General features: G+C 39.1%; 45 protein-coding genes and 2 riboswitches (1 of these 47 only partly in view). Of the genes, 33 read left to right on the top strand and 12 right to left on the bottom strand.

Annotated elements, in window-relative coordinates; genetic code table 11:
* On the top strand, positions 1–234 hold a 234-nt coding region (locus CD039_RS05900; protein ID WP_142384376.1), incomplete at its 5' end, for a 2-succinylbenzoate--CoA ligase.
* Positions 235–309: 75 nt separating this feature from the next.
* Positions 310–1281: an o-succinylbenzoate synthase gene (gene menC / locus CD039_RS05895; protein ID WP_240595074.1), complete on the top strand. Its 972-nt coding sequence runs from the start codon at positions 310–312 to the stop codon at positions 1279–1281.
* On the opposite strand, the gene yidD is transcribed toward menC, so the two are convergent.
* Positions 1278–1517, bottom strand: a complete 240-nt coding sequence (gene yidD, locus CD039_RS05890) for a membrane protein insertion efficiency factor YidD (RefSeq protein ID WP_002471546.1) — start codon at positions 1515–1517, stop codon at positions 1278–1280. The two genes, menC and yidD, sit on opposite strands and share 4 nt — an antisense overlap.
* 68 nt (positions 1518–1585) lie before the next feature.
* Here yidD and ytkD point away from each other — a divergent pair, with 68 nt between their 5' ends.
* Both ytkD and CD039_RS05880 read left to right on the top strand, forming a co-directional pair.
* The gene (gene ytkD, locus CD039_RS05885) at positions 1586–2053 is read left to right on the top strand and encodes an RNA deprotection pyrophosphohydrolase (RefSeq protein WP_103371527.1); all 468 of its coding nucleotides are present in this window, start codon (positions 1586–1588) and stop codon (positions 2051–2053) included.
* Complete coding sequence (locus CD039_RS05880; RefSeq protein ID WP_103371526.1) at positions 2040–2819, top strand: alpha/beta hydrolase family protein; 780 nt, start codon at positions 2040–2042, stop codon at positions 2817–2819. Before ytkD ends, CD039_RS05880 begins: the two co-directional genes overlap by 14 nt.
* A 192-nt stretch (positions 2820–3011) precedes the next feature.
* Here the strand turns inward: CD039_RS05880 and pckA are convergent, their stop codons facing one another.
* Positions 3012–4601 (bottom strand): phosphoenolpyruvate carboxykinase (ATP), encoded by a 1590-nt coding sequence (pckA, locus tag CD039_RS05875; protein ID WP_103371525.1) that lies wholly within the window; start codon positions 4599–4601, stop codon positions 3012–3014.
* A gap of 156 nt (positions 4602–4757) precedes the next feature.
* A riboswitch (SAM riboswitch) is annotated at positions 4758–4870 on the top strand.
* A gap of 108 nt (positions 4871–4978) precedes the next feature.
* Between pckA and metK the strand changes: the two genes are divergently transcribed.
* The 3 genes from metK (at position 4979) to CD039_RS05860 (ending at position 8223) form a co-directional block, all read left to right on the top strand.
* Positions 4979–6178 (top strand): methionine adenosyltransferase, encoded by a 1200-nt coding sequence (metK, locus tag CD039_RS05870; RefSeq protein WP_103371524.1) that lies wholly within the window; start codon positions 4979–4981, stop codon positions 6176–6178.
* 83 nt (positions 6179–6261) lie between these two features.
* Positions 6262–7170 carry an NERD domain-containing protein gene (locus CD039_RS05865; RefSeq protein WP_103371523.1) on the top strand — a complete coding sequence of 303 codons (909 nt, stop codon included), beginning with the start codon at positions 6262–6264 and terminating at the stop codon, positions 7168–7170.
* Positions 7171–7389: 219 nt separating this feature from the next.
* Positions 7390–8223, top strand: a complete 834-nt coding sequence (locus CD039_RS05860) for an aldo/keto reductase (protein WP_103371522.1) — start codon at positions 7390–7392, stop codon at positions 8221–8223.
* A 106-nt stretch (positions 8224–8329) separates the two neighbouring features.
* Here CD039_RS05860 and CD039_RS05855 read toward each other — a convergent pair whose 3' ends face one another.
* The 3 genes from CD039_RS05855 to CD039_RS05845 form a co-directional block, all read right to left on the bottom strand.
* Positions 8330–8677 (bottom strand): fluoride efflux transporter FluC, encoded by a 348-nt coding sequence (locus CD039_RS05855; protein WP_103371521.1) that lies wholly within the window; start codon positions 8675–8677, stop codon positions 8330–8332.
* A complete protein-coding gene (crcB, locus tag CD039_RS05850; RefSeq protein ID WP_103371520.1) occupies positions 8674–9042 on the bottom strand; it encodes a fluoride efflux transporter CrcB in 369 nt (122 codons plus the stop codon). Before crcB ends, CD039_RS05855 begins: the two co-directional genes overlap by 4 nt.
* 91 nt (positions 9043–9133) lie before the next feature.
* Positions 9134–9439, bottom strand: coding sequence for a hypothetical protein (locus tag CD039_RS05845; protein ID WP_103371519.1), 306 nt, complete (start codon positions 9437–9439; stop codon positions 9134–9136).
* Positions 9440–9707: 268 nt separating this feature from the next.
* Between CD039_RS05845 and CD039_RS05840 the strand changes: the two genes are divergently transcribed.
* Both CD039_RS05840 and CD039_RS05835 read left to right on the top strand, forming a co-directional pair.
* On the top strand, positions 9708–10421 hold the full coding sequence (locus tag CD039_RS05840) for a transaldolase (RefSeq protein ID WP_103371518.1): 714 nt from the start codon (positions 9708–9710) through the stop codon (positions 10419–10421).
* Between the two features lie 431 nt (positions 10422–10852).
* Entirely contained in the window at positions 10853–11308 is a 456-nt protein-coding gene (locus CD039_RS05835) for a hypothetical protein (protein ID WP_103371517.1), read from the top strand.
* Here the strand turns inward: CD039_RS05835 and CD039_RS05830 are convergent.
* On the bottom strand, positions 11300–11740 hold the full coding sequence (locus CD039_RS05830) for a competence protein ComK (RefSeq protein WP_103371516.1): 441 nt from the start codon (positions 11738–11740) through the stop codon (positions 11300–11302). The genes CD039_RS05835 and CD039_RS05830 overlap by 9 nt on opposite strands.
* 3 nt (positions 11741–11743) lie before the next feature.
* On the bottom strand, positions 11744–12229 hold the full coding sequence (locus tag CD039_RS05825) for a sigma-70 family RNA polymerase sigma factor (RefSeq protein WP_103371515.1): 486 nt from the start codon (positions 12227–12229) through the stop codon (positions 11744–11746).
* Positions 12230–12431: 202 nt separating this feature from the next.
* Between CD039_RS05825 and CD039_RS05820 the strand changes: the two genes are divergently transcribed.
* Both CD039_RS05820 and sagB read left to right on the top strand, forming a co-directional pair.
* Complete coding sequence (locus CD039_RS05820; RefSeq protein WP_002471559.1) at positions 12432–12656, top strand: hypothetical protein; 225 nt, start codon at positions 12432–12434, stop codon at positions 12654–12656.
* Between the two features lie 188 nt (positions 12657–12844).
* A complete protein-coding gene (gene sagB / locus CD039_RS05815; protein WP_103371514.1) occupies positions 12845–13699 on the top strand; it encodes a peptidoglycan release complex glucosaminidase SagB in 855 nt (284 codons plus the stop codon).
* Positions 13700–13940: 241 nt separating this feature from the next.
* On the opposite strand, the gene CD039_RS05810 is transcribed toward sagB, so the two are convergent.
* A complete protein-coding gene (locus tag CD039_RS05810) occupies positions 13941–14864 on the bottom strand; it encodes an osmoprotectant ABC transporter substrate-binding protein (RefSeq protein ID WP_103371513.1) in 924 nt (307 codons plus the stop codon).
* Between the two features lie 150 nt (positions 14865–15014).
* On the opposite strand from CD039_RS05810, the gene CD039_RS05805 reads away from it, so the two are divergent.
* The 5 genes from CD039_RS05805 (at position 15015) to ribH (ending at position 20637) form a co-directional block, all read left to right on the top strand.
* A complete protein-coding gene (locus CD039_RS05805) occupies positions 15015–16499 on the top strand; it encodes an FAD/NAD(P)-binding protein (RefSeq protein ID WP_103371512.1) in 1485 nt (494 codons plus the stop codon).
* Between the two features lie 385 nt (positions 16500–16884).
* Positions 16885–17019, top strand: a riboswitch (FMN riboswitch).
* A gap of 263 nt (positions 17020–17282) precedes the next feature.
* A complete protein-coding gene (ribD, locus tag CD039_RS05800; protein WP_103371511.1) occupies positions 17283–18326 on the top strand; it encodes a bifunctional diaminohydroxyphosphoribosylaminopyrimidine deaminase/5-amino-6-(5-phosphoribosylamino)uracil reductase RibD in 1044 nt (347 codons plus the stop codon).
* Between the two features lie 4 nt (positions 18327–18330).
* Positions 18331–18963, top strand: a complete 633-nt coding sequence (locus CD039_RS05795; protein WP_103371510.1) for a riboflavin synthase — start codon at positions 18331–18333, stop codon at positions 18961–18963.
* Between the two features lie 12 nt (positions 18964–18975).
* Complete coding sequence (gene ribB, locus CD039_RS05790; protein ID WP_103371509.1) at positions 18976–20157, top strand: 3,4-dihydroxy-2-butanone-4-phosphate synthase; 1182 nt, start codon at positions 18976–18978, stop codon at positions 20155–20157.
* Positions 20158–20169: 12 nt separating this feature from the next.
* Entirely contained in the window at positions 20170–20637 is a 468-nt protein-coding gene (ribH, locus tag CD039_RS05785) for a 6,7-dimethyl-8-ribityllumazine synthase (RefSeq protein WP_002471545.1), read from the top strand.
* Positions 20638–20795: 158 nt separating this feature from the next.
* On the opposite strand, the gene CD039_RS05780 is transcribed toward ribH, so the two are convergent.
* Positions 20796–21797 carry a proline dehydrogenase family protein gene (locus tag CD039_RS05780; RefSeq protein ID WP_103371508.1) on the bottom strand — a complete coding sequence of 334 codons (1002 nt, stop codon included), beginning with the start codon at positions 21795–21797 and terminating at the stop codon, positions 20796–20798.
* A 333-nt stretch (positions 21798–22130) separates the two neighbouring features.
* Between CD039_RS05780 and CD039_RS05775 the strand changes: the two genes are divergently transcribed.
* From CD039_RS05775 to CD039_RS05765, 3 genes are all read left to right on the top strand, one after another.
* Positions 22131–22964 carry an alpha/beta fold hydrolase gene (locus tag CD039_RS05775; protein WP_103371507.1) on the top strand — a complete coding sequence of 278 codons (834 nt, stop codon included), beginning with the start codon at positions 22131–22133 and terminating at the stop codon, positions 22962–22964.
* Between the two features lie 311 nt (positions 22965–23275).
* Positions 23276–24235 (top strand): L-lactate dehydrogenase, encoded by a 960-nt coding sequence (locus CD039_RS05770; protein WP_002472993.1) that lies wholly within the window; start codon positions 23276–23278, stop codon positions 24233–24235.
* 252 nt (positions 24236–24487) lie between these two features.
* The gene (locus tag CD039_RS05765) at positions 24488–24892 is read left to right on the top strand and encodes a transcriptional regulator, SarA/Rot family (protein WP_103371506.1); all 405 of its coding nucleotides are present in this window, start codon (positions 24488–24490) and stop codon (positions 24890–24892) included.
* Between the two features lie 127 nt (positions 24893–25019).
* Here the strand turns inward: CD039_RS05765 and mnmM are convergent, their stop codons facing one another.
* Positions 25020–25580, bottom strand: a complete 561-nt coding sequence (gene mnmM, locus CD039_RS05760; RefSeq protein WP_103371505.1) for a tRNA 5-(aminomethyl)-2-thiouridylate-methyltransferase MnmM — start codon at positions 25578–25580, stop codon at positions 25020–25022.
* On the bottom strand, positions 25577–26530 hold the full coding sequence (gene mnmL, locus CD039_RS05755; RefSeq protein WP_103371504.1) for a tRNA modification radical SAM protein MnmL/YtqA: 954 nt from the start codon (positions 26528–26530) through the stop codon (positions 25577–25579). Before mnmL ends, mnmM begins: the two co-directional genes overlap by 4 nt.
* A gap of 255 nt (positions 26531–26785) precedes the next feature.
* Here mnmL and CD039_RS05750 point away from each other — a divergent pair, with 255 nt between their 5' ends.
* From CD039_RS05750 to CD039_RS05740, 3 genes are all read left to right on the top strand, one after another.
* Positions 26786–27961, top strand: a complete 1176-nt coding sequence (locus CD039_RS05750) for an MDR family MFS transporter (protein ID WP_103371503.1) — start codon at positions 26786–26788, stop codon at positions 27959–27961.
* Between the two features lie 302 nt (positions 27962–28263).
* The gene (leuS, locus tag CD039_RS05745) at positions 28264–30681 is read left to right on the top strand and encodes a leucine--tRNA ligase (RefSeq protein WP_103371502.1); all 2418 of its coding nucleotides are present in this window, start codon (positions 28264–28266) and stop codon (positions 30679–30681) included.
* Positions 30682–30702: 21 nt separating this feature from the next.
* Positions 30703–31014, top strand: coding sequence for a rhodanese-like domain-containing protein (locus tag CD039_RS05740; RefSeq protein WP_002472996.1), 312 nt, complete (start codon positions 30703–30705; stop codon positions 31012–31014).
* A 198-nt stretch (positions 31015–31212) separates the two neighbouring features.
* On the opposite strand, the gene CD039_RS05735 is transcribed toward CD039_RS05740, so the two are convergent.
* Positions 31213–32487 (bottom strand): BaiN/RdsA family NAD(P)/FAD-dependent oxidoreductase, encoded by a 1275-nt coding sequence (locus CD039_RS05735; RefSeq protein WP_103371501.1) that lies wholly within the window; start codon positions 32485–32487, stop codon positions 31213–31215.
* A 237-nt stretch (positions 32488–32724) separates the two neighbouring features.
* On the opposite strand from CD039_RS05735, the gene CD039_RS05730 reads away from it, so the two are divergent.
* The 11 genes from CD039_RS05730 to CD039_RS05680 form a co-directional block, all read left to right on the top strand.
* Entirely contained in the window at positions 32725–34362 is a 1638-nt protein-coding gene (locus CD039_RS05730; RefSeq protein ID WP_103371500.1) for a putative polysaccharide biosynthesis protein, read from the top strand.
* On the top strand, positions 34359–35054 hold the full coding sequence (locus tag CD039_RS05725; protein WP_103371499.1) for a pseudouridine synthase: 696 nt from the start codon (positions 34359–34361) through the stop codon (positions 35052–35054). The genes CD039_RS05730 and CD039_RS05725 overlap by 4 nt, the downstream gene beginning before the upstream one ends.
* Positions 35055–35076: 22 nt before the next feature.
* The gene (locus CD039_RS05720; protein WP_103371498.1) at positions 35077–35565 is read left to right on the top strand and encodes a YtxH domain-containing protein; all 489 of its coding nucleotides are present in this window, start codon (positions 35077–35079) and stop codon (positions 35563–35565) included.
* Positions 35566–35861: 296 nt separating this feature from the next.
* Positions 35862–37271 (top strand): dipeptidase PepV, encoded by a 1410-nt coding sequence (gene pepV, locus CD039_RS05715; RefSeq protein WP_103371497.1) that lies wholly within the window; start codon positions 35862–35864, stop codon positions 37269–37271.
* A 2-nt stretch (positions 37272–37273) separates the two neighbouring features.
* On the top strand, positions 37274–38122 hold the full coding sequence (gene dat, locus CD039_RS05710) for a D-amino-acid transaminase (protein WP_103371496.1): 849 nt from the start codon (positions 37274–37276) through the stop codon (positions 38120–38122).
* 641 nt (positions 38123–38763) lie between these two features.
* Complete coding sequence (locus tag CD039_RS05705; RefSeq protein ID WP_049411237.1) at positions 38764–39555, top strand: phosphotransferase family protein; 792 nt, start codon at positions 38764–38766, stop codon at positions 39553–39555.
* 12 nt (positions 39556–39567) lie between these two features.
* Positions 39568–40209 carry a tRNA (guanosine(46)-N7)-methyltransferase TrmB gene (gene trmB, locus CD039_RS05700; RefSeq protein WP_103371495.1) on the top strand — a complete coding sequence of 214 codons (642 nt, stop codon included), beginning with the start codon at positions 39568–39570 and terminating at the stop codon, positions 40207–40209.
* A 142-nt stretch (positions 40210–40351) separates the two neighbouring features.
* Entirely contained in the window at positions 40352–41188 is an 837-nt protein-coding gene (locus tag CD039_RS05695; protein WP_103371494.1) for a YtnP family quorum-quenching lactonase, read from the top strand.
* Positions 41189–41279: 91 nt separating this feature from the next.
* The gene (locus tag CD039_RS05690) at positions 41280–42356 is read left to right on the top strand and encodes a M42 family metallopeptidase (protein WP_103371493.1); all 1077 of its coding nucleotides are present in this window, start codon (positions 41280–41282) and stop codon (positions 42354–42356) included.
* A gap of 19 nt (positions 42357–42375) precedes the next feature.
* On the top strand, positions 42376–42696 hold the full coding sequence (locus CD039_RS05685) for a thioredoxin family protein (RefSeq protein WP_002471204.1): 321 nt from the start codon (positions 42376–42378) through the stop codon (positions 42694–42696).
* A 119-nt stretch (positions 42697–42815) separates the two neighbouring features.
* On the top strand, positions 42816–43075 hold the 5' portion of the coding sequence (locus CD039_RS05680; protein WP_103371492.1) for a DUF1444 domain-containing protein. It continues 604 nt past the right edge of the window; only the first 260 of its 864 coding nucleotides appear in the window; the start codon lies at positions 42816–42818; the stop codon falls past the right edge of the window.

The following is a 43075-nucleotide window of genomic DNA, read 5'->3' as shown; positions in this document are numbered from 1 at the left end:
GTAGCGAAAGGGTATGCAGCTGTTGAGGATGCACTATGTATCGGTGTAGAAGACGTAACTTGGGGACAAGTGCCACAACTTTATGTCGTGACAAAGTCTAATTATAACGAAACTCAATTTAGAGATTTTTTAAATGCGAATTTAGCTAAATATAAACAACCGAAAGTCATTGAGATGGTAGCATCTCTACCTTATACTTCGACAGGTAAATTGCAACGTTCTTATTATCGTTAGGATGATTGCGGTAACTCATTTTCTAGGGAGAAAGGAGGGGAAGCAGTGTATATTGTTGATGCGACTTTCTATGATATGAATGCTACTTTTAAACAACCTATCGTTACACCTAAGGTACGTTTAGAAAGCCGTAAAGCACTTATTGTTGAACTGAAGATGAACAATAATGAAAGTTACTTTGGTGAATGTAATGCGTTCGAAACGGACTGGTACGCGCCGACGACGATAGCGGATGTTGAAGCGGATATTCGTGCGTGGTTGGAGGACGTGAGTGGTAAAAGTTTCTACACTTATGAAGAAGCGCTCACGTTAGCGAATCGTTTAGAAACCACCGATGCACGACATACGGTGGTGATGGCATTCTATACGATGTTCCATGCACTTGAAGACATCACTGTGGACTATGGCGCTACAGTGAGTGGTTTGACTGAAGAGCGACTTCTTAAGTTGCAGGAGACGCAACCACAACGTATTAAATTAAAATGGACGCCCAACGTACTTGAAGACGTTCAACGCTTACAAAATCTGGCGCATCAACCAGAGATCGCTTTAGATGCCAATGAGTCTTTGAGTGAACAGGATATTGCTACTGCACTCAAGTTGAAAAAACAACACATTCTCTATATAGAAGAACCTTTCAAGACGTTGAAGGCTGAGGAGTTAGATGAAATCAATCAGGCGATGCCGATTGCGATTGATGAAAAGGCGACGGATTTAGACCGTATTAAAGCATTAGTGCGAAATCACCCAATATATGTGGTTGTCGTGAAACCGTTTCGCTTAGGCGGTATCGATCGCGCAATGGAGATTATAAGGTGGCTTTCTGATCATCATATTCAAACAGTGATAGGTGGAATGTACGAATATGGATTAAGTCGTTATTTTACGGCGCTCTTAGCTCAGTATGCTTCACTACCGAGTGATATTACGCCGTCTGGATATTATTTCGATACTGATTGTGTACCAGATAGTGGTCGCTTGGAGGATGGACAGTTGAAATTTTCAAAACCTGTAGTTGATAAGCAGGTACTTGAGCGTGCGCGTTAGTGTTTGTGATTCTTATGATCTTTTTTAAGTGGCACAGGGTCAAAACCACTTTTATGAAAAGGATGGCATTTAGAAATACGTTTAATACCAAGCCATAATCCTTTAATCGGACCATAAACTTCGATGGCTTCGCGTGTATATTCAGAACAAGTAGGGTAGAAACGACAAGTTCTGGGTGTCATTGGAGAGATAAATCGTTGATAGAAGTGAATTAATGCTAAAAATACTTTCTTCATAATTACAACCTCACTAAGAAATGATACATTAAAAGAAGTATAACATAATTAATTGGGGGACATGGGGTATGCAGTTTACCGATCAAGAGCAAGATAAGGTGACGTTGGACTACCGTACAGAGCATGATGAACCTACAGGAGAGCACGTCTTGATGATTACACGTATGGATGAGCAATTTCTCTTAACGAAGCATGGTCAACGTGGGATTGAATTTCCAGGTGGTAAGAGAGAAGCTGGTGAATCCTCGAGAGATGCGATGGTACGTGAATTATTTGAAGAGACAGGTGGCAAGGTGAAAGCCGCCCAATATATTGCTCAATATGTAGTTCATCGTACGAATGGCCAACCCTTTAGTAAAGATGTCTACTTTGTTGAGGTAGATGAACTGTGTAATAAAGAGGACTATCTTGAAACTGAGGGTCCAGTGTTCTATAAGTATTTAGAAGATATCCCTGAAGATCAGAAGAGTAATCTACTACGTGATGCAGCTATTTTACACTGTGTAGAAAGAGTGAAAGATCTTGGATTATACTAAAGTTAAGCGTATGCCGGTGGATTTGCAAGACCATTACTGTAGTGAAGTGACTTACGAGGTTGATGGTTTGCAGTTAAAAGGATTATTGCTAGCACCTATACAGCAGGTGAACAGAATCGTCGTTTATCTTCGTGGGGGCAAAGGACAAGTAGGGCGAGTTCGAACAGCGCGTTTACTCCAGTTCAGTGGTCCAAACACACTGGTCTTTGCTCCATACTATCGTGGAAATAATGGTAGTGAAGGCAAAGATCAATTCTGTGGCGATGACTTGCATGATGTGACAGAAGCACTTGAACAATTACGAGTAAGTTATCCTGAAACGCCCGTACATATGATTGGCTTTTCACGTGGGGGAATTCAAGGTTTATTAACGTTCCAGAACCTACCAGTAACGAGTTTCATTATTTGGGGCGGTGTAACAGATTTAAAGATGATGTATGAGGAACGAGTGGATTTAAGAGGCATGATGCGTCGAATGATTGGACACCCTCGTAAACATCCTGAAGCTTATCGCATGAGAGATGCTTTAGCTCAACTGCATCAACAGAGTCCACCTATGTTAATCGTCCATGGTGGGTCAGATCAACAAGTCGATATTCAACAAGCATATCATTTAGAAGAAACATTAAAAGGTGTCGGTGCGACATATGAAACGTGGTATCAACCGACAGAAGGTCATGTGCCACGACCTCCTTATATGAAAGCAACGTTAGCTCACATTCACGATTGGATGAAACGTGTTGAATTAGACCAGATTGGTAGATAGATAACTGAAATAGAGTGAGTAATATCGCTATAAGTATGCTTTATAACATTAAAAAGTAGGGGCATCAGTAGAAGTGTGCAAGAGTGTCTGGCTGTTGAACAACTCAATATAGTTCATACAAAAAACGTCAATTTCGAATGAAATTGACGTTTTTCTATGAAAACAATATTAAGTTAATGACGTGCTATTAACTTATTCAAAGCCACCAGCTTGCGCAATGTCTTCTGCGTCTTCGCCGAATTTAGCAAAGTTGTCTTTGAAGCGGCTGATTAAATCTTGTGCTTGTTCTTTATATTCTTCTGGCTTACTCCAAGCATTGATAGGATTAAGAATTGTTTGTGGTACTCCTTCTATATCTTTAGGGATGTTTAAGCCAAACATTTCATCTTTAGTGAATTCTGCATTTTTCAATTCACCTGTAATTGCTTGGTCAACCATCTTACGAGTGTAATTTAAGTTAATACGACGGCCTACACCATATTTACCGCCAGTCCAGCCTGTGTTAACTAAGTAAACATCAACATCGTGTTTGTCGATATGTTCACCTAATAAGTTAGCATAAACTTTCGCGTTTAATGGCATGAATGGTGCACCGAAGCATGTTGAGAATGATGGTTCTGGTTCAGTAACACCGCGTTCAGTACCTGCAAGTTTAGATGTAAATCCACTTAAGAAGTGATACATCGCTTGTTGTTTCGTTAATTTAGAAATTGGTGGAAGTACACCAAATGCATCTGCTGTTAAAAAGATGATTGTGTTAGGGTGTGCTGCTTTTGAAGGTACCACGATATTGTCGATGTGGTGGATTGGATAAGCTGCACGAGTATTTTCAGTATAGTAGTTATCATCGAAGTCAACATGTCCTTCACTATCTACTACGACGTTCTCGAGTACTGTACCGTATTTAATCGCATCGTAGATTTGAGGTTCTTTCTTACGAGAAAGGTTGATTGCTTTCGCATAGCAACCGCCTTCGATGTTGAAGATACCATCTTCGTTCCAACCGTGTTCATCGTCACCGATGAGTTTACGGTCAGCTGCTGCAGATAAAGTCGTCTTACCAGTACCTGATAGACCGAAGAATAATGCAACATCGCCTTTCTTACCAACGTTAGCAGAGCAGTGCATGCTCATGATGTTGCCTTTAGGTAATAAGTAGTTCATAACAGAGAAGATACTTTTCTTCATTTCGCCGGCATATTCTGTACCACCGATAAGTACAATCTTATGCTTGAATGAAACGATGATAAATGTTTCAGAATTTGTACCATCTACTGCTGGATCCGCTTTGAATTTAGGAGCAGAAACGATTGTGAAACCACTGTCGATAGATTCTGCTTCTTTCTTACTTTCAGGACGAATAAACATATTTTGAGCAAAAAGGTTATGCCATGCTAACTCGTTGATTACAGTAAGAGGAAGAGTGGTCTTCTTGTCGCTTCCAGCATAGCCTTTGAAGACATACAATTCGTCTTTCGCTTCTAAGTAGTCGAGAACTTTGTCGTATAATTTGAGGAACGTTTCTTCATCGATAGGTTGGTTCACTTCGCCCCAGTCGATGTCGTCTTTATAGGAAGGCTCTGTCACGATAAATTTGTCTTTTGGTGAACGGCCCGTGTACTTACCAGTTCTCGCATTGATTGCGCCTAATTCAGTGAGTTCTCCTTCGTTATTCTCGATGATTTTGTAATAAAGTTCTGTCGTCGAAAGTTGGAATAGTGAGCTAGGTTTTTTTAATAAATTCTTAATCTTGTTCGTGTAAGTATACGTATCAGTTGCCATACTTAATCCCTCCAGCGGTAATTTTAATGTAAGCCTTTACAGTTAAAAAGTATAACACATTTATGTTAATATTCCATACCGATATATGAAAGAATATGTCGAAAAAGTTAAATTGACATCAATGGTCAGTTTAGGTACTATTAGAAGTAACGGATTCTCTTATCCTGAGTGGTGGAGGGACATGGACCCAAGGAAGCCCAGCAACCTCTTCTCAAGTGTGAAGAAAGGTGCCAAACCGTTTGCAGACGCATGTGTCTGAACGATAAGAGCGAATGGACGTACTGAGCCTTCTCTCTAACTATGTAGTGAAGAAGGCTCTTTTTTGTTAAGCTCTGTTGGAGGGGAATATTCGTAATCTATATATAAAGGAGTACATTATGACTTATAATAAGAGATTATTCACTTCAGAATCAGTAACTGAAGGCCACCCAGACAAGATAGCTGATCAAATATCAGATGCCATACTAGACGAAATATTGAAAGATGACCCCGATGCACGTGTCGCATGTGAGACGACAGTGACGACTGGGATGGCGCTCATCTCTGGAGAGATATCAACACGTACATATGTTGACATTCCTAAAGTTGTGCGTGAAACAGTGAAAGGCATTGGCTATACGCGTGCTAAATACGGTTATGATAGTCAAACGATGGCCGTGCTCACAGCGATTGATGAGCAATCGCCAGACATCGCACAAGGTGTCGACAAGGCACTCGAATATCGTAAAGATATTACAGAAGAAGAAATCGAAGCGACAGGCGCAGGTGACCAAGGACTCATGTTTGGTTATGCAACCAATGAAACCGATACCTATATGCCGCTACCTATCTTCTTATCTCATCAACTTGCGAAACGTCTATCCGATGTGCGTCGCGATAATATTCTCAATTACTTACGCCCAGATGGTAAAGTTCAAGTTACAGTAGAATATGATGAGAACGACAAACCACATCGTATTGATACCATTGTATTATCTACACAACATGCTGAAGATGCAGACCTAGATCAAATTGAGAAAGATATGAAAGAACACGTGATTTATCCAACAGTGCCTGACGAGTTATTAGACGAAGAGACACGTTTCTACATCAATCCTACAGGACGTTTCGTCATCGGTGGACCACAAGGGGACGCAGGTCTTACAGGTCGTAAGATTATCGTTGATACGTATGGTGGTTATGCACGTCACGGTGGCGGTTGTTTCAGTGGTAAAGATCCGACGAAAGTTGACCGTTCAGCAGCATATGCCGCACGTTACGTTGCGAAGAATATCGTCGCAGCTGAGCTCGCAGAGAAATGTGAAGTGCAACTTGCTTATGCCATTGGTGTAGCGGAGCCAGTATCCATCGCGATCGATACGTTTGGCACTGGTAAAGTAGGCGAAGAAGCACTCGTTTCCGCTGTGCGCGAGCACTTCGATTTACGCCCGGCAGGTATTATTAAAATGCTAGACTTGAAGCAACCAATTTACAAACAAACTGCAGCTTATGGTCATTTCGGTCGCACAGATGTCTTATTACCTTGGGAAAAACTAGATAAAGTGAACTTATTAAAAGATACCGTTCAAAAACAATAATTGAAATTCGGCACAATGTAGTCGAATGATTTCATTTTATCTATTATAATCAATGAAAAGAGTATAAAAGGAGCGTTATAATAATGAGTTCATTTGGACCAATAGAAATTGGTTTAATCGTAGCGATTGTCGTAGCGATCATATGCTTTATCTTATTTATTGTAGCCTTATCAAGTAAGAAGAAAGCACAGAATAAGATTAAAGATCAATACGAATCACGCGAACAAACGTTGAACGACGAACATGCAGATGCGTTAGAGAAAGAACGTGTTGAGAACAAGAAAGTGGTCACTAAGCAAAAAGAAGAACATCAAGCGACGGTCAACGCGAAAGATAGAGAAATCGATGCGTTGAAATTATTCTCTAAGAATCATAGCGAGTATGTCACTGATATGCGCTTAATTGGTATTCGCGAACGCCTGGTCAACGAGAAACGTATCCGTCCAGAAGATATGCACATTATGGCTAACATCTTCTTGCCACGTAACGAATTCGATGACGTGAAACGTATTAGTCATCTCGTACTCACACGTACAGGCCTTTACATCATCGATTCACAACTACTCAAAGGGCATGTGTTAAATGGCGTTAGTGCAGCTCAGTTTAACGAGCAACCAATGTTAGAACAAATCTTTGATACGTTAGATTTATCTAAAAAGGACCATCATACTTTAGTGTTTGATCAGAACGAGGATCAACATTCCTTATCTGTAATCGATTACTCTTCACAATTAGAAGATATCGAGAAAGTCGCAACGGACTTACAAACACGTTTGAATCTTAAATTCACACCAACAACGATTCTTTACTTTAATCCTAAAAATGAAGGCGATGTTACAATTTCTAACTACGCACAAACTTCAGGTTCTAAAGTACTCGTCGGACCTGAACAATTAGACGAATACTTCAATAAATTCGTCTTCCATGGTCGCATTCAGTATGATGTAAACGAGTTACAGCGCATTATGGAAGAAATAGAAACGTTTAATTAATAAAGACAGATTACTTGAAACGAAGTAGAGCTTATAAGTCATTGTAAAAAGATGGAAAGTCGAGACGTAAGCTACTATCGAAGGAGTGGGGCGACGAAATCAACGCGATTTCAGTCCTGCTCCTTTTAGTATATAAAGGATTGAATTTGTTATCTTATTTAGCCTAAAGGGTAAATAATGAGATGGTAGGACAAAACACACACTTTGGGAGGACGAAACATGAAGAATATTGAATTCTATAATGGTCATGAAATGCCGATGCTAGGTTTCGGTACGTTCGAACTTACAGACTACGAAACGTGCAAGAATGCGGTGAAGACGGCAATACTCAATGGGTACCGGCATATCGACACTGCAACCCGCTACGGTAATGAGCAAGCAGTAGGTGAAGGGATTCAAGAGGCGTTACAAGAAAGTGATTTAACACGTGAAGATCTGTTTGTGACATCTAAATTATGGTTAACGGATTATGGACGTGCGAATGTAGAATCAGCATATATAGAATCACTGAAGAAATTAGGCTTAGATTATTTAGATCTTTATCTCATGCATTGGCCAGGGACAGACGAAGCAGTGATGGTCGGTACTTGGCATGGTATGGAAGATTTATATAAAGATACGAATGTACGTAATATCGGCGTATGTAACTTTGAACCTGAACAGCTAGAGGCACTGTTGGCTCAAGTTTCCATCAAGCCAGTAATTAATCAAGTTGAATATCATCCGACTTTCCAACAACGTAAGCTGAGTCTTTATCTCGACGCGCAACGTATTTACTTAGAGTCTTGGTCCTCTCTTGCGCGTGGCGATGCGTTAACGAATGATACAATAGTTGCGGTTGCGAACGAGGTGGGTAAAACGCCAGCACAAGTGATTCTTCGTTGGGTTTACCAACGTGGCGTCGTTTCTATCCCACGTTCTGCGAATCCAGAGCATATTAAAGAGAATATCGATATTTTTGACTTTGAGTTATCAGAGGCGCATATGGAGCGTATGAATCAGTTAGATACAGATCAACGTTTTGGGCCCGATCCAACGACGTATGAAGGTTAAGTGATAGCGGGTATTTTTAAAATATAAGACATAAAAAGGGTACAAGCACATGGAAAGGATGTAGGGTTAAAGTGCCTACTAACCATGATGTTTGTACCCTTTTAAACTAAATATAGTAGCCAAGAAGACAAGCGAGAAACGCACCGAGATATTGAATCACACTGTATATGATAAAGTGACCGATTTGGCGGGCTTGTATGAAATTTGTTAACTCAGACGATAAGGTAGAAAAGGTAGTGAGTCCACCTAAAAAGCCAATCGTGAACAGAGGCGACAACCACTGTGCTTGCAGACTATAGCCAGAAACGAAAGCAATAAGAAAGCTGGCTACGATATTGACGATAATGGTTGCAATCGGGTAACTTTGTTTGAAACGTTGATTGCAATAATCCGTTAATAAGCCGCGAACGAGGGCGCCACAACCCCCACCTATGAGTACGAGAATGAGATTCATTGCAAACGACCTCCTATTCGAGTGCCAAGGTAGCATAATAGAATGCCGAGAATGTAACTAGAAATCGCATATAGAGCAAGTAAGCCGATCAAACCTTCTTGCAACATGTTCAGACACTCAAACTGGAATGTTGAGAATGTGGTAAGAGCGCCAAGTAGTCCAGTCGTCAAACCTTTCTTTAAGTTGGTATTATTATGGAAATAGCGTATGGCGAGAGCGCTGAGCAATCCCATGAGAAAGGCACCGACGAGATTAGCGCAGAATGTACCGAGAGGAAAGGTACCGTGATGATTCAGTTGCGCCAGACCATAGCGTAATAAAGCGCCTATGCCACCGCCGAGAAAGATATAGAAATAACGATGCATATAAAGCCTTCTTTCTTAAATAATGTCAGTGTATAAATGAATCCCAGCTTTGAGTAGTGATTTGCGTGTCACTCGAGCTGGGATTACGTCTTTAGAATAGAATTCCGAATGTGGATAATAATGATACGATATGTAAGAGGATCACGATGAGTAATACGAAAGGAAGCACCTTACTTGCGTATCTAATCCATCCAGATTTTTCATGTAAATGTTTAATTGATTTGTCATTAAATATTACAGCTGCAATCAGAATAATCGCGTTAATAATGCTACACATAAAGATAACTTTTATCATTGAGCTAAAATGGTTCGTGAGTAGAGGATTATGCGTATTAAAGTAAATACTAATTAATACGAGAATAATAGCGATATAGAAATATAATTTTGAACGTGCCATGTTGACCTCCTCCAATATTACATTTCTTAATAATAGCATATTTTTCAATTATTGTAATCGTTAAATCATTTTAATGGAAAAGTGGAAGACGAGCTCAGGGGAGTAAGGAGTCATTTTAAAAATAATACTTTAAAGTACAATCAAACTACACAAGCAAAAGAGTAGTATTTGCTAACGATGGGTGGTATAAAGAGATTAAACATTATACTCAAACTGATTTAAATAAATATATTATCTAAGTTGGGTCTCATAGAGGAGGAAGAAAGTAATGAGAAATTTAAATGTTGAAGTGTTCGCTGACGGTGCGGATATCGAAGCGATGAAACTCGCATATAAAAATAAAGAAGTAGACGGATTTACGACAAATCCAAGTTTAATGGCGAAAGCGGGGGTAGAAGATTATAAAGCGTTCGCTGAAGAAGCAGTGCGTGAAATCCCTGACGCTTCGATTTCATTTGAAGTCTTTGCGGATGATATGGAAACGATGGAACGTGAAGCGGAAATTCTACAACAATATGGAGATAATGTCTTCGTGAAGATTCCGATCGTTAACACGAAAGGCGAATCTACTATTCCTTTAATTAAGAAATTATCTGCGCAACATGTGCAACTTAACGTCACAGCAGTGTATACTATGGAACAAGTTCAAGCGATTACTGATGCAGTGACAGAAGGCGTGCCGACATACGTTTCTGTCTTCGCAGGACGCATCGCTGATACAGGCGTCGATCCGTTACCTTTAATGAAAGCAGCTGTGAAAGTAACGCATAGTAAAGCAGGTGTGAAATTATTATGGGCGAGCTGCCGTGAAGTTATTAACGTGATTCAAGCCGACGAAATTGGTGCAGACATCATCACTTGCCCAGCAGGTGTGGTAAGTAAAGTGAACAATAACTTAGGTCGCGATATTGAGAGCCTTTCTGTCGACACTGTTAAAGGCTTTGCGAAAGATATTCAAAGCTCAGGATTGTCTATTCTTTAGTAATGAATTAGGAAATCTCAAGTAGAAGAGACTTGGACAAAATTAATACTTATTAATTTTCAATGTTATAACTCTCGCTTGCTTATGGGACCACACTCAACTAATTCTTTTCGCTCAAAGAGCTCTAAGAATGGATTTTCGTTGTGGTCTAGTTCCATCAAGCGTCTCGAGTACACATTGAAAATTTGCTCAAAAATTTACTTTAAGCTTGCTTTCTATTTATCTCAGAAGTCAATTCACATTTATGTCCCAGTCTCGGTTGCTGATTATATTTCAAGAATTTAAATATAGAACATAACGATGGCTCGTTTCGAATTGTGGATTTTCCTTTTCGAATACGAGCCATTTTAATTTGAGAAAATGTATACCGTGCTATTGTACCTCTTTCACATCTCAGTTAAGATGAAAGAAGTGATTAAAGGAGTAATGTAATGAACAAAGATTTATTTCAACAAAAGGTAACGAAACACTTGTGGTTTCTGAATAAGAAAGAGAAAAAACAGCTTCAACAAACTATCCAACAAATGGATCCAGAGCAAGAACAAGATGCGCAACTTCTACAACGTCCCATCTTTTTTGCTAATCAGTTTCTCAAAGCACACATTTTTCGTCAGAAAGTCGTGAGTACGACAACCTTTATGCTACTGTTATTAGGTTTACTCGTCTCTTATGTCATAACTGTAGGACTCTTTCTTTTTGACTTTATTACTAGTTTGAGTGCAGTGAATTACTTTATTCATCCGCAAGGAAATCTCACGCTACTTTCAGCTATCCTAATATTAATAGGGGCCGTCGGACTTGTGATTATCGCACTTTGGCTCATCAAGCAGACGACCGCCTTTTTCACCAAAAAGTTATTAGAATATAAATATAATCGGTCACGATAGTTCAATATCTTGCTGATAGAATGTCGCTAAAGATAAACTTTCTAACCATTTTTTGCGTATTAAAGTATATCCTTCATCAACGAGCAGTTGCTTGCGTGAGTTAAAATAAATGAGTGTTTGTGAACCTTTAGAAGTTAAACCTCGAATTTGGTGAGCATTGATGTAAATTTGAAGCGGTGCACGCTGTTGCTTAATCGGAAACAATGTGAGATGTGGATTCACATAAATGGGAACGAGTTTATTGATATGCAGTAAGTTTTTCGACGTTGAAATTTGGTGCTTCAAATCTAAACGACTGCTACTGACAAGATAATTGAGCACTTTGCTTAAGTTTCCAGGATAGAGATACGTATGGGTGACAAATTCACATCGTGTGAGGCGCTCCATATCAGGTTGTGTCATAACATAGAGAAGTTGATTCTTATCGAGCATGATTTACACCTCTGCTTTAGCCATAAACTGTTGAAATTTCTTGAGTACGCTGCGGCGATAGAGCTTAACAGAACTCACTGAACGCTGAAGCTGATTTGCGATTTCTGCTTGTTGATAACCTTGTAGTCTGAGTAGGAACCATTGTCGCTCGTGAGACGTGAGAAGGGGGAGAAATGCCTTGAGTAGTTCAGCTGTAAGTATTTGTTCTTCCAGTGATTGAGAAACGTAAGTATGCGTTGCGGTTTCAAGAGATAAGGCTGGTTCTTCCTTTCCTCTTTGACGAAAGAGATCGATGAGGTAGAAACGTAGACGAGAGAATAGATACTTATTAAGCGCAAGTTGATGTTGCTCATCATAACGTTCGATGAGTTCCCACATGCGTATAAGCAATAATTGATAGAATTCCTCATAATCATAACTAATATTGTAGCTTTTGAGTAGATAATGAATAATATTTTTGTATTTTTCATAGTAAGTGTTAAAATTCAATTGTTTCTTCTTTCGATTTGTACGTACAAATAATTATTTCCGGATAACTATAGCGTACAGTGAAGTAGAAAAGATTTCAGTTGCTTAATGTGAGTAAAAGGTGTTAAATGGTAGTAATAGTGATTTAAATATGACTGAAATTTAACTTAAATAGTGCTTTAAATATAGATTCGACATATTTTAACTGTGAAGGAGGCTCTTAATGGATTACGCACACCTTAATCTGGAACATTTTTTCGCGCGACACGACGATTTGGATTCTATAAAAGATAAATCAGATTTCGTAATGATTAATAATATGACGAAAGAAATGCACTATCGTGACGGTAGTGTAGAGGGGAATATCGATTTGAATCCGTATTATTATAAAAATCGTTCACAAGCAGTTAGCTTTATCATGATGGAATATCATTCAAATCATAAGTAATGGACAAGGATTTCTTATAGAAATGGATATGTTGCGTAATTTGGGCAATGTCTTTATTCTGTAATGAAATTAAAGTTTCATTACTTTTTTTATGAATTTGTAACAACCACAGTATGAAATTGTGTGACATCGATTTAAATGTTAAACTTTATAAGCAAAGTTCAAATTATAACCTAAGAGGTGTGAACATGATTAAACATAAGAAAGGCTCAATCTTTTCGATTATTGGTCTCTTAATAATCTTAGGTGTTTTTGTAGCTATCGGATTCTCTTTAATTAAAGACCAAGTGATTTTTAAACATGAAAAGCAAGTTGAGCATATTGAAAAGGTAGATAATACTTTAGATAAGGCTTCGAAAAAGCAAGTAGATAACTATACGAAGCAGCAAGTGTCGAATAAGAATGATAAGTGGAGAGACGCATCTCCTGAAGAAATTAAAGATGCGATGGATTCAAGTAAGCTCATCGACAGCGATGTGCAGAAATATCAATTCTTGCAACTTGATAAATATCAAGGTGTGGATCGTAATCGTATCAAGCGTATGCTCGTGGATAATCCTACATTATTGAACCATACGGATGATTTCATTAAAGCAGCGAAAGATAAACACGTTAATGAAGTTTATCTCATTTCGCATGCGTTACTCGAAACGGGTTCAGTTAATAGTGATCTCGCGAAGGGTGTTGAAATTGACGGTAAGAAATATTACAACTTCTTTGGTGTAGGTGCTTTAGATGAGGATCCTGTGAAGACAGGTGGCGAATACGCGAAGAAACATGGTTGGGACACACCTGAGAAAGCCATTGCTGGTGGTGCTGATTTCATCCATGATCACTTCCTTTCTCATGATGATCAGAACACGCTATACAGCATGAGATGGAATCCTAAGAATACTGGTAAGCATCAATATGCGACGGATATTAACTGGGCTAAAAGTAATGCAAAACTTATGTCCAATTTTTACGAGAAGATGAATACTGAAGGTAAATATTATAAATATTACGTTTATAAAGATGATCCTAAACATCAAGATAAGAAATAGTTCAATATGAATTGGAAATTTGGGTTGCATAGTTAAAACCCGTAGAGGATGGAAAAGCCTCTACGGGTTTTCATTATGGTTGCCATGACTTTGTTAGGTTGTCATGTGCTCCGTTTGCTATATTGTAATGATGGATGCCTACGAGTTACTTCGCTTCATTTTTACGATTAAAGATAACCCAGAATAATAACATCGACAATAGTACTTTGATGATGAATTTCATTTTAGCTCCTCCTTCATATTACTTGTTGAAGTAGTGATGTTTTTCTAAAAAGTCATGTGCTACAACAGCAGGTTCTTTGCCTTTGCCATCAGCTTCGTAGTTAAGTTGTTGCATTTGTTCAGTAGAAATTTGTCCTTCAAGTTTCTTTACGGCTTGTCGCACCTCAGGCTCTTCTCGTTGAAGACGCTTTGGTACGATAGCACTGGCATCATAGGATGGGAAGAAGTGTTTATCGTCCTTTAATACTTTCAGATGATAGGCAGAAACACGGCCATCTGTGGTATAACCTAATGCGGCATCAAGTTTGTTGCTTTTCAAAGCATCATAAACGAGACCGATTTGCATTGGCTTTAACTGGTTGAATTTAAAGCCGTAATAGTGAGTGAATGGTCGATAACCGTCACCGCCACGTTTAATCCATGTCGTATCTGTTCCAACACGTATTTTATCTTTAACTTTCTCTAAATCAGAGACGGTTTCTAAGTGATATTTCTTAGCTGTCTCTTCTGTCACCATGAATGCAAAGGTATTCTCAAAACCATATGAATCAAAGAATGTTTGATCATATTTCTTATCGAATAACTTCTGCGTAACATTCATTGCTTTTTTAGGATCGCGAATCGGTTTCTGATGCAAAGCACCTACGAGCTCAGTTCCAGTGTAGCGCGTGCTCGAGATGTCAGCTTGCCCGTTAAGTAGAGCGTTGTGCTGAATCGTCGCAGAACCTAAGTTATTGATGATAGACACGTTGTATTGATTGCTATCGTGTTCTATTAAATCTTTAATCATGTAAGCCATAATTTGCGATTCACTCGTAGCGAGTGCAGAAACTTTAATATTATTCTTACCTTGCGTACTGCCTCCTAGTCCAGGCAAGTCGCAACCTGCTAAAGTAAGCATCAAGATTAGTATTACTATGATACTATAACGTAATCGAGACATATCGCGTAACCTCACTTATGCGTTAAAAGGGTGTATATAGCGTAACACAATATATGTAAAACTTTAATATCAGTTTAGCAGAACCGAAAAAAGTGAATATACAAATGAATGTGTTATAAAAAGATAAAAACTTTAAAGAGGTCGATCACAATGAAGATAGCAATCATCGGCGCTGGCACTGCAGGCGTCAGTGTACTCAGAGAGCTCGTGAAATATGAGGAATTTAAAGATTTAGAAGTCGATATTTACGATAATCCAGAAAATATGGGGCAGGGTGTGCCTTTCCAAAATGATAGCCAAGAGTTATTGATTAACTTGCCGTCAGATCAAATGTCTTTAAATTTAGACAATCCAAGAGAATTCTATGAATGGTATGAGCAACAAGATGATTTCAAATTTGAGCATCCTGAATTTTTACCACGTTTTATCTTTGGACATTACATGAAATCATATCTTAACCAATATCAACAATCCTACGATAATATCAATGTGATTTATAAAGAAGTGACAGAAGTTTACATCGATTCAAAGATTGGTAATACTGACATTAACTATCACGTCTGCACATCGAATGACATGTCAGAATGTAAGGTGTACGATATCGTCTTTCTTGCGATTGGTACTTTATCCTACCATGACCCTTACCATTTGAAGGGTACTAAAGGGTATATTCAAACGCCTTATCCTACGTATAATACGTTAGATGAGGTTGAAGATAGCGATCGTATTGCGATTGTGGGAACAGGTTTAGCAAGTTTAGACGTAATCCGTTATGTGACTGCTCATCATCCCAACTTGCCGATAACCGTGACGAGTCGCAGTGGGCATTTACCTAGTGTGCGTGGCGAAATGCCGGATATTGAATTTAAATATATTACACCTGAGCATTTTAACCAGATAAAGAAAGACTACTTTGGTAACGTGCCACTCCAACAAGCGATAGACCTATTTGTTAAAGAGTGCGACCGTTTCGATTTAGATTTAGATGAATTAGTCCACCGTAAACAAGGAGAGCCGATTCACGATTTAACTTACGATTTAGATCATCCTAAAGAGGTGGGAATCTTCCAAACTTTACTAGAGATGGTAAAAGAGAATATGAACTGGATTTGGAATAGTTTCAGTCATCAAGATCAGGAGAAATTCTTAAAAGAGTATCATGGTATTCTGAAAGCAAACTCCAACCCAATGCCGCCAACAACAGCGCATTTAATTATCGATGGTATTCATGATGGTTTAATTGAAATTAAGAAGAATGTGAAAGATATTTACTACGATGAGCCTAATAATCGATTCTGCATTTATTATGAAGAAGAAAATGAGAAGCCATCTATCTTTGATATTGTCATTAATGCGACAGGTGCGAAAACGCATCTTACTGACCTTGATCACGATGACCAATTAGTCATTAATTTGGAGAATAGACAAGTTGTTCAGTCTCATCCATTGGGTGGTATTCAAATCATACCTGAAACCAATCAAGTCATTAGTCCACGTTATGGCACCCTGCGACGTATGTATGCCTTTGGACAATTGACTAATGGTATTAATCAATCACGCAATGGTGTAAATATGATTGTGAAACAAGCCGCTAGTGTCGTAGATCAGATGTTTGAAAATATGAGAGAACACTAAGTAGAGATGTAATTGATTCTACTTCAAGAAGATAAGTTGAGTTTGAGAGCGAAAAGTATACTTTCGCCCATAACTCAAATCAGCGGTGGCAAAATGAAATACACACTAGTGAATGACTTCATCATAATCGAAGTGGTAGCGAGGAAAAGCCGAAGTACGTTCCCTTGCTACCATTTATACATTGCAAGAAGATGAACTAGTTATTCTCTAAATAGAATAGGGGTAGACTACAGTGAAGTAAGATAGGAGCTGTTGTTATTATTTATTTTTATACTGTCCACAATCTTTCCATCTAAACACAGCCGCTAGAATTGTGTTTCACAATATTTTGATGTAAGATAATGATAGACTCAATCATCGATGTCAATTGAACAATTAAATAGAGTAATTCTTTCGGGGCAGGGTGAAATTCCCAACCGGCAGTAAGTGAAGCCTGCGACCCGAGATCATAGAATATGATCTTGGCTGATCTAGTGAGAATCTAGAGCCGACAGTATAGTCTGGATGGGAGAAAGAATGAAGTAAACGACAACCACCATAAAGTGTGGTCTACTTTGTCATGTAATGTTATGCATTATCATACAGACTTAATGAGTGGATAGTGGTTACAAACATTAATAAAGTAAAGGCACCTCACCAATATGGTGAAGTGTGTTTGATTCGAATTTGTACACTATTTCAACTTAACGTCTTAGATGATGATACACATATAGAACATGTTAGTTTACTATTTTTCTCACACCTGAAGCGAAGCCTTAGGTGTTTTTTTAATGAGGTGATGAAATGAGTCATTATTTAAATTATGCAATTCAACTTGCGGAAATGGTTGAAGGACAAACAGGTATTAATCCTCCGGTAGGCGCCGTCGTCGTCAATCGAGGAAGAGTTGTTGGCTTAGGCGCGCATCTGCGACAAGGTGATAAACATGCTGAAGTCCAAGCGTTAGATATGGCAGGTGCTGAAGCGCAAGGTGGAACGATTTATATTTCACTTGAACCTTGTACGCATTACGGTTCTACACCGCCTTGTGTAAACAAGATTATTGATTTCGGGATTGCCAAAGTCGTGTATGCGATTAAAGATACCACGCTCTCTTCTAGAGGCGATCAAATCCTGAAAGACCATGGTATCGAAGTCGAATTCCGCTATCAAGAAGCAGCGATGAAACTCTATGAGGATTTCTTCTTTGCTAAACGCAATGCAATGCCTGAAGTAACGGTGAAAGTCTCATGCAGTTTAGATGGCAAGCAAGCGACAGATGTCGGTCAAAGTCAATGGATTACGAATAAAGCTGTGAAACAAGACGTCTTTCAACTGCGCCATACGCATGATGCGGTTATCACAGGCAACGGTACGGTTCAAGCGGACGACCCGAGCTATACGACGCGCATTGAAGATGGTAAGCATCCAGTCAGGGTCTTGCTTTCTAAAAGTGGCGATATTAATTTCGACTTGTCAATGTTTCAAGATGCTACAGCACCGATATGGATTTATACTGAAAATCCATCACTTTCCGCAAATCAAGAACATATAGATATTAATTATTTAGAAGAATGTACAATTGAACATATCCTTTCTGATTTATACAGCAAAGGTATTGGGCGTGTCCTTGTAGAAGCAGGCCCTCAAGTTACTTCTCAATTTCTCCATTCAACTCTAACGAAAGAACTCATCCTTTATTATGCCCCGATAATCATAGGTGGTTCTGGTCAACATCAATTCTACCAAACTGATGAAGTGCTAGAACTATCTCAAGTTCCTAACTTTGAAATTGTTCGTACAGACATGCTTGAGCAGAATATTAAAGTCCAGTTACGAAAGAAGTGAGACGATGTTCACAGGTATTATAGAAGAGGTCGGTACGATTGAACGTATGCAGACGGTCCAGTCTGTTATGACGCTCTCTATACGTTGCCAAACGATACTAGAAGACATGCAGATTGGTGATTCCATCAGTGTGAACGGTACGTGTTTAACAGTTACAGCTTTCGATTCTAATCACTTTGATGTTCAAGTCATTAAAGGAACCGAAAGTAAGACGTATTTAAATCAGTTATCTCAAGGTGACCCAGTCAATTTAGAAAGAGCGATGAGTGGCCAGGGTCGATTTGGCGGGCACTTTGTACTCGGTCACGTGGATGATATTGGTCGAATCTCACGTATTGAGAAGAATAATAATTCAACGATTATCACGATTCAAACATCGCAAGATTTATTAAAGCAAATGGTCTCTCGTGGTTCTATTGCAGTAGATGGTACAAGCTTAACTATCTTTCAATTGCGCACGAACGAGTTTGATATCCATCTGATACCTGAAACACGCAATGCGACCATTTTAGATAAAAAAAGAGAAAACGACCTTGTACATCTAGAAACAGACATGCTATTTAAGTACGTTGAACGTATCATAGGAGATCAAAAAGACGGTCTCTCAGTAGATAAGATGAAAGCGTTAGGATACTAGGAGGGGTAGAGGATGAAATTTGACCGCATAGATGACGCAATTGAAGCCCTTAAGAATGGGGAAAGTGTCATCGTAGTAGATGATGAAGATAGAGAGAATGAGGGAGATCTGATAGCAGTAACGCAATGGATGAAAGAAGATACTGTGAATTTCATGGCGACATATGGACGTGGATTAATATGTGCACCCGTTAGCCAGGATATTGCACAACGACTGGATCTTGCGCCAATGGTTTCACAGAACTCTGATGCCTTTGGAACTGCATTTACCGTGAGTATCGATCACCGTGAGACGACGACAGGGATTAGCGCTAAAGAACGTATGTTAACGGCGAAAGCGCTAGTGAATCCGGAGACGACAGCTCAAGATTTCAATCGACCAGGTCATCTCTTCCCACTGATTGCGAAAGACGGTGGTGTCTTAGAACGTCAAGGTCATACTGAAGCAGCAGTGGATCTAGCGAAACTTTCAGGTGCTACACCTGCTGCGCTTATTTGTGAAATTATGAATGACGACGGAACGATGGCGAAAGGCGACGACTTAATGCAATATAAAGCCCAACACGGCTTGAAGATGATTACGATTAAAGATTTAATGTATTATCGACGTGAACGCCAAGCTCAAGCTATTCAAGCGCGTGCGAAGGTGAAGATGCCGACAGACTATGGTCAATTTGACATGTATGGCTTTACGACACATGACGGCGAAGAAATTGTTGCTATCGTTAAAGGTGAGATTCGTGAAGTTGAGAATGTACGCTTACATTCTGCTTGCATGACAGGCGATATCTTCCACAGTCAACGCTGTGATTGCGGTAAGCAATTAGAAGCGTCAATGAAATACATTCAAGAACATGGCGGTATGATTCTCTATCTTCCTCAAGAGGGTCGCGGTATTGGATTGATTAACAAACTTCGTGCTTATGAGTTAATTGAGGATGGTTATGATACAGTCACAGCCAATACTGCGCTTGGCTTTGATGAAGACTTACGTGATTATTTCGAAGCGGCACAAATTCTCAAACACTTTGGTATAAAGAAAGTGAATTTGTTAAGCAATAATCCTGCGAAGTTTCAAAGTCTAGAACACTACGGAATTGAAATTGCGCAACGTATCGAAGTGATTGTGCCAGAGAATGAGCATAATCATGATTATTTAATTACTAAAAGAGATAAAATGGGTCATTTAATTTAGGAGGTACACATAATGAAATTTGAAGGTAAATTAACGGGTTCTAATCTGAAAGTAGCGATTGTAGTGAGTCGTTTCAATGACTTTATTACAATGCGTTTATTAGACGGCGCTAAAGATACACTCGTACGTCATGAAGTGGATGAAGACAATATTGATGTAGCACTCGTTCCAGGTGCATTTGAAATTCCACTTGTAGCGAAGAAATTAGCACAAAAAGGTAAATACGATGCAGTGATTACACTTGGTTGTGTCATCCGTGGATCTACTACACATTATGATTATGTCTGCAACGAAGTTTCTAAAGGTATTTCACGCGCGAACGACGCTACAGATGTTCCGGTCATCTTCGGTATCGTAACTACTGAAAATATTGAACAAGCTGTTGAACGCGCAGGTACGAAAGCAGGAAACAAAGGTGCAGATGCAGCGATGAGTGCGATTGAAATGGCTAATTTATTTAAAACAATTAATGAAAATTAAGCGGGCTATTATAGATAAGGGCAAGTTGAGTAGATTTCTACTTAACTTGCCCTTTGTTTAATTTGAGAATAATATTAATCTTTTTATCAAGAAAATTCTAACTACTTTCTGATAAATTTAAGCACTGTCTCTGCACAAGACAATGTAAGTATAACGGTTTATTTTCTTGCGAATTTCGTTACGAGTCCTGCAACTACTCCGAAACCAACTAAAGCGCCAGCTACAAAGCCTGTCTTCTTCAATGATTCAGGTGTCACGAATTCTTTAAATGCAAGATTTAAGTTCTGAGGACGTTCTGCTAAGCGTCTCATAAAGTAACTGAACCAGTCATCCCCGTATGGAACGTAAACACAGAAATTATAGCCTTCATTAGCGATTTCTTCAGCTAATTCTGACCTAAAGCCATACAGCATTTGGAATTCGAATTGATCTCGCTCGATATTGTGATCTTTCACATATTGCTTCACGTGATTAATAATTTTGTCATCGTGTGTTGCAATAGAAGTCACATGTTCTGCGTTATTTAATCGTTTTTCAATGAGGTGAATGTAGTTTCTATCGATATCTTCTTTCGTTTGGTAGGCGATATCCTCTTTCTCTTTATATGCGCCTTTAACCATACGTAATCTGAGTTCTGGATATTTGTCTACAAGGTCATCCGCTTTGTAAAGATAAGCCTGAATGACCGTACCGACATTTTTAAATTCACCTTTTAAGCGATCAACCGTTTGTGTAATATCAGATAAGCTATCGTATTTCTCTGTATCAATATTGATATGCATATTCCCAAATTCATTTGCTTTCAATAATATTTCTCTCAGGTTACGATAAGCTAATTCTAGATCGAATTCAGATCCGAGTTGACTGAGTTTCACTGACATGTGCGCATCGACATTATGATTATTGATCGCGTACATGACTTCGAGGATTTCATGTTTCGCTAAGATTGCTTCGCCTTCATTCTCAACGAACTCTCCCAGTTTATCTACTGTCACTGTAATCCCTTTGTCGTTGAGCTTCTGAATTGTATCGATGAGCTGGTCCATCGTATTTCCAGCTACTACTCGATTTGCTCCTAGTGTAGGGCCGATACTCTTAGCGAGTTTGTTTAAAAAAGTATTATTAGATATACCTATAAAAAAATCTTTCACTAGTGGCATTGAAATTCCTCCCATTCCTTTAGAAATATTGTGCCTTTCATATAGTGTACCATGAAATAAATAGTAGTGAAATCGTTTACAAACACATTATTTGCACAATTAGGAATTTTTTAACCTTTAAAAACGCGATATAAATTGCGACGCGGGACGTTTAGCATTTTACTAAGGTAATGAAGAAAAATAGTATTTGAGCGTTAAAGACTTAGGAATTCGCGTACTTAAGTTGAAAGGACAGTATTTTAAAAAGAGGATGGGTTGAACATGGAAATACGGAAACAGAGTTTGATACAATAAAGAATAAGAATTTGAAGAAGAAGAAGGGATTTAGAAGACATGTGGAAATGGGAAACTGAAAGCGAGGCGAAAGGTGTCATCGTCATCGCGCATAATATGTTAGAACACACAGGTCGTTATGCATATCTCATCACGATGTTGCGACGCCAAGGCTATCATGTCATCATGGGTGATCTACCTGGTCAAGGGCAGACATCTCGGGCGAACAAAGGACAAATAGAGCGCTTCGATGTGTATCATGAGGCCGTTCTTGAGTGGATTCGCATTGCTAACGAGTACAAGTTACCTACATATCTCCTCGGCGTAGGTCTAGGTGGACTCATCGCGCTTAATTTATTGGAAAAAACAGAGGTGCCCATCGAAGGTTTATTGCTCGTCTCTCCACTATTAGAATTTACGAAATCGGCTAAGACACGTAAAGATAAAATACTTTCAAATATTGGAAAGTTAGCGAAAGATACGCGCTTTAATATGGGAATTGAAGCACGTGACTTAACGCGCAACGAAGAAGTCATTGAAGAGACAGAAGAAGATCAAATGATGTTGCGTAAAGTAACGTACTACTGGTATAAAGAAGTAACCGAAATTATGAAAGAAACGGTAGAGCATTTGAAAGATATTAAACCGTTACCGTTACTCTTGATGATGGGGACAGAAGATAAGATTGCTGACATAGATGTCATGCGAGAAGTGAAGGCTAAGGTAGCTACACCAGAACTGTATTATAAAGAATGGTCTGGATTGTATCATGAAGTTCATAACGAACCGGAAAGAGATGAAGTGATGCGCTATATTTTGGCTTTCTTAAATAATAGCGTCAGCAATCTTGGGTTTATCATTGATGATGAAAACCAAGTCAATTCGACCGATTGATGATTTAGATTCATCTTTATTTTAACTTGAACAATTTTTTGAGAAGACTTGAATTTCACATGGAGCGCTAGCGTCTCTATAGGCGTGAGTGAAATTCGAGTCTTCTTTTTAGGTTATGTCATGTTACTCGAACTTAAATTGTTTCAATTAAGTTGTATATGTATAAACATACTGTAAGAGTGAGTAATTATATAGTGACGAAAATTTTACATAAAGCTATTAATCTTGCTTTTTATAGAAATATTTGGTATATTTAATTTGTGAAATAAATCACATAGTTATACAAAGTTTTGTGATAGGAGAGAGTAAGTATGGAACGTACGAAAGGTAATAAAGTAGTATTAGTTGGAGATGGTGCAGTAGGTTCAAGCTATGCATTTGCGATGGTAGCGAAAGGTGTAGCAGATGAACTTGTCATCATCGACCTTAACGAAGATAAAGTGAAAGGTGACGTAATGGATCTTAACCATGGTGCCCCTTATGGTGATTCACGCGTAACTGTCAAAGCAGGTCAATACAGTGATTGTTCAGATGCTGACATCGTAGTTATCACAGCTGGAGCGGCTCAGAAACCAGGCGAAACACGTCTAGATTTAGTTGAGAAGAATACGAAGATCTTTAAATCTATCGTGACAGAAATCATGAACAGTGGTTTCGATGGTATCTTCCTCATCGCAACAAACCCTGTTGACATCTTAACTTATGTTACTTACAAAGTATCAGGTTTACCGAAAGAACGCGTGATTGGTTCAGGTACAATCTTAGATACAGCTCGTTTCAAATTTGAACTAGCTGAAGAGTTTGGTGTATCACCAGGTAGTGTGCATGGTCAAATTATCGGTGAACATGGCGATTCTGAGTTAGCCGTATGGTCACAAGCGAACATCGCAGGTCAACCTTTATTTGATATTTTAAAAAATGATAAAAAACGCGAAAAACGTATCGAAGAAATCTTTGTACGTACACGCGATGCAGCATACGAAATTATCGAAGCGAAAGGCGCGACTTACTATGGTATTGCGATGGGATTATTACACATTACTAAAGCCATCCTCTTTAACCAAAAGAAAGTCCTCACTGTATCTAGCTATCTCGAAGGTGAATACGGACAAGAAGATGTTTACATTGGCGTTCCAACATTAGTAACGAGAGATGGTGCGCAACGCATCTTTGAATCTCCATTAAGCGAAGAAGAACAAGCTCAATTTGATAAGTCAGCACAAGTGCTTAAAGAAATGCAAGATAAAATTCAAAACCATATAATTGCATAAATCATAGATTGATCTTAAAATGATAATGAGATTAATTTAATATAAAATGTTTTGTGAATTTACTATATCTCTTTTGACAAACTATTTACATTGCATTTAACATATAGTCATTTTAAACTGTAGAATGTAAAGTGTTACTTAACGATGCGTAGGGATGTTATTGTCAAAGTAACACTTCTTCTACAGTGTTCTACATTTTATTTAAATTAATTTTTTCTTTATCGTTAAAATCTATGATTGGGGGAATGTTTGATGGGGAACACGACTGAACAAAAGGTGACGAATATTTTAGAACTGGAATCTTTATTTAAGGATGTTGAAGCGATTTTCAACAGTGTTCAAAATGAATACGAGTTATCTAAAGAGGAAGTTCTAATTCTACTGACGCTTTGGGACAAAGGTTCTATGACGTTAAAGGAAATGGACGATCACGTACCAGTTAAATCATATAAACGTACGCGTACGTATAATGATTTAGTCGAGAAGTCATGGGTCACTAAAGAAAGACCTAAAAATGATGAACGTACAGTGATTATTCACTTCAACGCTTCTATGAAGAAAGAGAAAGAACAACTATTGGACTACATCATTAAAGAAGCACAAGAAAGAAAAGAAAAAATGCAATCCAGTCTTAATTCTATATTAAATTTATCATAATAATAAATCTCGGTTGGAGAAGTACTCGTACTTCTTCGACCGAGATTTTTAATATTTCGAGTTTATAATTTTGAGTTAGCATAAGTTCGCCCGCAATGAGACTGAACTACAATCCGTCTCGTTCCTATCAGCGCTTTTCAATCGCACAAATAAACGGTGGATGATTCTGCTGATTGATAAATTGATACTGTAGCACATGCGCTTTCTGTTGGTCTATATTGCTCAAATACTCTAGTAAAGCATCTTTCTCTTCAGCACCACCTGGATGGCCGTGATAAATTACGAGTACGATTATACCTTCAGGTGCCAACATTTCCATAATCGCTTCAATTGCAGCAATCGTTGAAGGCGCTTGAGTAATAATCGTTTTGTCTCCATGAGGGAGGTAGCCTAAATTGAAGATAGCCGCATCAACGTGTCCTTGATGTTCAGGCGCTACATGTTCAGCAATCTGCGCGTGACTGTCTTGAATAAGTTGAACATTTGAATAGTCGTTAACTCTCTGCGCTGTTTCTGCTATGGCTGTCGCTTGAATATCGAAACCATAGACATGACCACGAGGTGTCTGTTGTGCGAGGTACAACGTATCATGCCCGTTACCACATGTCGCATCAATAACGATGCTATCTTCTTTAATATGTTGCTTTAATAACGTTTTACTAAAAGGGAGGATGCGTTCGACTTTCATGATTGAACCTTGCTTTCGAATTTTTTACCTTGGTAGGAATTACGGCGTGCAAGTTCATTATCAATTTCGTTAAGTACTTCCCATTTATTCACGCTCCACATCGGGCCGACCATCAAGTCTATTGGGCCATCGCCGGTAATACGATGAACAATCATCTCTGGAGGAATCACTTCGAGTTGGTCACAGACAAGATTTGTGTACTCGTCTTGTGACATGAACTCTAACATTCCTTTCTCATACTGTTTAACCATCGGCGTACCTTTAAGAAGATGGAGAAGGTGAATCTTGATACCTTGTACATCCATTTGTGCTACTTCGCGAGCCGTCTCCATCATCATGTCATAATCTTCACCAGGCAAACCATTAATAATGTGCGTACAAATATTAATATTGTGCTTACGTAACTTCGCGATACCTTCGTAATACGTTTGCATATCGTGTGCACGATTGATGAGGTCGGAAGTACGTTGATGTACTGTTTGCAAGCCTAGCTCAACCCATAAATAGGTACGCTCATTTAATTCAGCAAGATATTCCACTACGTCGTCTGGCAAGCAATCGGGACGTGTAGCGATAGATAGACCGACGACGCCATCTTCTTTCAATGCAGCCTCATATTTTTCACGAAGGACTTCGACCGGTGCATGTGTGTTAGTGAACGCTTGGAAGTAAGCGATGTACTGACCTTCATGCCATTTCTCATGCATTCGATCTTTAATCTCTTTGAATTGTACTTCGATAGGATCTGCACGGTTACCCGCAAAGTCACCACTTCCTGCCGCTGAGCAGAATGTACAACCGCCATGCGCGACTGTACCATCTCTGTTAGGACAGTCAAATCCGCCATCTAAAGCGACCTTAAATATCTTCTGACCAAATTTATTTTTCAAGTGATAGTTCCATGTGTGATATCTTTTATCTTCAAATGCGTAAGGGAAATATTTACCCATGTAACATTTTCCTTTCTAAGTCATATAATCTTTCAACATTTTAACATATTATTCTACCTTACTGGTGATCATGAAAGAGGTCAAGTGCAGGCTTTTAGTCACTAATGGTAAAAAAGCCATCTCGGAAATTTCTTTAATAAATAACGATAGTTAATTAAAGGTAACATTATAGAATGGAAAGTTAATTAAATAATAATTGCTATTAACTGTGTTATAGTGAGTATAAATGTCGTTCTTACGAAAGGGGTTGTGTGGATGAAGATGCCTAAAGCGGTTTGGTGGCTCGTCATCGGTATGGCACTGAATATCACTGGTGCCAGCTTCCTTTGGCCATTGAATACCATTTATATGAAAGAAGAACTAGGGAAGAGTTTAACGCTTGCAGGTATTGTACTCATGATTAATTCATTTGGGATGGTCATTGGAAATCTACTCGGGGGAACGTTGTTTGATAAGCTTGGAGGTTACCGAACGATTCTCAGCGGTACAGGTATTTGTTTAACCAGTACGACACTGCTCTTCTTCTTTCACGGTTGGCCTTGGTATGCAATTTGGTTAGTGTGTCTTGGTTTCGGTGGAGGAATGATTATACCTGCGATTTACGCTATGGCTGGGGCAGTGTGGCCGCTAGGTGGACGCCAAACCTTTAATGCGATTTATCTCGCCCAGAACATAGGAGTGGCACTCGGAGCAACGACAGGAGGATTTGTGGCAGAGATTGACTTTAACTATATTTTCTTAGCCAATCTCATCATGTATGTCTGTTTCGCAGCAGTAGCTATCACACAGTTTAACCTCCAAATGACTTATAAAGTTAAACCACAAGAGAATACAGGGTTATTCTCCAAAGCTCAGCGACCTCAATTTATTGCGTTACTACTCGTATGTCTCATGTTTATTATCTGTTGGATCGCCTATATCCAATGGGAGAGTACGATTGCCTCATTCACACAACAATTGAACATTTCGATGAGTCAGTACAGCGTGCTGTGGGCGATTAACGGGGTAATGATCTTAGTTGCGCAGCCTCTCATTCGTCCAGTGATATATCTCTTACGTGGAAACTTGAAGTATCAAATGTTCGTCGGAATAGGTATCTTTGCGATATCGTTCTTTATCACGAGCTTTGCAGAACATTTCATCATCTTCGTCATCGGCATGATTATTCTAACCTTTGGCGAGATGTTCGTCTGGCCAGCAGTGCCGACGATTGCGAACCATTTAGCTCCGAAAGGGAAAGAGGGCGCTTATCAAGGTTACGTCAATTCAGCTTCGACTGTGGGCAAAGCGTTAGGTCCTTTTTTTGGTGGAGCACTTGTTGATATGTTTAATATGCAGATGATGTTTTTGAGTATGATCGGTCTCTTGATTATCGCGTTGGTCGTGGTTGGCTTTTATGATAAAAGTTTACCCGAAGATCGCCGACCTTAGCTCACTAGGTTGAGTAAAAGCATTTTACAATTTAAACTTGAAATCATTACCCTGAACACTTAATATAAGTAATGTATAGGAGTAGTAATTTAGCTGTTCGTCGACAGAGAGCTAGGATGGTGGAAACTAGCGACGGAACACTAAGTGAACTTACCGGATTATAAAATGAATTGAGCTACATCTCTTACTATTATTATAATGAAGTGCACTGTGTGTGAACGAGGGTGGTACCGCGGCAGTTGTCGTCCCTGAATACATAGATAATAGTATGAGGTGTTTTTTCATGAATTGGAGGAGAGAATGTGAGCTTTAATCACAAAGAAATAGAACGTAAATGGCAACGCTATTGGGATGAACATGAAACATTTAAAGCGACTGACGACTTCGGTCAGAAGAAATTCTATGCATTAGATATGTTCCCGTACCCATCAGGTGCTGGCTTACATGTAGGTCATCCTGAAGGTTATACAGCCACAGATATCATTTCACGTTATAAACGCATGCAAGGTTATAACGTATTACATCCAATGGGTTGGGATGCTTTCGGTTTACCTGCTGAGCAATATGCGTTAGATACAGGGAACAACCCAAGAGCTTTTACACAACAAAATATTGATACGTTTAAGCGTCAAATCAAAGAACTCGGTTTCAGCTATGATTGGAGTCGTGAAGTGAATACAACAGATCCTGATTACTATAAATGGACACAATGGATCTTTATTCAACTCTATAATCAAGGGCTTGCTTACGTGGATGAAGTGGCAGTGAACTGGTGTCCTGCATTAGGCACAGTACTTTCAAACGAAGAAGTTGTTGACGGCGTATCAGAACGTGGTGGACATCCAGTTTATCGTCGTCCAATGAAACAATGGGTCTTAAAGATTACGGAATATGCGGATCGTTTACTTGAAGACTTAGACGATTTAGACTGGCCAGAATCAATTAAAGATATGCAACGCAACTGGATTGGTCGTTCAGAAGGGGCGTCTATTCGTTTCGACATTAAAGGTGATACAGAAGAACAAATTGAAGTTTATACGACACGCCCAGATACAGTATATGGTTCAAGTTTCTTAGTATTGAGTCCAGAACACAGCCTTGTGGATACAGTAACTACAGAAGCGCAACAAGCACAAGTGAAAGCTTACCAAGAAGAAGCGGCGAAGAAATCGGACCTAGAACGTACTGGACTTGCCAAAGAGAAGTCAGGTGTGTTCACAGGTGGCTACGCGATTAATCCGTTAAACGGTGAAGAAGTCCCTGTATGGATTGCAGATTATGTGCTCGCAACGTATGGTACAGGTGCAGTAATGGGTGTACCAAGTGGTGACCAACGTGACTACGAATTTGCGCAAACGTTCGATTTACCAATTATTCCAATCATTGACGGCGGAGATTTATCGAAAGAAGCTTACGGTGGTGACGGCCCGCACATTAATTCAGGTGAATTAAACGGTTTACACAACGATGAAGCAATCGTTAAAGCTATTGATTTACTTGAAGCATCAGGTGCAGGCGAACGTAAAGTCAACTACAAACTACGTGACTGGCTCTTCAGTCGTCAACGTTATTGGGGCGAACCTATTCCAGTGATTCATTGGGAAGATGGTACGATGAGTACGGTGCCTGAAGACGAATTACCACTGTTACTACCTGAAACAGATGAAATTAAACCATCAGGTAATGGTGAATCACCACTCGCAAACATCGATGATTTCGTGAACGTTGTAGATCCTGAAACAGGTATGAAAGGACGTCGCGAAACAAATACGATGCCGCAATGGGCAGGTAGTTGCTGGTATTACTTACGCTACATCGATCCTAATAACGACGAACAACTCGCAGATCCTGAGAAATTGAAACATTGGTTACCGGTTGATCTTTATATCGGTGGTGTGGAACATGCAGTACTTCACTTACTCTATTCTCGTTTCTGGCATAAAGTGCTTTATGATATCGGCGTTGTACCAACGAAAGAACCATTCCAGAAATTATATAACCAAGGTATGATTCTCGGTGAGGGTAACGAGAAGATGAGTAAATCGAAAGGTAACGTTATTAACCCTGACGATATCGTGCAATCTCACGGCGCGGATACGCTACGTCTTTACGAAATGTTCATGGGACCTTTAGATGCTGCGATTGCTTGGAGTGAAAAGGGTCTCGAAGGATCTCGTCGTTTCTTAGACCGTATTTGGCGCTTACTCATTAATGAAGATGGTTCATTATCCGAAAAAGTGGTAAACACTAATAAGGGTACGTTAGATAAGACTTATAACCAAACTGTGAAGAAAGTCACTGAAGACTTTGAAAGCATAAGCTTTAATACTGCTATTAGTCAGTTAATGGTCTTTATCAACGATAGTTATAAAGCAGATGAACTTTACCAACCATACATTGAAGGTTTCGTTAAAATGCTCGCACCGATCGCGCCTCATTTAGGTGAAGAGCTATGGTCTAAGCTTGGCCACGATGAAACAATCACATATGAAGCTTGGCCAACTTATGATGAATCTATGTTAGTTGATGATGAGATCGAAATCGTTGTTCAAGTCAATGGTAAATTACGCGCTAAACTTAACATTTCTAAAGATATGTCTAAGGAAGAAATGGAAGAGGTTGCATTAGCAAATGATAATGTTAAAGCTGCTATTGAAGGTAAAGACGTGAAGAAAGTTATCGCAGTACCACAGAAATTGGTTAATATTGTTGCTAAATAAGAGAAAGGGAGCGTTTTAATTATGGAAAGTATTACTGTAGATCAATTAAAAGAGAAGATCTTAGATTCTAACCCAGTGAATATCGTTGACGTTCGTACTGATGAAGAGACAGCGATGGGTACCATTCCAGGAGCAAAAACGATTCCGATGGATCAAATTGAAGATAATCTTAACTATTTCGATAAAGACCAAACGTACTACATCGTATGTAAAGTGGGCGGTCGTAGTGCGAAAGTCGTTCAATATCTACAATCTCAAGGCATTCACGCGGTAAACGTTGAAGGCGGTATGGATGCTTGGGGCGATGAAGGTTTAGAAATCGATAGTATCTAATTGCTTAGTTAACTGAACAAAGATTATTTAATCATATTCAAATGAAATCACCCGAAAGTGACGAACAGTCATCTTCGGGTGATTTTTTAGGTTATTTAAGATTGTAGCTACACGATAAAGTGAGTTTTTGATATTGTGAATCGTAGTGTTCGTACGTGAGTTGAACTGGCTTTTAACCCTAAACTCACACACTTGCACTTACTCATCTTCCTCTGCAGCAGGGACGAACTGACCTGCGTTGAGCCCGGCTACATGTCCTGTTACTAGTGCGCTTGTAATATTATAACCACCAGTGTAGCCGTGAATATCGAGCACTTCACCACTAAAGAAGAGGCCTGGAACGAGTTTGGACATCATCGTCTTTGGATAAAGTTCTTTCAATTTCACACCACCACCTGTGACAAACGCCTTGTCTAAAGGAAGGGTGCCATTCACGGTAAATTCAAAGTGTTTGAGTTGTGCGACTAACGCTTGAAGTTGCAAGTTAGATAAATGGTGCCCAGTTAAATCATGTGGAATCTCTGCTTGTTCTAGCATAAAGAGTAAATAACGTTCCTCAACTAGACCGTGTAGACTATTCTTCACCGCTTTATCAGGTGCGTCTTGTACCATCTGACGAATTTGAGATTGCAACTGATCTTGGTTGAGTTCAGGAAAGACATCGAGGCTCATACGTACATCTTGACGCTTTTGTTTCTGTTGTTCTTTGTAAACAAACTGACTACATCTTAACGCGGCTGGACCACTGATACCGAAATGCGTAAAGATCATGTCCATTTGATGCGTGATTCGTGCTTTACCATTCTTCTTCAGGACAGACAACGCCACATCTTTAAGACTTAGGCCTTTAAGACGTTTCTCTTTAATAAACGGTTCTGGCGATTTAATAGGCACTTCTGTAGGGAACAGTTCTGTAATTGTATGTCCCATACTTTCCGCGAAACGATAACCATCTCCGGTAGAACCAGTTTGCGGAACACTCGTACCTCCCGTGCTTATGATGACTGTGCGAGAGTGAACTTGCTTCTGATTATTCAAAGTTAGAGTAAAATAATCTTCGTGATGTTCAATTTGATTGACTTGTGTTTCTTCTAACACTTCAACCCCTTGATCGTAAATCGTTTGAGTAAGGGTATCTACCACGTCTTGTGCCTTGTTAGATACTGGGAACATTCGGCCATGGTCTTCTTCTTTCAGTTTCACACCACGACTTTCGAAGAATTCAATGATGGATTCGTTGTCAAAAATTGAGAAAGGGCTATAGAGAAATTTACCGTTCCCAGGAATGTTCTGGATGATTTCCGCGTAAGGGAGTCGATTGGTCACATTACAACGGCCGCCACCAGAAATTTTTAATTTACGACCTAAACCTTTCTTCTTTTCAATCAGCAGCACATTATCGCTATGTTGACTTGCTGCGACGGCTGCCATACTTCCACTCGGGCCTCCGCCGATGATTACTGTTTGATACATGTTTAATCCTCCATTTTAGGATAATCCGTCTATTCATTAGTGTATTATAGCAATGTTAGCTCGTATGTTATAGGGTGAGTGTATGAGAAATTCTCAAACTTTTAGTGTCATAATGATATAATATCTCGCAGCGATAATCATTTTATAGTAATATAGTTTTGAAAAATCAGTCGTATAACGTTATGATAAAATTTATGGTAATTATAGAAAAACTTAATTAAAGATAGGAAGATATGGATGAGTGAAAGTAAAGAATTAGTGAGGGGAACGTTTCTTATTACATTGAGTATCTTGATCACCAAAGTGCTCGGTGTAATTTACAACATTCCTTTCTATCACATTATGGGGGATGAGAAGAATCTCGCCCCGTTCAGTTATGCTTACACACCGTATAATATCGCTATTGCGGTAGCGACGGCAGGTGTACCACTAGCAGCGTCTAAATATGTTTCCAAATATAATGCTTTGGGCGCTTACAAGGTGAGCCGAAAGCTCTATCGGTCAAGCTTTATAGTGATGGCGATCACTGGTATTATCGGCTTTTTAGTGCTTTACGGTTTAGCGCCAACGATTGCGCACGTGACACTCGCACATGAGAACGGTGCTCAAGGTGGTTGGACACTCGCTGATATTACGTGGATTATACGAATCATCAGTTTCGTAGTCATCTTTATTCCACTTCTCGCGACATGGAGAGGGGTCTTTCAAGGTTATAAATCGATGGGACCTACTGCCGTGTCAGAAGTGACAGAGCAAATTGCACGTATTCTATTCATCTTAGTGGGTGCATACTTAGTACTGAATGTCTATCATGGTTCGCTATTATTAGCCAATGGTGTAGCTACATTTGGTGCCGCGGTGGGTGCGATTATCGGTATCTTCACACTGTGGTTTTATTGGCGTAAAAGAAAGTCAAATATTGAGAAGATGGTTCAAGAAGATCATACTGACATCGATGTTTCGTACGGGCAAATGTATAAAGAAATTATTTCGTACAGTATCCCATTCGTTATCGTTAGTTTGAACTTCCCACTGTTCAATATGGTGGACCAGTTCACACATAACTTTGCTCTAGGTTTAGCAGGTGTACCGCAAAGTTTACATGATAGTTTCTTTACGATGTTAAACTTCACGACAAACAAGATTGTTATGATTCCGACGTCTTTATCTGCAGGGTTTGCAGTGAGCTTAATTCCATTCATTACAAAGACGTTTGCTTCAGGTGAAACGACAGAGATGCACCGTCAAATTCGTACATCTCTAGGGGTGTTGATGTTTATCACGGTCCCTGCAAGTTTAGGTATTATGGCACTGGCATTACCGCTGTACACAGTATTCTATAAATTCCAACCAGACGGAAGTTTATTATTATTCTTCTATGCGCCAGTATCAATCTTAATTGCCTTATTGAGTGTGACAGCTTCAATGCTCCAAGGTATTGATAAGCAGAAACTCACTGTTTTCGTCATCGTAGCAGCAGTCGTGATTAAACTTGGATTGAACGTACCATTAATAATGCTCTTCCACACTCCAGGTGCGGTACTTTCAACAGGTATTGCGTTGTTGTTCGCAAATATTTGTAATTTAATTATCTTAAAGGTCTATGCGAAATACGATTTCCGCGAAACGTGGATTCAATTCGGTAAAATATTCATGTACGGCTTTATCATGATGATTGGTGTAGAACTGACATTCTTCATTCTTCAACTGTTCTTATCACCAGTAAGCAAAGTGAACGCGCTCATCATTCTTATCGTCGGTGTTATCGTCGGTGCCTTGATTTACGGTATCATCTCAATGAAGACACATCTTGCGGATGAATTCTTAGGAGATATTCCGAATAAGATACGTAGTAAGATAGGATTTTTAAAATGAGAATAGATAAATACTTAGCTCAGATGGGAGTAGGAACGCGTTCAGAAGTCAAGCAGCTGTTGAAGAAAGGTCGCGTGACGATCAATGATCAGGTTGAAAAGTCACCGAAAGTCCATGTGGATCCAGAAGATGACAAGGTTTGTTGCGATGGAGAGACGATAGGTTATATTGATAAGATCTATCTCATGTTGAACAAACCTAAAGGTGTGATTTCAGCAACTGAAGATGATGCACAGCGCACAGTCATTGATCTCGTTTCAGAGTATCAGCACCTAGGCATCTTTCCTGTAGGCCGCTTAGATAAGGATACAGAAGGGTTGCTATTAATTACGAACGACGGGCAGTTCAATCATGATTTGATGAGCCCCAAAAAGCATGTGGCCAAAACTTATGAAGTACTATCAGAAAAAAATATTACCAATCATGATATAGATATGTTTAAATCGGGTATAGAGTTAAATGATGGTGCTACGAAACCAGCTATATTGAAACCTACTGATACTCCCAATCAATCGTTAGTAACTCTATATGAGGGACGGTATCATCAAGTTAAACGAATGTTTCATGCCATTGATAATGAGGTAAAGGCATTGAAACGCATCAAGATTGGAGCGCTTCCACTTGATGAAGACTTAGCTCCTGGTACGTATCGCCAATTAACTCAGGAAGAATTAGAGTTACTGAAACAATAACTATAAAAAAGAGGTGTTAATTATGTCTAAGTTTCTTAAAGTTGTATTAGGACTCGGCGGTGTTGCCACAGCAGTACTTTTATCTCGTAAAGAAAACAGAGATAGATTAAAGGAAGAGTACAACAAATACAAAGAAGATCCAGAAGGCTACAAACAGAATGCGAAAGAGGTAGCTGAATCTTATAAAGAGAACGCGAAAGAAGCGGCTCAGAATTATAAAGAGAAAGCAAGCTCTGTAGCAAGTGACTTACAAGAAAAAGCTGGAGACACTATTGAAGAAGTGAAGAAAGATCCTAAAGCCTATGCTAAAAAGGTGAAAGAAGATCCTAAAGGTTTCTTAAATGAACAAAAAGAACGCTTCATCAACGGTGAAGAGAAGAAGGAAGACCACGTTGAAGAAGCACGCTTCGCTGACGAAGGTGCTGTAGATCCTTCAAACAACTTACGTGTGGTTTCTGAAGAAGATTTGAAAAATAATCAAAACCAACCAAAACAAGATAAAAACAAATAATAAATGAGATTTGTGCTTGGCTTACATACGTTGTGGGCCAAGCTTTTTTGATAGGAAAGATTGTCGTCAAGAATGCATAACATCTATATAAAAGCAAGTCGTATTCGTTTTTGAATGACCTTTATTTCTTAGGGTAGATATGTTCATAGACGGGTAGAACGTATAATATTAAAGTTCAGAATTATTTAAACAGTAGAAATTATTCTGAGAAATTTGTTCTTCCTACTGTAGTTCACGTTTAATTTGATGTAGAATAAAGAGAAACCCAGTTTTTAAACAAAGGAAGTTGATAAGTAATGTGGAAAGAAAAAGTACAAGCGTATGAAGATCAAATTATTGAAGATTTGAAAGGATTACTATCAATCGAAAGTGTCAGAGACGATGACAAGGCCTCAGAAGATAATCCAGTAGGTCCTGGCCCGCGCAAAGCATTAGACTACATGTATCAACTAGCTGACAGAGATGGCTTCAATACACATGACGTAGACCATATTGCCGGACGCTTAGAAGCAGGTGCAGGCGATGACGTATTTGGAATTCTCTGTCATGTGGATGTTGTGCCAGCTGGAGAAGGTTGGGATAGCGATCCATTCGACCCAGTCGTAACAGACGATCGTATTATCGCACGTGGCTCTTTAGATGACAAAGGACCAACAATTGCTGCTTACTACGCAGTTAAGATTCTAAATGAGATGAATGTGGACTGGAAGAAACGTATACATATCATCATCGGTACGGACGAGGAATCAGACTGGTTATGTACGGACCGTTACTTCAAGACTGAAGAAATGCCTGAATTAGGCTTTGCTCCAGATGCTGAATTCCCTGCTATTCACGGTGAAAAGGGAATCAGTGTATTCGACATTGTGCAAGATCAAAAAGATGATGACGATGACGAGCCTGAATATGAATTGTATGCTTTCGAATCTGGTCAACGTTATAATATGGTGCCTGATCAAGCTACAGCACGTTTGTTTGTAAAAGAGAATATGACAGATGTCATCCAAAACTTTGAACAATTCTTAGTTGAACATCAACTCGAAGGTTCAAATTATGTCGATAGTGGCATCCTCCACTTAAATGTTGAAGGTAAAGCAGTTCATGGTATGGATCCATCCATCGGCGTGAATGCTGGATTGTATTTACTACATTTCTTAGCGACGCTCAACTTAGACAAGACAGCTACGAACTTTGTTCAAATAGGTGAAAGATATTTATTTGAATCTCATTTTGGTGAGAAGATGGGAATGAAATTCCATACTGACAACATGGGAGATGTCACAACTAACGTAGGTGTCGTAAGTTATGATAACCAACAAGGTGGCAAATTCGGTGTCAACTTACGCTATCCTCAAGGTTTCGAATTTGATAAATCGATGGCACGTTTTGAAGAAGAAATTAAAGAATTTGGTTTCAGCATCGAAATGGGTAAAGTTCAAGAACCACATTATGTTGAGAAAGATGACCCATTTGTACAAAAACTTGTTGAAGCTTACCGTAACCAAACAGGTGACAACTCAGACCCTTATACTATCGGTGGCGGTACGTATGCACGTAACTTAGATAAAGGTGTCGCATTTGGTGCGATGTTCCCGGAATCTGAAGATCTCATGCATCAGAAGAATGAATATATTACGAAGGATCAATTATTCCGCGCAACAAGTATTTACTTAGAGGCACTTTATTCAATCTGTGTGGAGGGATAGTTATGACAAAGGTATTAATCAATCAGAAACTCGTAGACGAACAAGAAGCAACCATTCCATACAATGACCGTGGATTTATTTTTGGGGATGGTATCTATGAATATATTCGCGTATACAACAATAAGATTTTTACCGCTAAAGAACATTTCGAACGTTTGTTACGTAGCGCGAATGAAATCGGTTTAGACATCGATCATACAGTAGACTCTTTAACAGAGCTTGTGAAAGAACTCGTAGTAGCAAACAAAGTTGTAAATGGCGGCGTTTATCTTCAAATCACACGTGGCGCTGCGCCTCGTGATCATCGTTTCCCAACTCCGCCAGTTGAGCCAACGTTGATGGGCTTTAGTAAAAGTTATGGTCGTCCATTCAAAGATATGGACCAAGGAATTAGTGCAGTGACTACCAAGGATATACGCTGGTTACGTTGTGATATTAAAAGTTTAAACTTACTCGGTAATGTTCTCGCACGTGAATACGCAGAAAAATATAATGCAGATGAAGCGATTCAACATAGAGATGGTATCGTTACAGAAGGATCAGCAAGTAACGCGTATGCTGTGAAAGATGGCGTGATTTATACACATCCAATCAATAACTACATTCTGAATGGTATCACTCGTCAAGTCGTGAGCTGGATTTGTGAAGATGAAGGTATCCCGTTTAAAGAAGAAACATTTGATGTAGATTTCCTTAAAAATGCGGATGAAGTGATCATCACGAATACCTCTGTAGAAATCATGGGTGTCATTAAATTAGATGGTGAACAGGTTGGTAATGGAGAAGTAGGTCCAATTACTAAACAATTGCAGACACGCTTTAATCATTATATAGATACACGTTGTATATAAGTGAATTGAGCTAAGCGAGTACTTCGAGATAGGGCACAAATTGATGTGCTTTTTCTTGAAGTACTTTTTTTATTCTACGTGAGATTTTTGATTATTGTAGAGTGATGAAATTATGATATATTAAGTGAGTTGCTCTAACAATTTGGGTATAAGAAATGAAATGAGAGATTAAAGTTTTTGTTATCATCTCTTTACTTTTTTGTGACATTTTTAAAATTATCTATATACTTACTAAGTCTTAAGACCGATAATGTGATATAATTTGAGGGAGTCAAATTTTAAGATTAATAATATCACAAGTAAGTAAAATGTGACATTTAGTTTTGGTTTTTAGGTTGAAATCGCCAACCAAAAATTATAAAATTCAATATGAGTCTTTCGAAATAAGAACGGATATACATAGTAGTTAAGAAATCTCTATAAAACCTGCCATGACAAGGGTTAGAGGTAAATACATATTCTATCGTTGAGGGTACTTTAACTTCAAGATAAGTTGCCGAGCGAAGGGTGTGTAGGCTAGGAAAGCAAGTGATAACCTAGTTTCAAGCTCGGCTTTAAAGTGTGTGACAAAATTGTATGATTTGGCTCTAGAAATCAGCTTTTTCTTGAGCCATTTTCTAATTGAAAGTGAGGTGTACGACGTGGAGCAGTTCTACCAATTGGGATGGACATTAGATTCAGCAGGTGGCGCGTCTGGTGAGGCTTACATGGCTGAGCAAGATGGTCAGAAGTTATTTTTAAAACGCAATTCAAATCCGTTTATCGCAGCATTATCTGCAGAAGGTATTGTACCGAAGCTCGTGTGGACGAAACGTATCGAGACAGGTGAAGTGGTCACTGCGCAACACTGGAAGAACGGTCGTGAGCTCACTTTTAATGAAATGCCACAGACACGTGTGACGAACCTTTTAAAGAAAATACATAGCTCTAAAACATTACTTAACATGTTGAAACGTATGGAAATGGAACCCATCACACCTGAAATCATGCTCTCCAAGATTAATGCGTCATTGTCGCGTGAAGTATGGACGCATCATGTCGTACGTAAAGCGCTCACTTATTTAGAAGCGCATATCCCGCAACTCGACCCACGTTTCTTCACGGTCGTGCACGGGGATGTCAACCATAATAACTGGTTGCTTTCTGATCACGATGAACTATTTCTCGTAGATTGGGAAGATGCGATGATTGCAGATCCTGCGATTGACATTGGTATGTTACTTTATAACTACGTGCCAGAATCACAATGGTCAGATTGGCTTGCTTGTTATGGAGTAAAGGAAACGCTTGATTTACAAAAACGAATGAAATGGTATACCGTTATTCAATCTATTGCAGTGATTCAATGGTACGAAGATCAGAAGCGCTTTAAAGATATGAATACTTGGTTAGAATTCTTAAACGAAATAATGAATCATAACGCGTTTATTTAAGGAGAATGAATGATGAGAATGCGCTATAAACCGTGGGCAGAGGATTATTTGAAAGCCCATACTGACATTGTAGATATAGACGGCGAACATGCGAAGCAACTCTCACAATGGTTTGATCAGCAGCAACCTTTGTATATTGAAATTGGTTCAGGCAGAGGTCAATTCATCACAACCATTGCTGCACAGCATCCGGAAATCAACTTTATTGCGATTGAACGTGAGAAGAATGTAATGGTTAATATTTTGCGCGACGTCATTGATCAAGAGTTAACGAACTTGAAACTCATTTGCAATGATGCAGCTGAGTTAACGGATTACTTCGAGCCTCATGAAGTTGATCGTATTTTCCTCAATTTCTCAGATCCTTGGCCTAAACGTCGCCATACGAAACGTCGTTTAACGTATCATACATTTTTAGCGATATATAAAGAGATACTTAAAGAAGACGGCGAGATTCATTTTAAAACCGACAATCGAGGATTATTTGCCTATAGTCTAGAAAGTATGTCTCAATTCGGTATGTATTTTACTAAAATCAACCTTAATCTACACGATGAAGATGATGAAGATAATATCGAAACAGAGTACGAGCGTAAATTTGCAGATAAAGGCTCACGGATTTATCGAATGGAAGCGCGCTTTCATCAATCTTAATTGTTCAATTATATAGTGCTATACAAAGAGTGGGTAGAATCGATGACGGTTCGTGCTCACTCTTTTTTGTTAAACCAGACATTTTACTGACAAGAGAGACTATATTAATATAGATTTAAATGACAGTTGAAGAGGGGATATTATGAAACTAGGACAGTTTACAATTCACTATCTCGATGGTGGCTATACACACATGGACGGCGGTGCAATCTTTGGCGTCGTTCCTAAACCGTTATGGTCGAGAAAGATCGAATCTAATAACAAGAATCAAATTCCACAACCTACGCATCCGTTGCTCATTCAAACTGAAGATGTCAATATCGTTGTAGATACGGGTATTGGGCAAGGGAAGTTGACTGATAAACAATTGCGTAACTATGGTGTGAGCAATGAGAGTCGCCTTGCAGAAGCATTAGCGCAACATCAGCTAAAGCCTGAAGACATTGATATGGTGCTTATGACACACATGCATTTCGACCACGCAACCGGTCTTACTGATAGTGAGGGCCATGCGGTATTTCCAAATGCAACGCACTATATTCAACGAGATGAATGGGAAGAATTTCTGAATCCCAATATACGCAGTCAAGCGACTTATTGGGCGATGAATCAAGGGGATTATCAAGAGCGAGTGCAGCTCTACCAAGATTCTGTGGAACCTTATCCTGGTATTAAGATGATACACACAGGCGGACACAGTTTCGGTCATAGTATGATTACTTTCGAGAGCGAAGGTGAACGTGCAGTCCATATGGCAGACATCTTTCCAACTCACGCACATCTCAATCCGTTGTGGGTAACTGCTTACGATGATTATCCAATGAATTCTATTAGCGAGAAACAGCAGTACATTCAACAGTTTATTAATGAAGAAACATGGTTCTTGTACTATCACGACCCGATGTATTTCGCAGTGAAGTTCAATCGTGAGGATGGTAAAACGATTGAGAGCTCTATTATGCGAGAACACACTGATTAGTTTTTAATATAAGCAGGTACGCGAATAGATATAAAGAAGGTCTGCGAAATCAACGACCTTGGCTAGAGATAAACAGAGGAGTAGATAACAGATGGCTATAGATAAACAAAAGACGTTAAAGAGAATGAAATCATTAACAGAACTTCATGGCGCTCCAGGCTTTGAAAATGATGTAAGAGACTACATGATAGAACAAATGGAACCTTTCGTGGACGATTTCGTTTATAACCGTTTAGGTGGTTTCTATGGGGTTAAACGTTCGAAGACGAAGAATGCTAAACGTGTGATGGTAGCAGCACATATGGATGAAGTCGGCTTTATGCTCACTAATATCACAGAGAATGGTATGCTTCAATTCACGAATCTCGGTGGTGTAGCGACAGATATCTGGCAATGTCAACGCCTTCAAGTGAAGACGCGTAAAGGCGACAATTACGTTGGTGTCGTCTCTAATATACCGAAACATTTTCAAACGCAAGGTGATCGACCACCTAAAATTGAAGATTTAATGCTCGATATTGGTAATAGTTCTGCTGAGGAAGTACGTGAGCGAGGTATAGAAATTGGGGATAGTATCGTTCCATACACTCCGTTCACGCAATTGTCTGAGCATCGTTATACAAGCAAGGCATGGGACAATCGTTACGGCTGTCTTATTGGGATCGAGTTGTTAGAAATGCTACAAGATGTCGAATTAGATGTCGATTTGTATGTCGGGGCGAACGTACAAGAAGAGGTAGGATTACGTGGTGCGCGTCCATCTGCTGAGCTCATCGGTCCAGACGTTGCATTTGTAGTTGATTGCTCACCAGCGAATGATATGCAAGGTAAACAGAAACTATCGGGTCAAATTGGTGCCGGCACGCTAATTCGTGTTAAAGACGGTACGATGATATTGAAACCGAACTTTAGAGATTATTTATTACAACTTGCTGATGAACATCAAATTACACATCAATATTACATTTCACCAGGTGGTACAGACGGTGGTGAAATTCATAAAGCGAATACCGGCGTACCAACTGCAGTTATAGGTATGTGTGCACGCTACATTCACAGTACTGAGTCGGTCTTTGATATACGTGATTATGAAGCTGCACGTACTTTGCTTTATCAATCCGTGACTCATTTAGACGATGACCAAATCCATCATTTACAATATGATTAAGTGAAAGAAGGTTTAACTTATGAAAAAGTTAGAGAATGAACAACAATTTGCAGATTATAAACAAGGTAAAGTCGTATTTATGTTCACAGCGACTTGGTGCCCAGATTGCAGAGTGATTGAACCTGATTTACCTCAATTAGAAGAAAAATACGACGATTTTGATTTCGTTTCGGTAGACCGCGATCAATTTATTGATTTGTGCGCTCAACATGATATTATGGGCATTCCAAGTTTCTTAGTCTATAGCAACGATGAGTTGTTAGGTAGCTACATCGGCAAAGAACGTAAATCTATCGAACAAATTGATCAATTTCTTTCTGAATTAGCATCAGAAGCGTAAAACAGAGAGGAATTTCACTATAATGTTAAAATCAATACCCTTACAAACCACTTTTTTTCTGTTCGTAAGGGTATATTTATTGTAAACTGTAGAGAGAAACGCTTAGAGGAGTGTTGAGTATGAACGTCTTTCAAATGAGAGATAAACTTAAATCTCGCTTAAAGCATTTAGATGTTAAATTCAGTTACGATCGTGAAGAAGAAACTTTACGCATTTATCGTGCTGATAATCATAAAGGTGTAACGGTAAAGCTACAATCTATCGTTGCGAAATATAAAGAACAAAAAGAAGATATCGTGGACGAAATTGTCTATTATGTGGAAGAAGCTATTTCTCAAATGGGTGGCACTGCATTAGAAGACTTAGATGATATCAAAGT

This window comes from Staphylococcus argensis (assembly GCF_002902305.1).
Lineage (GTDB): Bacteria > Bacillota > Bacilli > Staphylococcales > Staphylococcaceae > Staphylococcus > Staphylococcus argensis.
Note: the sequence above shows the minus strand (reverse complement) of the source record. Positions and strands in the feature narration are given on the sequence as shown.

Bases quoted from the DNA above. Each gene is read 5' to 3' on its own strand.
- CD039_RS05865 (WP_103371523.1), top strand. From the start codon at position 6,262: ATGAGTTCATTTGGACCAATAGAAATTGGTTTAATCGTAGCGATTGTC.
- ytkD (WP_103371527.1), top strand. From the start codon at position 1,586: ATGCAGTTTACCGATCAAGAGCAAGATAAGGTGACGTTGGACTACCGT.
- CD039_RS05765 (WP_103371506.1), top strand. From the start codon at position 24,488: ATGGGGAACACGACTGAACAAAAGGTGACGAATATTTTAGAACTGGAA.
- dat (WP_103371496.1), top strand. From the start codon at position 37,274: ATGACAAAGGTATTAATCAATCAGAAACTCGTAGACGAACAAGAAGCA.
- CD039_RS05750 (WP_103371503.1), top strand. From the start codon at position 26,786: ATGAAGATGCCTAAAGCGGTTTGGTGGCTCGTCATCGGTATGGCACTG.
- pepV (WP_103371497.1), top strand. From the start codon at position 35,862: ATGTGGAAAGAAAAAGTACAAGCGTATGAAGATCAAATTATTGAAGAT.
- CD039_RS05820 (WP_002471559.1), top strand. From the start codon at position 12,432: ATGGATTACGCACACCTTAATCTGGAACATTTTTTCGCGCGACACGAC.
- yidD (WP_002471546.1), bottom strand. From the start codon at position 1,517: ATGAAGAAAGTATTTTTAGCATTAATTCACTTCTATCAACGATTTATC.
- CD039_RS05735 (WP_103371501.1), bottom strand. From the start codon at position 32,487: ATGTATCAAACAGTAATCATCGGCGGAGGCCCGAGTGGAAGTATGGCA.
- CD039_RS05805 (WP_103371512.1), top strand. From the start codon at position 15,015: ATGAAGATAGCAATCATCGGCGCTGGCACTGCAGGCGTCAGTGTACTC.
- mnmM (WP_103371505.1), bottom strand. From the start codon at position 25,580: ATGAAAGTCGAACGCATCCTCCCTTTTAGTAAAACGTTATTAAAGCAA.
- CD039_RS05775 (WP_103371507.1), top strand. From the start codon at position 22,131: ATGTGGAAATGGGAAACTGAAAGCGAGGCGAAAGGTGTCATCGTCATC.
- sagB (WP_103371514.1), top strand. From the start codon at position 12,845: ATGATTAAACATAAGAAAGGCTCAATCTTTTCGATTATTGGTCTCTTA.
- CD039_RS05740 (WP_002472996.1), top strand. From the start codon at position 30,703: ATGGAAAGTATTACTGTAGATCAATTAAAAGAGAAGATCTTAGATTCT.
- CD039_RS05685 (WP_002471204.1), top strand. From the start codon at position 42,376: ATGAAAAAGTTAGAGAATGAACAACAATTTGCAGATTATAAACAAGGT.
- ribB (WP_103371509.1), top strand. From the start codon at position 18,976: ATGAAATTTGACCGCATAGATGACGCAATTGAAGCCCTTAAGAATGGG.
- CD039_RS05690 (WP_103371493.1), top strand. From the start codon at position 41,280: ATGGCTATAGATAAACAAAAGACGTTAAAGAGAATGAAATCATTAACA.
- CD039_RS05795 (WP_103371510.1), top strand. From the start codon at position 18,331: ATGTTCACAGGTATTATAGAAGAGGTCGGTACGATTGAACGTATGCAG.
- crcB (WP_103371520.1), bottom strand. From the start codon at position 9,042: ATGCATCGTTATTTCTATATCTTTCTCGGCGGTGGCATAGGCGCTTTA.
- pckA (WP_103371525.1), bottom strand. From the start codon at position 4,601: ATGGCAACTGATACGTATACTTACACGAACAAGATTAAGAATTTATTA.
- CD039_RS05720 (WP_103371498.1), top strand. From the start codon at position 35,077: ATGTCTAAGTTTCTTAAAGTTGTATTAGGACTCGGCGGTGTTGCCACA.
- ribD (WP_103371511.1), top strand. From the start codon at position 17,283: ATGAGTCATTATTTAAATTATGCAATTCAACTTGCGGAAATGGTTGAA.
- menC (WP_240595074.1), top strand. From the start codon at position 310: ATGAATGCTACTTTTAAACAACCTATCGTTACACCTAAGGTACGTTTA.
- CD039_RS05845 (WP_103371519.1), bottom strand. From the start codon at position 9,439: ATGGCACGTTCAAAATTATATTTCTATATCGCTATTATTCTCGTATTA.
- CD039_RS05860 (WP_103371522.1), top strand. From the start codon at position 7,390: ATGAAGAATATTGAATTCTATAATGGTCATGAAATGCCGATGCTAGGT.
- trmB (WP_103371495.1), top strand. From the start codon at position 39,568: ATGAGAATGCGCTATAAACCGTGGGCAGAGGATTATTTGAAAGCCCAT.
- CD039_RS05725 (WP_103371499.1), top strand. From the start codon at position 34,359: ATGAGAATAGATAAATACTTAGCTCAGATGGGAGTAGGAACGCGTTCA.
- CD039_RS05770 (WP_002472993.1), top strand. From the start codon at position 23,276: ATGGAACGTACGAAAGGTAATAAAGTAGTATTAGTTGGAGATGGTGCA.
- mnmL (WP_103371504.1), bottom strand. From the start codon at position 26,530: ATGGGTAAATATTTCCCTTACGCATTTGAAGATAAAAGATATCACACA.
- CD039_RS05810 (WP_103371513.1), bottom strand. From the start codon at position 14,864: ATGTCTCGATTACGTTATAGTATCATAGTAATACTAATCTTGATGCTT.
- CD039_RS05840 (WP_103371518.1), top strand. From the start codon at position 9,708: ATGAGAAATTTAAATGTTGAAGTGTTCGCTGACGGTGCGGATATCGAA.
- CD039_RS05855 (WP_103371521.1), bottom strand. From the start codon at position 8,677: ATGAATCTCATTCTCGTACTCATAGGTGGGGGTTGTGGCGCCCTCGTT.
- CD039_RS05780 (WP_103371508.1), bottom strand. From the start codon at position 21,797: ATGCCACTAGTGAAAGATTTTTTTATAGGTATATCTAATAATACTTTT.
- CD039_RS05835 (WP_103371517.1), top strand. From the start codon at position 10,853: ATGAACAAAGATTTATTTCAACAAAAGGTAACGAAACACTTGTGGTTT.
- ribH (WP_002471545.1), top strand. From the start codon at position 20,170: ATGAAATTTGAAGGTAAATTAACGGGTTCTAATCTGAAAGTAGCGATT.
- CD039_RS05695 (WP_103371494.1), top strand. From the start codon at position 40,352: ATGAAACTAGGACAGTTTACAATTCACTATCTCGATGGTGGCTATACA.
- CD039_RS05830 (WP_103371516.1), bottom strand. From the start codon at position 11,740: ATGCTCGATAAGAATCAACTTCTCTATGTTATGACACAACCTGATATG.
- metK (WP_103371524.1), top strand. From the start codon at position 4,979: ATGACTTATAATAAGAGATTATTCACTTCAGAATCAGTAACTGAAGGC.
- CD039_RS05730 (WP_103371500.1), top strand. From the start codon at position 32,725: ATGAGTGAAAGTAAAGAATTAGTGAGGGGAACGTTTCTTATTACATTG.